The organism is Mycolicibacterium parafortuitum, assembly GCF_010725485.1.
In the GTDB taxonomy this organism is placed as follows: Bacteria; Actinomycetota; Actinomycetes; order Mycobacteriales; family Mycobacteriaceae; genus Mycobacterium.
In genome coordinates, this window is the sequence record NZ_AP022598.1 from 2852839 (window position 1) to 2909755 (window position 56917).

At 68.5% G+C, this 56917-nt stretch carries 59 protein-coding genes and 1 pseudogene (2 of these 60 running past the window's edge); 35 read left to right on the forward strand and 25 right to left on the reverse strand.

Going from position 1 to position 56917, the window contains the following annotated elements; genetic code table 11:
- From NTM_RS13785 to NTM_RS13840, 12 genes are all read left to right on the forward strand, one after another.
- Positions 1-1450, forward strand: the 3' portion of a protein-coding gene (locus NTM_RS13785) for an MCE family protein (RefSeq protein ID WP_163766619.1). It extends 17 nt beyond the left edge of the window; only the last 1450 of its 1467 coding nucleotides appear in the window; its start codon lies beyond the left edge, outside the window; the stop codon is at positions 1448-1450.
- 42 nt (positions 1451-1492) lie between these two features.
- Positions 1493-2524 (forward strand): virulence factor Mce family protein, encoded by a 1032-nt coding sequence (locus NTM_RS13790; protein ID WP_163766620.1) that lies wholly within the window; start codon positions 1493-1495, stop codon positions 2522-2524.
- On the forward strand, positions 2521-3882 hold the full coding sequence (locus tag NTM_RS13795; protein ID WP_104864221.1) for an MCE family protein: 1362 nt from the start codon (positions 2521-2523) through the stop codon (positions 3880-3882). Before NTM_RS13790 ends, NTM_RS13795 begins: the two co-directional genes overlap by 4 nt.
- Positions 3879-5213, forward strand: coding sequence for an MCE family protein (locus NTM_RS13800; RefSeq protein WP_163766621.1), 1335 nt, complete (start codon positions 3879-3881; stop codon positions 5211-5213). The genes NTM_RS13795 and NTM_RS13800 overlap by 4 nt, the downstream gene beginning before the upstream one ends.
- Complete coding sequence (locus NTM_RS13805) at positions 5210-6364, forward strand: MCE family protein (protein WP_104863977.1); 1155 nt, start codon at positions 5210-5212, stop codon at positions 6362-6364. The genes NTM_RS13800 and NTM_RS13805 overlap by 4 nt, the downstream gene beginning before the upstream one ends.
- A 1-nt stretch (position 6365) precedes the next feature.
- Complete coding sequence (locus tag NTM_RS13810; RefSeq protein WP_163766622.1) at positions 6366-7823, forward strand: MCE family protein; 1458 nt, start codon at positions 6366-6368, stop codon at positions 7821-7823.
- Complete coding sequence (locus NTM_RS13815; protein WP_163766623.1) at positions 7787-8389, forward strand: Rv1363c family protein; 603 nt, start codon at positions 7787-7789, stop codon at positions 8387-8389. Before NTM_RS13810 ends, NTM_RS13815 begins: the two co-directional genes overlap by 37 nt.
- A complete protein-coding gene (locus NTM_RS13820; RefSeq protein ID WP_163766624.1) occupies positions 8386-9048 on the forward strand; it encodes an Rv1363c family protein in 663 nt (220 codons plus the stop codon). The genes NTM_RS13815 and NTM_RS13820 overlap by 4 nt, the downstream gene beginning before the upstream one ends.
- Before the next feature lie 71 nt (positions 9049-9119).
- Positions 9120-10301, forward strand: coding sequence for a WS/DGAT domain-containing protein (locus NTM_RS13825; RefSeq protein ID WP_232079706.1), 1182 nt, complete (start codon positions 9120-9122; stop codon positions 10299-10301).
- A gap of 54 nt (positions 10302-10355) precedes the next feature.
- On the forward strand, positions 10356-11801 hold the full coding sequence (locus tag NTM_RS13830; RefSeq protein ID WP_163766625.1) for a carotenoid oxygenase family protein: 1446 nt from the start codon (positions 10356-10358) through the stop codon (positions 11799-11801).
- Positions 11802-11843: 42 nt separating this feature from the next.
- Positions 11844-12365 (forward strand): DoxX family protein, encoded by a 522-nt coding sequence (locus NTM_RS13835; RefSeq protein ID WP_104863972.1) that lies wholly within the window; start codon positions 11844-11846, stop codon positions 12363-12365.
- 102 nt (positions 12366-12467) lie between these two features.
- A complete protein-coding gene (locus NTM_RS13840; protein WP_163766626.1) occupies positions 12468-14198 on the forward strand; it encodes a DUF3556 domain-containing protein in 1731 nt (576 codons plus the stop codon).
- On the opposite strand, the gene NTM_RS13845 is transcribed toward NTM_RS13840, so the two are convergent.
- On the reverse strand, positions 14195-14986 hold the full coding sequence (locus NTM_RS13845) for a FadR/GntR family transcriptional regulator (protein WP_163766627.1): 792 nt from the start codon (positions 14984-14986) through the stop codon (positions 14195-14197). The two genes, NTM_RS13840 and NTM_RS13845, sit on opposite strands and share 4 nt — an antisense overlap.
- 230 nt (positions 14987-15216) lie before the next feature.
- Between NTM_RS13845 and NTM_RS13850 the strand changes: the two genes are divergently transcribed.
- The 3 genes from NTM_RS13850 to NTM_RS13860 are packed head-to-tail and all read left to right on the forward strand — an operon-like array spanning position 15217 to position 18342.
- Positions 15217-16374 (forward strand): thiolase family protein, encoded by a 1158-nt coding sequence (locus NTM_RS13850; protein WP_104863969.1) that lies wholly within the window; start codon positions 15217-15219, stop codon positions 16372-16374.
- Positions 16371-17171 carry a crotonase/enoyl-CoA hydratase family protein gene (locus NTM_RS13855; protein ID WP_163766628.1) on the forward strand — a complete coding sequence of 267 codons (801 nt, stop codon included), beginning with the start codon at positions 16371-16373 and terminating at the stop codon, positions 17169-17171. The genes NTM_RS13850 and NTM_RS13855 overlap by 4 nt, the downstream gene beginning before the upstream one ends.
- A 28-nt stretch (positions 17172-17199) precedes the next feature.
- Positions 17200-18342, forward strand: a complete 1143-nt coding sequence (locus NTM_RS13860) for an acyl-CoA dehydrogenase family protein (protein ID WP_104863967.1) — start codon at positions 17200-17202, stop codon at positions 18340-18342.
- 75 nt (positions 18343-18417) lie between these two features.
- On the opposite strand, the gene NTM_RS13865 is transcribed toward NTM_RS13860, so the two are convergent.
- Both NTM_RS13865 and NTM_RS13870 read right to left on the reverse strand, forming a co-directional pair.
- The gene (locus NTM_RS13865) at positions 18418-19158 is read right to left on the reverse strand and encodes a fasciclin domain-containing protein (RefSeq protein WP_104863966.1); all 741 of its coding nucleotides are present in this window, start codon (positions 19156-19158) and stop codon (positions 18418-18420) included.
- A 125-nt stretch (positions 19159-19283) separates the two neighbouring features.
- Positions 19284-20222 (reverse strand): SDR family NAD(P)-dependent oxidoreductase, encoded by a 939-nt coding sequence (locus NTM_RS13870; RefSeq protein WP_163766629.1) that lies wholly within the window; start codon positions 20220-20222, stop codon positions 19284-19286.
- Positions 20223-20285: 63 nt separating this feature from the next.
- On the opposite strand from NTM_RS13870, the gene NTM_RS13875 reads away from it, so the two are divergent.
- From NTM_RS13875 to NTM_RS13885, 3 genes are read left to right on the forward strand one after another with little or no spacing between them, the layout of a single operon-like run.
- Positions 20286-20813, forward strand: a complete 528-nt coding sequence (locus NTM_RS13875; protein WP_104863964.1) for a gamma carbonic anhydrase family protein — start codon at positions 20286-20288, stop codon at positions 20811-20813.
- Between the two features lie 39 nt (positions 20814-20852).
- Positions 20853-21998, forward strand: coding sequence for an NAD(P)H-binding protein (locus tag NTM_RS13880; RefSeq protein WP_163766630.1), 1146 nt, complete (start codon positions 20853-20855; stop codon positions 21996-21998).
- On the forward strand, positions 21995-22705 hold the full coding sequence (locus NTM_RS13885; protein ID WP_104863962.1) for a CPBP family intramembrane glutamic endopeptidase: 711 nt from the start codon (positions 21995-21997) through the stop codon (positions 22703-22705). The genes NTM_RS13880 and NTM_RS13885 overlap by 4 nt, the downstream gene beginning before the upstream one ends.
- On the opposite strand, the gene tet(V) is transcribed toward NTM_RS13885, so the two are convergent.
- Together tet(V) and NTM_RS13895 are read right to left on the reverse strand one after the other, a co-directional pair.
- Positions 22702-23961: a tetracycline efflux MFS transporter Tet(V) gene (gene tet(V) / locus NTM_RS13890; protein WP_232079926.1), complete on the reverse strand. Its 1260-nt coding sequence runs from the start codon at positions 23959-23961 to the stop codon at positions 22702-22704. The two genes, NTM_RS13885 and tet(V), sit on opposite strands and share 4 nt — an antisense overlap.
- 146 nt (positions 23962-24107) lie before the next feature.
- Entirely contained in the window at positions 24108-24917 is an 810-nt protein-coding gene (locus NTM_RS13895; protein WP_163766632.1) for an enoyl-CoA hydratase, read from the reverse strand.
- A 118-nt stretch (positions 24918-25035) separates the two neighbouring features.
- On the opposite strand from NTM_RS13895, the gene NTM_RS13900 reads away from it, so the two are divergent.
- The 3 genes from NTM_RS13900 to NTM_RS13910 are packed head-to-tail and all read left to right on the forward strand — an operon-like array spanning position 25036 to position 27917.
- Positions 25036-26130, forward strand: coding sequence for a CaiB/BaiF CoA transferase family protein (locus NTM_RS13900; RefSeq protein ID WP_163766633.1), 1095 nt, complete (start codon positions 25036-25038; stop codon positions 26128-26130).
- A gap of 37 nt (positions 26131-26167) precedes the next feature.
- Positions 26168-26920: a 3-hydroxyacyl-CoA dehydrogenase gene (locus NTM_RS13905; RefSeq protein WP_163766634.1), complete on the forward strand. Its 753-nt coding sequence runs from the start codon at positions 26168-26170 to the stop codon at positions 26918-26920.
- A gap of 4 nt (positions 26921-26924) precedes the next feature.
- The gene (locus NTM_RS13910; protein ID WP_163766635.1) at positions 26925-27917 is read left to right on the forward strand and encodes an NAD(P)H-dependent flavin oxidoreductase; all 993 of its coding nucleotides are present in this window, start codon (positions 26925-26927) and stop codon (positions 27915-27917) included.
- Positions 27918-27969: 52 nt separating this feature from the next.
- Here NTM_RS13910 and NTM_RS29005 read toward each other — a convergent pair whose 3' ends face one another.
- Entirely contained in the window at positions 27970-28101 is a 132-nt protein-coding gene (locus NTM_RS29005; protein WP_104863957.1) for a hypothetical protein, read from the reverse strand.
- A gap of 90 nt (positions 28102-28191) precedes the next feature.
- On the reverse strand, positions 28192-28734 hold the full coding sequence (locus NTM_RS13915) for a DoxX family protein (RefSeq protein WP_163766636.1): 543 nt from the start codon (positions 28732-28734) through the stop codon (positions 28192-28194).
- Between the two features lie 141 nt (positions 28735-28875).
- Here NTM_RS13915 and NTM_RS13920 point away from each other — a divergent pair, with 141 nt between their 5' ends.
- A complete protein-coding gene (locus NTM_RS13920) occupies positions 28876-29508 on the forward strand; it encodes a class I SAM-dependent methyltransferase (RefSeq protein ID WP_163766637.1) in 633 nt (210 codons plus the stop codon).
- Positions 29509-29521: 13 nt separating this feature from the next.
- Here NTM_RS13920 and NTM_RS13925 read toward each other — a convergent pair whose 3' ends face one another.
- On the reverse strand, positions 29522-30238 hold the full coding sequence (locus NTM_RS13925; RefSeq protein WP_170311979.1) for an NAD-dependent deacylase: 717 nt from the start codon (positions 30236-30238) through the stop codon (positions 29522-29524).
- Between the two features lie 36 nt (positions 30239-30274).
- On the opposite strand from NTM_RS13925, the gene NTM_RS13930 reads away from it, so the two are divergent.
- Positions 30275-30640 carry an Rv1152 family transcriptional regulator gene (locus NTM_RS13930; RefSeq protein ID WP_104863954.1) on the forward strand — a complete coding sequence of 122 codons (366 nt, stop codon included), beginning with the start codon at positions 30275-30277 and terminating at the stop codon, positions 30638-30640.
- Here the strand turns inward: NTM_RS13930 and NTM_RS13935 are convergent, their stop codons facing one another.
- Positions 30641-31489: a class I SAM-dependent methyltransferase gene (locus NTM_RS13935; protein WP_104863953.1), complete on the reverse strand. Its 849-nt coding sequence runs from the start codon at positions 31487-31489 to the stop codon at positions 30641-30643.
- An 81-nt stretch (positions 31490-31570) separates the two neighbouring features.
- Between NTM_RS13935 and NTM_RS13940 the strand changes: the two genes are divergently transcribed.
- Both NTM_RS13940 and NTM_RS13945 read left to right on the forward strand, forming a co-directional pair.
- Positions 31571-32014 carry a PPOX class F420-dependent oxidoreductase gene (locus NTM_RS13940; protein WP_104863952.1) on the forward strand — a complete coding sequence of 148 codons (444 nt, stop codon included), beginning with the start codon at positions 31571-31573 and terminating at the stop codon, positions 32012-32014.
- A gap of 29 nt (positions 32015-32043) precedes the next feature.
- The gene (locus NTM_RS13945) at positions 32044-32229 is read left to right on the forward strand and encodes a DUF5302 domain-containing protein (protein WP_083145470.1); all 186 of its coding nucleotides are present in this window, start codon (positions 32044-32046) and stop codon (positions 32227-32229) included.
- A gap of 72 nt (positions 32230-32301) precedes the next feature.
- Here the strand turns inward: NTM_RS13945 and NTM_RS13950 are convergent, their stop codons facing one another.
- The 7 genes and pseudogenes from NTM_RS13950 to NTM_RS13980 all read right to left on the reverse strand — a co-directional run bounded on the left by NTM_RS13950 (position 32302) and on the right by NTM_RS13980 (position 38928).
- Complete coding sequence (locus NTM_RS13950; protein WP_083145469.1) at positions 32302-33933, reverse strand: monocarboxylic acid transporter; 1632 nt, start codon at positions 33931-33933, stop codon at positions 32302-32304.
- On the reverse strand, positions 33930-34280 hold the full coding sequence (locus NTM_RS13955; RefSeq protein ID WP_104863950.1) for a DUF485 domain-containing protein: 351 nt from the start codon (positions 34278-34280) through the stop codon (positions 33930-33932). Before NTM_RS13955 ends, NTM_RS13950 begins: the two co-directional genes overlap by 4 nt.
- Before the next feature lie 157 nt (positions 34281-34437).
- Complete coding sequence (locus NTM_RS13960) at positions 34438-36180, reverse strand: sodium/solute symporter (protein ID WP_104863949.1); 1743 nt, start codon at positions 36178-36180, stop codon at positions 34438-34440.
- On the reverse strand, positions 36177-36551 hold the full coding sequence (locus NTM_RS13965) for a hypothetical protein (RefSeq protein WP_104863948.1): 375 nt from the start codon (positions 36549-36551) through the stop codon (positions 36177-36179). The genes NTM_RS13960 and NTM_RS13965 overlap by 4 nt, the downstream gene beginning before the upstream one ends.
- Positions 36541-37338: a LytR/AlgR family response regulator transcription factor gene (locus NTM_RS13970; RefSeq protein ID WP_163766638.1), complete on the reverse strand. Its 798-nt coding sequence runs from the start codon at positions 37336-37338 to the stop codon at positions 36541-36543. The genes NTM_RS13965 and NTM_RS13970 overlap by 11 nt, the downstream gene beginning before the upstream one ends.
- Positions 37335-38559: pseudogene (locus tag NTM_RS13975) on the reverse strand (sensor histidine kinase). The gene NTM_RS13970 and the pseudogene NTM_RS13975 overlap by 4 nt, the downstream one beginning before the upstream one ends.
- 72 nt (positions 38560-38631) lie before the next feature.
- Positions 38632-38928, reverse strand: coding sequence for a DUF732 domain-containing protein (locus tag NTM_RS13980; RefSeq protein WP_104863945.1), 297 nt, complete (start codon positions 38926-38928; stop codon positions 38632-38634).
- Between the two features lie 102 nt (positions 38929-39030).
- Between NTM_RS13980 and NTM_RS13985 the strand changes: the two genes are divergently transcribed.
- Positions 39031-39606: an HhH-GPD-type base excision DNA repair protein gene (locus NTM_RS13985; protein WP_163766639.1), complete on the forward strand. Its 576-nt coding sequence runs from the start codon at positions 39031-39033 to the stop codon at positions 39604-39606.
- A gap of 22 nt (positions 39607-39628) precedes the next feature.
- On the opposite strand, the gene NTM_RS13990 is transcribed toward NTM_RS13985, so the two are convergent.
- Together NTM_RS13990 and NTM_RS13995 are read right to left on the reverse strand one after the other, a co-directional pair.
- Positions 39629-40006 (reverse strand): recombinase family protein, encoded by a 378-nt coding sequence (locus tag NTM_RS13990; RefSeq protein WP_104863943.1) that lies wholly within the window; start codon positions 40004-40006, stop codon positions 39629-39631.
- 33 nt (positions 40007-40039) lie between these two features.
- Entirely contained in the window at positions 40040-40699 is a 660-nt protein-coding gene (locus NTM_RS13995; protein WP_163766640.1) for a nitroreductase family protein, read from the reverse strand.
- Between the two features lie 51 nt (positions 40700-40750).
- Here NTM_RS13995 and NTM_RS14000 point away from each other — a divergent pair, with 51 nt between their 5' ends.
- The gene (locus tag NTM_RS14000) at positions 40751-40900 is read left to right on the forward strand and encodes a DUF1059 domain-containing protein (RefSeq protein ID WP_083145459.1); all 150 of its coding nucleotides are present in this window, start codon (positions 40751-40753) and stop codon (positions 40898-40900) included.
- Positions 40901-40993: 93 nt separating this feature from the next.
- Here the strand turns inward: NTM_RS14000 and NTM_RS14005 are convergent, their stop codons facing one another.
- Both NTM_RS14005 and NTM_RS14010 read right to left on the reverse strand, forming a co-directional pair.
- Positions 40994-42031 carry an Rv1157c family protein gene (locus tag NTM_RS14005; RefSeq protein WP_104863941.1) on the reverse strand — a complete coding sequence of 346 codons (1038 nt, stop codon included), beginning with the start codon at positions 42029-42031 and terminating at the stop codon, positions 40994-40996.
- A 58-nt stretch (positions 42032-42089) separates the two neighbouring features.
- Positions 42090-42698, reverse strand: a complete 609-nt coding sequence (locus NTM_RS14010; RefSeq protein WP_104863940.1) for a hypothetical protein — start codon at positions 42696-42698, stop codon at positions 42090-42092.
- A 178-nt stretch (positions 42699-42876) separates the two neighbouring features.
- Here NTM_RS14010 and NTM_RS14015 point away from each other — a divergent pair, with 178 nt between their 5' ends.
- Positions 42877-44085 carry a mannosyltransferase gene (locus NTM_RS14015; protein ID WP_232079707.1) on the forward strand — a complete coding sequence of 403 codons (1209 nt, stop codon included), beginning with the start codon at positions 42877-42879 and terminating at the stop codon, positions 44083-44085.
- Here NTM_RS14015 and NTM_RS14020 read toward each other — a convergent pair.
- Entirely contained in the window at positions 44033-44314 is a 282-nt protein-coding gene (locus tag NTM_RS14020) for a 4a-hydroxytetrahydrobiopterin dehydratase (RefSeq protein WP_104863938.1), read from the reverse strand. The two genes, NTM_RS14015 and NTM_RS14020, sit on opposite strands and share 53 nt — an antisense overlap.
- A 27-nt stretch (positions 44315-44341) precedes the next feature.
- Between NTM_RS14020 and NTM_RS14025 the strand changes: the two genes are divergently transcribed.
- Positions 44342-44758, forward strand: a complete 417-nt coding sequence (locus NTM_RS14025) for a (deoxy)nucleoside triphosphate pyrophosphohydrolase (RefSeq protein ID WP_163766641.1) — start codon at positions 44342-44344, stop codon at positions 44756-44758.
- 198 nt (positions 44759-44956) lie between these two features.
- Here NTM_RS14025 and NTM_RS14030 read toward each other — a convergent pair whose 3' ends face one another.
- The 3 genes from NTM_RS14030 to NTM_RS28555 form a co-directional block, all read right to left on the reverse strand.
- Positions 44957-46471, reverse strand: a complete 1515-nt coding sequence (locus tag NTM_RS14030; RefSeq protein ID WP_163766642.1) for a PE-PPE domain-containing protein — start codon at positions 46469-46471, stop codon at positions 44957-44959.
- A gap of 94 nt (positions 46472-46565) precedes the next feature.
- On the reverse strand, positions 46566-46838 hold the full coding sequence (locus NTM_RS14035; protein ID WP_104863935.1) for a hypothetical protein: 273 nt from the start codon (positions 46836-46838) through the stop codon (positions 46566-46568).
- Between the two features lie 75 nt (positions 46839-46913).
- A complete protein-coding gene (locus tag NTM_RS28555) occupies positions 46914-47081 on the reverse strand; it encodes a hypothetical protein (RefSeq protein ID WP_104863934.1) in 168 nt (55 codons plus the stop codon).
- A 55-nt stretch (positions 47082-47136) separates the two neighbouring features.
- Here NTM_RS28555 and typA point away from each other — a divergent pair, with 55 nt between their 5' ends.
- Complete coding sequence (typA, locus tag NTM_RS14040) at positions 47137-49044, forward strand: translational GTPase TypA (protein ID WP_104864217.1); 1908 nt, start codon at positions 47137-47139, stop codon at positions 49042-49044.
- 38 nt (positions 49045-49082) lie between these two features.
- A complete protein-coding gene (locus tag NTM_RS14045) occupies positions 49083-50930 on the forward strand; it encodes an ABC transporter family substrate-binding protein (protein ID WP_163766643.1) in 1848 nt (615 codons plus the stop codon).
- A 60-nt stretch (positions 50931-50990) separates the two neighbouring features.
- Here NTM_RS14045 and NTM_RS14050 read toward each other — a convergent pair whose 3' ends face one another.
- A complete protein-coding gene (locus NTM_RS14050; protein WP_232079708.1) occupies positions 50991-52145 on the reverse strand; it encodes a hypothetical protein in 1155 nt (384 codons plus the stop codon).
- A gap of 371 nt (positions 52146-52516) precedes the next feature.
- On the opposite strand from NTM_RS14050, the gene mshB reads away from it, so the two are divergent.
- From mshB to NTM_RS14070, 4 genes are all read left to right on the forward strand, one after another.
- A complete protein-coding gene (mshB, locus tag NTM_RS14055) occupies positions 52517-53386 on the forward strand; it encodes an N-acetyl-1-D-myo-inositol-2-amino-2-deoxy-alpha-D-glucopyranoside deacetylase (protein WP_104863932.1) in 870 nt (289 codons plus the stop codon).
- Positions 53387-53480: 94 nt separating this feature from the next.
- Positions 53481-53993 (forward strand): hypothetical protein, encoded by a 513-nt coding sequence (locus NTM_RS14060; protein WP_232079709.1) that lies wholly within the window; start codon positions 53481-53483, stop codon positions 53991-53993.
- Between the two features lie 28 nt (positions 53994-54021).
- Positions 54022-56601 carry a bifunctional FO biosynthesis protein CofGH gene (locus tag NTM_RS14065; RefSeq protein ID WP_163766645.1) on the forward strand — a complete coding sequence of 860 codons (2580 nt, stop codon included), beginning with the start codon at positions 54022-54024 and terminating at the stop codon, positions 56599-56601.
- A gap of 123 nt (positions 56602-56724) precedes the next feature.
- Positions 56725-56917: the start of a fumarylacetoacetate hydrolase family protein gene (locus NTM_RS14070; protein ID WP_163766646.1), read on the forward strand. The gene runs 716 nt beyond the window's last position; the window shows 193 of its 909 coding nt (coding positions 1-193); the start codon lies at positions 56725-56727; the stop codon falls past the right edge of the window.

The window sequence follows — 56917 nt, forward strand, 5'->3', positions numbered from 1 at the left end:
CAAACCCGGTTGGTGGACCCTGATCTTGGTCGTGTTGTTCGCGATCGCGATCTTCGTGACGTACGCGCTGTTCACCGGCTCGCTGAAATCGACTGTGCCGGTGACGTTGACGTCCGACCGTGCCGGGCTGGTGATGGAGACCAACGCGAAGGTCAAGCTGCGCGGGGTGCAGGTGGGCCGGGTCTCCGACATCGCGGTGACCGGTCAGCAGGACCCGACCGTCGCGCTGCAACTGGAGATCGACCCCGACCAGGTGCAGTACATCCCCGCCAACGTCGAAGCGCAGATCAGGGCCACCACGATCTTCGGCGCCAAGTTCGTCGACCTGGTCTTCCCGGAGGATCCCAGCAACCGGCCCCTCGAAGCCGGGCAGGTGCTGCGCTCACGCAACGTCACCACCGAGGTGAACACCGTCTTCCAGAACCTGGTCGCGGTGCTCGACCAGGTCGACGCCGCGAAGCTGAACAGCACACTGTCGGCGCTGGCCGACGGTGTCCGCGGTCAGGGCGAGCGCATCGGCCGCGCCACCACCGACGCCAACGAGGTTCTGCTCGCGCTGAATCCGCGCAACGAGACCATCCGCGACGACCTGCGGGCGCTGACCGACTTCAACGAGACCTACAGTGCCGCGGCGCAGGACATCCTGACCACCCTCGACGCGGCGAGCACCACCAGCGCCACCGTCGTCAACCAGGCCAAGGAGCTCGACGCGCTGCTGCTGGCGACGATCGGGCTGTCCAACAGCGGAATCAACCTGTTGGCCCCCAACCAGGCCACCCTGATCAAGGCGATCAACACGCTGGCGCCGACGACGAACCTGCTCTACAAGTACAACCCGTCCTACACGTGCCTGCTCCTGGGCGCCAAGCACCTGCTCGACGAGGGCGGCTACGAGGCACCCGGAGGCAACGGCCGCACCCTGGTCCTCGACACCGGTCTGTCGTTCGGCGATGACCCGTACCACTATCCGCAGCACCTGCCGATCATCGGCGCCAAGGGCGGTCCCGGCGGCAAGCCCGGGTGTGGTTCGCTGCCCGAGGTCGCGAAGAACTGGCCGGTGCGGAACCTGGTGACCAACACCGGGTTCGGAAGTGGTCTGGACTGGCGGCCGAATCCGGGCATCGCGTTCCCGACCTACGCCAACTACCTGCCGGTGACGCGCGCGGTGCCGGAGCCGCCGAGCGTGCGCAACCTGTTCGGCGGACCGGCGATCGGACCGGTGCCGTACCCGGGCGCACCGGCCTACGGAGCCCAGCTGTACGCGCCCGACGGCACGCCGCTGTGGCCGGGTCTGCCGCCCGCGCCGCCGCCCGGCGCACCGCGTGATCCCGGTCCGCGCCCGGGTTCGGAACCGTTCGTGGTCCCGCACCCGTCGCAGATGCAGCCGACGGCCGTGCCGTACCCGAACGTGGTACCCCCCGTCCCCGCCCAGCCCGGCCCGCCCCGCTAGTTCCCGCCCCGGCCAGACCCGAGAAGCGCAGAGAGGTAACCGATGTCAGTCAGTATCCGGCGAGACGCGACGCGTCTCGGGGTGTTCCTGGCTGTCTGCCTGCTCGGGGTGTTCGGCCTGTTCGCGGTGTTCGGCCAGATGCGCTTCGGTGAGAAGACCCAGCAGTACCGCGCCGAGTTCGTCAACGTGACCGGGCTGGAGACCAACGACTTCGTCCGCATCGCCGGGGTCGAGGTCGGCAAGGTCGAGAACGTCGAGATCCAGCCCGACACCACGGCTCTGGTCGAGTTCACCGCCGACGCCTCGGTGGTCCTCACCGAGGGCAGCCGCGCGGTGATCCGTTACGACGACCTGATCGGTGGGCGCTACCTCGCGCTCGAAGAGGGGGCCGGCGGTACCCAGCGGCTGCAGCCCGGTGACACGATCCCGCAGGCCAGGACGTCACCCGCGCTCGACCTCGACGCGCTGATCGGCGGGTTCCGGCCGCTGTTCCGCGCGCTGGACCCGGATCAGATCAATGCGCTGTCAGGGCAGCTGATCACCGCACTGCAGGGCCAGGGCGGCACCATCAACTCGTTCCTGGCCCAGACCGCGGCGCTGACCAGCACCCTGGCCGACCGTGACCAGCTGATCGGAGAGGTGATCGTCAACCTCAACACGGTACTGGGCTCACTCGGCGACCAGAGTGACCAGTTCGGCAAAGCCGTCGACTCGCTGTCGCAGCTGGTCGAGGGGTTGTCCGAACGCAGGCAGGAGATCAGCGACGGGCTGGCCTACACGAACGCCGCCGCAGGCAGCATCGCCGACTTCCTCACCGAGGCCCGCCCGCCGCTGAAGAAGACGATCGACGAAACCGACCGTGCCGCAGGCATCGTCGTCGCCGACCACGAGTACTTCGACAACCTGATCAACACGCTGCCGGACGCCTACCAGGTGCTGGCGCGCCAGGGTATCTACGGTGACTTCTTCAGCTTCTATCTGTGCGACATCGTGCTCAAGCTCAACGGCAAGGGGGGCCAGCCGGTCTACGTGAAGGTCGCCGGCCAGTCCAGCGGGAGGTGCGCGCCGCGATGAGGCCCTTCAGTGAACGCAACCAGTTCGTCATCGGTGCTGTCGGCGTCGGGATCACCGCCGCCATCGTGCTGGGCGCGGTGAACTACGACAAGATCCCGCTGTTCGATCCGGGCCGCGAGTACACCGCGCACTTCGCCGAGGCCGGCGGACTGACCACCGATGCGGCGGTTCAGGTTTCGGGATTCAAGGTGGGCCAGGTCAAGTCGATCGAGTTGGACGGCCCGCAGGTACTGGTCACGTTCACCGTCGACAAGGACATCCGCCTCGGCGACCGCACCGAGGCGGCGATCAAGACCAAGGGCCTGCTCGGCACCAAGATCCTCGAGGTCGTCGCGCGCGGCGAGGGCCGTCAGGACGGCACCATCCCGCTCGCGCGCACCACGTCGCCGTACCAGCTCCCCGATGCGCTCGGTGAGCTGTCGGCGACCATCAGCGGCCTTGACACCGACCAGCTTTCGGAGTCGCTGCGAGTGCTCTCGGCGACGTTCGCCGACACCCCGCCGCAGCTCAAGATCGCGGTCGAGGGTGTCGCGCGGTTCTCCGACACCCTCAATCAGCGTGACGCACAGCTTCGTGGCCTGCTGGCCAACGCGAACAAGGCCACCACCGTGCTCGCCGAACGCAGCGATCAGGTGGTCAGCCTCGTCTCGAACACCAATGCGCTGCTGGCCGAACTGCAGAACCAGAGCGCGGCGGTGGACCAGATCTCCGGCAACATCTCCGCGCTGAGCCAACAACTGCAGGGTTTCATCGGCGAGAACCGCACCACCATGAAACCCGCGCTGGACAAGCTCAACGGGGTGCTGACCATCCTCGACAACCGCAAGGAGCGGTTGCAGAAGTCGCTGAGCCTGCTCAACGACTACTCGATGTCGCTGGGTGAATCGGTGTCGGCGGGGCCGTTCTTCAAGACCTATGTGGCCAACCTGCTGCCCGGTCAGTTCCTGCAACCGTTCATCGACGTCGCGTTCTCCGATCTCGGTCTGGACCCGAATGTCCTTCTGCCGTCGGAGCGCAGCGATCCGCAGGTCGGCCAGGCAGGTACCCCGGCGATGCCGGTGCCGTTCCCGCGCACCGGTCAGGGCGGCGAGCCGCGGATGACCATCCCGGATGCGATCACCGGTAACCCCGGCGACGCGGGTTGTGGCCCGCCCGGCATCCCGCTGCCCGGCCCGACGGGCTGCTACCCGTACCGCGAGCCGCTGCCGGCACCGCCGCCCGGCGGACCGCCACCCGGCCCGCCCGCTGTCGCGCCGCCGGGGCTGGCGTCGGTGCCCACCCCGGACACCGGACTGTTGGTGCCCGCGCCCGGCGAAGCGCCGCCACTGGTGCCCGTCCCCGGGGAGGGCCCGCGATGAGGAATCCCCGTACCTGGGTCGGCCTCGTGCTGGTCGCGCTGCTCGTGGCCGGCGTCGCGATGGTGGTGAGAACGACTGACAAGGTCAATCGGGTCAACGTCGTCGCGTACTTCGAGAACAGCAACGGCATCTACGTCGGCGACGACGTCCGCATCCTCGGGGTGCCGGTCGGCCGGATCACCTCGATCGAACCCGAACCCGAACAGGTCAAGATCTCGTTCTGGTACGACGCCCGCTACGACGTGCCCGCCGACGCGGCCGCCGCGATCCTGTCGCCCGCGCTGGTCACGGCCCGCGCGATCCAGCTCACGCCGGTCTACACCGGCGGGCCGGTGATGGCTGACAACACGGTGATCCCGTTGCAGCGCACCGTCGTTCCGGTCGAATGGGATCAGGTGCGCGCACAGCTGGAGCGGCTCAGCGAGACACTGCAGCCGACCGAACCCGGTGACGTCAGCCCGCTGGGCTCGGTGATCAACACCACCGCCGAGAACCTGCGCGGTCAGGGCGCCAGCATCCGCGAGACCGTCGTCAAACTGTCGCAGGCGTTCTCGGCGCTCGGCGACCACAGCACCGACGTGTTCTCGACGATCAAGAACCTGGCGATCCTGGTGTCGGCGCTTCAGGACAGCACCGATCTGATGCGCCGCCTGAACCAGAACCTCGCCTCGGTGACCGGGCTGCTCACCGACGGGCCCGACGAGGTCGCCAACGCGATCCGCGACCTCAACGACGCTGTCGTGCAGGTGCAGGGCTTCGTCTCGGAGAACCGCGAAGCGCTCGGCACCACCTCGGAGAAGCTGGCCGGCGTAACCACGGCGCTCAACGAGAGCCTGGAAGACATCAAGCAGTTCCTGCATGTCGCCCCCACCACGTTCCAGAACTACGTGAACATCTGGCAGCCCGCCCAGGGCGCGATCAGCAGCGTGCCGCAGATCAACAACTTCGCCAACCCGATCCAATTCCTTTGCGGCGCGGTGCAAGCCGCGTCCCGGCTGGGCGCAGAGGAGTCGGCGAAGCTGTGCGTGCAGTACCTGGCGCCGATCATCAAGAACAGGCAGTACAACTTCCCGCCCCTGGGGCTGAACCAGCTCGTCGGCGCCACCACTCGGCCCAATGAGCTGACCTACAGCGAGGATTGGCTGCGCCCCGATTACATCCCGCCGGCCGAGGCCGCCCCCGCGCCCGCCCCGGTGGCGGATCCGGCGACGCTTCCGCCCGGTCAGGGACCGTTGATGCTCGACGCCCCGGCAGGCGCCGCGGAGATGCCGGTCACGACCGATCCGAGCCACGGTCTCGCGGGCATCATGGTGCCGGGAGGCGGGTCATGACCGTCCCAAGAGCAGGCGCGGGGGCTCTGGCCCTGTCGCTGGTGGTCGCCGTCGCAGCGTCCGGATGTGGTTGGCGCGGGCTGAATTCCGTGCCACTGCCGGGCACCCAGGGCCACGGCCCCGGCTCGTTCACCATTCAGGCGCAGATGCCCGACGTCGACAACGTCGAGCAGAACTCGCGAGTGCGCGTCGGTGACGTCAACGTGGGCACCGTCAGCAGGATCGAACGCCAGGGCTGGAACGCGCTGGTGACGATCACGCTCGACGGTGACGTGAACCTGCCCGCCAACGCGACCGCGAAGGTCGGTCAGACCAGCCTGCTGGGTTCGCAGCACATCGAGTTGGCCGCACCCGCCGGCGAGGCGCCACGGGGCCGCCTCGCCGAGGGCGACGTGATCCCGCTGGCGTCCTCGGGTGCGTATCCGAGTACCGAGCAGGCGCTGGCCGCGGTGGCGCTGCTGCTCAACGGCGGCGGGCTCGGCAACATCCAGGACATCACCGATGCGCTGTCGACCGCGTTCGCCGGCCGTGAGAACGACCTGCGCAGCCTGATCGAACAGCTCGACATCGCCGTCGGCCACCTCGAGGATCAGACCGACGACATCATCGCCACCTCGGAGAGCCTCAACAATCTGGTCGGGCAGATCGCCGAGCAGAAACCCGTGGTGGACAAGGCGCTCAAGACGATCCCGGATGCGCTGGCGGTGCTGCGCGATCAGCGCGACACCCTGTCGGAGGCGCTGGTGCAGCTGGGCCGGTTCAGTGCCCTGGCCGCCGATTCGGTGAACCAGACCCGTGACGCGCTGGTCCAGGAGCTCAAGGACCTCGGACCGGTGCTGCAGTCGCTGGCCGACGCCGGACCCGCGCTGACCCGCGCGCTGAGTTTCCTTCCGACGTTCCCGTTCCCGAAGGAGACGCTGACCAACTGGATGCGCGGCGACTACGCCAACCTGACATTGGTCGTCGACCTGACGCTGAGCCGCATCGATCAGGGTTTCTTCACCGGAACCCGGTTCGAGTGCAACCTGACATGGCTGGAGCTGCAGTGGGGCCGCACCATCGGGCAGACGCCGAGCCCGTGCAACCACAACGTCCCGCCGCCGGGCGGAAACCCGTTGGTGGCGCCGTACCGCTGGGATCAGGGGCGCTGACATGAGGTTGACCAGACAGATGCTGATCCAGCTCGCGATCTTCACGGTGCTGGCCGTATCCGCCGTCGCCATCATGGTTTTCGGCTACATGCGGGTACCGGAGATGGTCGGGATCGGCCAGTACAAGGTGACCCTGGAGCTGCCCGAGACCGGTGGGCTCTACGAGCGCAGCAACGTGACCTACCGCGGGTCCCAGGTCGGGATCGTCGAACGGGTGGGTCTGACCGAGCGTGGCGTGGCCGCCGAGCTGTCACTGAACTCCGACGTGGCGATCCCGGCCGATCTGATCGCGTCGGTGCGCAGCCAGTCCGCGGTGGGGGAGCAGTTCGTCGAACTGGTACCGCAGAGCGGCGCCGGGCCCGAGTTGCGCAACGGTGACGTGATCCCGCGGGACCGGGCGCGGGTGCCCGCCGACGTCAACACCGTGCTGGAGCTGACCAACGAAGGCCTGCAGGCGATTCCGCAGGACAACCTCAGGACCGTCGTCGACGAGGCCTACGAGGCCGTCGGGGGTCTCGGTCCGGAACTGCGCCGCCTGGTCAACGGGTCCACTCAGCTGGCGATCGACGCCAGGGAGAACCTCGACTCGCTGACCACGGTGATCGACCAGTCCCGCCCGGTGCTCGATTCGCAGACCGAGACCTCGGGGTCGATCCAGGCGTGGGCGTCGAACCTCGCCGACATCACCACCCAGCTGGAGAACCAGGACAGCGCGGTGTCGGGCATCCTGCGCAACGGCCCCGGCGCGGCCGAGGAGACCAGGGCGCTGTTCGACGATCTGGCGCCGACACTGCCGATCGTGCTGGCCAACCTGGTCAGCGTCGGTGAGGTCGCCGTCGCCTACCAGCCCAACCTGGAGCAGCTGCTCGTGCTGCTGCCGCAGGGCACCGCGGTGACCCAGGCGGTCGGCGTCGCCAAGAGCGGCACCAAGCAGGACTACATGGGCGACTATCTCGTCTTCAACCTGAACCTGAACGTGCCGCCGCCGTGCACCACGGGCTTCCTGCCCGCCCAGCAGCAGCGCGCGCCCACGTTCGAAGACGCACCCGACCGGCCCAAGGGTGACCTGTACTGCCGGGTGCCTCAGGACAGCGCGTTCAACGTCCGTGGCGCGCGCAACATCCCGTGCGCGACGGTGCCCGGCAAACGCGCGCCGAGTGCGGCGATGTGCGAGAGCAACGAGGTCTACGTCCCGCTGAACGAGGGCTACAACTGGAAGGGCGACCCGAACGCTACGCTGTCCGGGCAAGCCGTCCCGCAGTTGCGACCAGGGCAACAACCAGAGGCGGCTCCACCGCCGGGACCGGCCCAGCCGCCTATCGCGGCCGCCGAATATGATCCCGCAGACGGCACGTACGTCGGTCCGGACGGGCGGGTGTACACCCAGTCCAACCTGGCCGGAAGTGCCAAAGAGGAGCAGACATGGCAGACGATGTTGCTGCCCCCGAAGGGGAACTGACCGAGGTCACCGAGACCGCCGACGACGACGAGACCCCCGAGGTCGCCGAGGCCGACGAGACTGCCGAGCCGGCTGCCCCGCGGTGGCCGCACGTCAAGCTCGCGCTGGTCGCGGGCCTCGTCGGGGTGCTCGCGCTGACCGCTCTGACCGGATGGCTCGGCTACCGGACCTACGAGTCGAGCCGCGCCGAACAGCAGCGCAACCTGTTCCTGCAGGTGGGCCGCCAGGGCGCGCTGAACCTGACGACGATCAGCTTCGAGAGCGCCGAGGCCGATGTGCAGCGCATTCTGGATTCGGCGACCGGCACGTTCTACGACGACTTCCAGCAACGCGCCGAGCCGTTCGTCGAGGTGGTCAAGCAGGCGCAGTCCAAATCCGAGGGCACCATCGCCGAGGCCGGCCTGGAGTCCGCGAACGACGACGAGGGGCGGGTTCTGGTCGCGGTCACGGTGCGCACGACCAACGCCGGTGCCCCCGAGCAGGCACCCAGGGCCTGGCGTATGCGGCTGACGGTGCAGGAGATCGACGGTGAAGCCAAGGTGTCGAAAGTGGAGTTCGTCCCGTGACCGATGACGTGAAGAACGACGAGACCCCGGCGCAGGAGACCAAGGCCGTCGAGCTTGAGGTGTCGGCCGCGGTCGAGGAGACCCAAGCCCCCGAGGAGACCGAAGCCGCCGAGGACACCGAAGCCCCGGCGCTCAAGTCCAAGCGTGGCATCGAGTGGTCGCGAGTAATCGCGTTCGTCGTGCTGCCCGCGCTGGCACTGGTGCTGGCCGCCGGCGCGGGATATCTGAAGTATCTCGACGACTCCAACCGGGCCGGGGTCGTCACGGTCCCGGTCGAGGGCAGCCCGTCGCCCGCGGAATCCGCGGTGCAGGCCGCACGCGACGGCACGATCGCGCTGCTGTCCTACGCCCCGGCCACCGTCGAGGAACAGCTCAACGCCGCCCGCGAGCTGCTGACCGGCGAGTTCCGCGACTCGTACACGTCACTGACCAACGACGTGGTGATCCCCGGTGCCAAGGAGAAGCAGATCGCGGCGGTCGCCTCGGTGCCCGCCGCGGCCTCGGTCTCGGTGTCGCCGGAGGAAGCCGTGGTGCTGCTGTTCGTGAACCAGACGGTGACGGTCGGGGCCGGAGCACCGACCGATACCGCCTCGAGCGTGCGGGTCACGCTGGAAAAGGACGGCGACCGCTGGCTGATCTCCAAGTTCGACCCGGTGTAATCCGCCGGCTCGCCCCGGTCGACGCCCAGACGTTCTGGCTGTCCGCCGCGATCCCGGACGACCAGTTCCTGGTGTACGCGTTCGACGGTCGCGCGGATGACCTGGACGCGGCGTTGGCCGAGGTCATGGACCGGGCCAGGGCATGCCCCGAGCTCGGCCTGCGGATCGTCGACACCGGCTTCTGGAGCTATCCGGAGTGGGCGCGCCGCGACGTCGGCGCCGAGCAGACCGTCGTACACGACATCCCCGACGCGAACTGGGACGGTTGCCTGGCCGCCGTCGCGGCGATGGTCGACGAGCAACTCGACGCCCGGGAGATGACCTGGCGGTTGCACGTGTTTCCCGGGGTCGCCGCAATCCCCGGTGCCACCGGGGACGGGGCCGTGGTGGTCGTGCAGATGTGCCACTCCTTCGGCGACGGCATCCGGGCCTCGGCGCTGGCGGCCTACCTGCTCGGCCGAGACGGCGACCTGCCGGTCCCGCAACGGCGGCGGATCAGGTCGTGGGCGTTGCCCTGGCACGCGGTACGCGCGGCCCGCGCCCATCACCGGCTCGTCCGTGACACCGCGGCGGGACTGGTGCCCGCACAGGCGGATTCCCGGCCCGTGCTGCAGAGCAACGCCGGGCCCGGCGGGGATCGTCACCTGCGGACGGTGATCTGTACCAGGGAGCGGCTGAGCCGTCCGACCGTCACCGTCGGGGCGCTGACCGCGATCTCGGCGGCGCTGGCCGGGCATCTGCGAGCCCTCGGAGACGATCCGACACAGCTGGGCGCCGAGGTGCCGATGGCGAAAACCGGTCCACGGCAGGCGAACAACCATTTCGGCAACGTGGCCATCGGTCTCTATCCGGACGACGAGCCCGTCCGCCGCGCCGAGCGGATCGCCGCGGATCTGCGTCAGCGCCGCCGCAGAGCCGCGCACCCCGCGATGCGCGCGGAGGAGGTGGCCGCGGCCGCGGTGCCCGCACCGCTTCTGCGCTGGGGTGTGGCGCAATTCGATCCTCAGGTGCGCTCGCACGAGGTCACCGGCAACACGGTGGTGTCCAGCGTGAACCGCGGCGCGAAGGACCTCCGGTTCGGGGGCGCAGGCGTGCTGGCGACCGCAGGCTTCCCGGCGCTGTCCCCGATGATGGGGGTCACCCACGGCGTGCACGGCATCGGCGACACCGTCGCGGTCAGCGTGCACGCGGCGGACTCGGCGATCGCCGACATCGACGCCTACGTCGAGCGCCTGGAGCGGCAACTGCGCTGACCCGGTCCGGCGACGGCCGCGACGGTGTTATACAGAGCCGTGTCGTATAGAGCAGTGGCCAATCCGTACCTGGAAGGTGCCAACGCCCCGCTGCCGGCGGAGTACACGCTGACCGAGCTGGAGGTCAGCGGGACGATCCCGGACCACCTCGACGGGCGCTATCTGCGCAACGGGCCGAATCCGATCGGCGAGATCGACCCCGAGCTCTATCACTGGTTCGTCGGTGACGGCATGGTGCACGGCATCCGGCTGCGCGACGGACGGGCCGAGTGGTACCGCAACCGCTGGGTGCGCGGACCGCAGGCCGCCCGATTACTCGGTGAGCCCCCGCCGCGCGGGCATCGGGGCGTCGCGTCCGTCGGCGCGAACACAAACGTGATCGGCCATGCCGGAAAAACATTGGCGCTCATCGAAGCCGGGGTGACGAACTACGAGCTGACCGACGAGCTCGACACCGTCGGCGCCTGCGATTTCGACGGCACGCTCACCGGCGGGTACACCGCCCATCCCAAACGCGATCCCGAGACGGGCGAGCTGCACGCGATCTCGTATCAGGTGATGGGCCGAAACACCGTGCAGTACTCGGTGATCGGGGTCGACGGGCGGGCACGGCGCACGGTCGACATCGAGGTCACGGGTGCTCCGATGATGCACGACTTCTCGCTGACCGAGCGCTATGTGGTGATCTACGACCTGCCGGTGACCTTCGACGTGCGTCGTGCGGTCGAGACGAGCGTTCCGCGCGGACTGCGGCTGCCCGCGCGACTTGTGTTGTCCGCGTTGCTCGGCCGCATCCGGATTCCCGACCCGATCGCCGCCCGCAAGTCCGACACCAGTGTGTCCGACCACAGCTTCCCGTACTCGTGGAACCCGCGGTACCCGGCCCGGGTCGGGGTGATGCCGCGCGAGGGCGGCAACGCCGACGTCCGCTGGTTCGACGTCGAACCGTGCTACGTCTTCCACCCGATGAACGCCTACGACTCGCCGATCGACGACACCGTCGTGCTCGACGTGGTCCGGCATCCGAAGATGTTCGCCACCGAGTTCCACGGGCCGAACGAGGGCCCGCCGACCCTGGACCGCTGGACGATCGACCTGGCCGACAGCAAGGTGCGCGAGACCCGCATCGACGACCGGGGCCAGGAGTTCCCCCGGGTCGACGAGCGGCTCGTCGGGAAACGGCACCGGTACGGGTATGCGCCTCAGGTCACCGGCGGCGCCGAGGCCAGCGATGTGCTGCTCAAGCACGATTTCCTGGGCCAGGGATCGGCGAGCCGGGCGTTCGGTGCCGGAAAGGTCGTGGGGGAGTTCGTGTTCGCACCGTCGTCAGCCGACGCCGCCGAGGACGACGGGGTCTTGATGGGTTACGTGTACGACCGCGCTATCGACCGCAGCGAGTTGGCGATCCTCGATGCCGCCACTCTGGAGGACGTGGCACGGGTCAAACTGCCCCACCGCGTGCCCGCCGGCTTCCACGGAAACTGGGTTCCCGCGGGGTGAAGGGGTGGGCAGTAGCGTGACAGATGTTCTAAGTTTTGTTACATGACTGCCTACGATGTCGGACTCCTGATCCTGCGTGTGGTCCTCGGGCTCACCATGGCCGCGCACGGCTACAACAAGTTCTTCGGCAAGGGCGGACTCAAGGGCACCGCCGGCTGGTTCGACAGCATGGGCATGAAGCCCGGCATGTTCCACGCCCGGGTGGCGGCCACCACCGAGATGGCGGCAGGCATCGGCCTGGCGGTCGGGCTGCTGACCCCGATCCCGGCGGCGGGCTTCGTGGCGCTGATGCTGGTCGCGGCGTGGACGGTGCACAAGCCGAACGGCTTCTTCATCGTCAAGGAGGGCTGGGAGTACAACCTGGTGCTCGCCGCCTCGGCCGTCGCCATCGCGGCGACGGGTGCGGGCCAACTCAGCCTCGACCACCTGCTGTTCAGTGGCTCGGCGTTGTACGACTACCTGCACGGCTGGTGGGGTCTGCTGATCGCCGCGGTGCTCGGGCTGGCCGGCGGCATCGGCCAGTTGGCGATCTTCTACCGCCCGCCCGCCAAGACCGGGGCCTAGTCGACCCGCGAGCGGACGCGAACTCGCACGAATCGCGGCGCAATCACGCGATTTTGTGTCTGTTCGGCGAAGGAGAATTGGAACACGTTCTAGTCTGAACGCATGGGGTTTCTCAAGCAGGACGCACCCGTCGTCGACTACGCGGAATGGAGCAAGGGGACCAGGGCCGAGCGCATCGTCCCGATGGCCAGGCACTGGGCCGAGGTGGGTTTCGGCACCCCGGTGGTCCTGCACCTGTTCTACGTGCTGAAGATCCTGCTCTACGTGCTCTTCGCGTGGCTGATCGTGCTGAGCACCGCCGGGATCGACGGGTTCACCGACGTGGCCGCCTGGTACCACGAGCCGATCGTGTACCAGAAGGTGGTCTTCTACACGATGCTCTTCGAGGTCGTCGGCCTCGGCTGCGGGTTCGGCCCGCTCAACAACCGGTTCTTCCCGCCGATGGGATCGGTGCTGTACTGGTTGCGGCCCAAGACGATCCGACTGCCCCCATGGCCGAACCGGGTGCCGCTGACCGCGGGGGACACCCGCACCCCGGTCGACATCGTGCTCTACGCGGCGCTGCTCGTGGTGCTCGTGATCGCGCTGTTTTCGGATGGCACCGGCCCGATCCCCGAGATCGGCTCCGAGGTCGGGGTGCTGCCGGTCTGGCAGACCGCGACGATCATCGGCCTGCTCGTGGTCGCCGGGCTGCGCGACAAGGTCATCTTCCTGGCCGCCCGTGGCGAGGTCTACGGCTCGCTGGCGGTGTGCTTCCTGTTCACCGGCGCCGACATCATCATCGCCGCCAAGCTTGTGTGCCTGGTGATCTGGCTCGGGGCGGCGACCTCGAAGCTCAACAAGCACTTCCCGTTCGTCATCTCCACGATGATGAGCAACAACCCCGTCATCCGGCCCCGGTCGATCAAGCGGAAGTTCTTCGAACGCTTCCCCGACGACCTGCGGCCCGGGCGCGCGTCGCGGTTCCTGGCCCACTTCAGCACGGCCGTCGAAGGTCTGGTGCCGCTGGTGCTGTTCTTCTCGCACGGCGGCTGGGCCACCGCGATCGCGGCCGTCGTGATGCTGATCTTCCACTTCGGCATCCTGTCGGCGATCCCGATGGGTGTGCCGCTGGAGTGGAACGTCTTCATGATGTTCAGCGTCGTCGCGCTGTTCGTCGGCAATGCGGGCATCGGCCTGGGCGACCTGCAGAGCCCGTGGCCGATCGTGTTGTTCCTCGCGGTCGCGGGCACCGTGGTGCTCGGAAACCTGTTCCCGCGCAAGGTCTCGTTTCTGCCTGGTATGCGCTACTACGCCGGCAACTGGGACACCACGTTGTGGTGTGTCAAACCGTCGGCGTCGGAGAAGATCACCGACGGCATCGTCGCGATCGCCAGCATGCCCGCCGCGCAGATGGAGAAGTACTACGGCAGCAAGGAAACCGCGGAGATGTACCAGTACATGGGGTACGCCTTCCGGTCTTTCAACACCCACGGCCGCGCGATGTTCACCCTCGCGCACCGCTTGATGGCCGACGGCAACGAGGACGACTACGTGCTCACCGACGGCGAACGGATCTGCTCCACGGCGATCGGCTGGAACTTCGGCGACGGCCACATGCACAACGAACAGTTGATCGCCGCACTGCAGAAGCGGTGCCGATTCGAACCCGGCGAGGTGCGGGTGCTGATTCTCGACGCGCAGCCGATCCACAAGCAGCGCCAGGAGTATCGCCTGGTCGATGCCGCGACCGGCGAGTTCGAGCGCGGCTACGTGATGGTCGCCGACATGGTGACCCGGCAGCCCTGGGACGACACCGTGCCGGTGCACGCCACCTGGCGGAAGGGCGGCTAGCCCATCACATCCCGGACGGGCACGCTCTCCAGGCCGGTGAGCAGCAGTTCGCGTGTCTTGTCGAGGTGCTTGCGCCAGTGGGTCTCGGCGCCGTCGGCGTCTCCGGCCCGCAGGTACTGCATGAGCCTGCGGTAGGACCGCAGCAGCGTCTCGTAGTCCGCCTTGGACACCGGCCTGCGTTCGTTGAACACGAAAGCCGTGTGCCTGACCGTGATCTCGTGCAGCATGCCCGCGATGATGCTCAGCGTCGCATTGCCCGACAGCTGCACCACCCGCAGGTGGAACGCGCCGGTGGTCTCGGCCAGCCGCGGCGACTGGAAGTCGTCGGTGACGAGCTGCTCGAGCATCGTCTCGAGCTCGTCGAAGGCTGCGGCCGAACCGGTTTCGGCCAGCAACCGGGCCGCCATCGGTTCGATCGCGGACTTCGCGGTCAACAGGTCGGCGATCGTGGCGCCGGAGAGTTCCAGCAGCAGCCCGGCCGGGCGGGCGACCACCTCGGGACCCGGGACGCGCACCCGCGCACCCGTACGCGATCCGCGGCGCACCTCGACCAGCCGCTCCGATTCGAGCACCCGGACCGCTTCGCGCAACGTCGGTCGGCTGACCCCGAAGTGGGCCATCAGCTCGGCCTCGTTCGGCAGGAAGTCGCCGTCTTTGAGCTGACCCTCGACCACCATCCGGCGCAGCGTCCCGGCGACGAGCTCGGCGGTCTTCGGCGAGCGCACGGCCGTGCGGGATGCGATGGCGTCGGGGCCGATCATCGGCGCAAGGGGCGTCTCGCGAGCCATGGCACCTCCTTCGACGGTCGACCTAAGCTGTGCAACTCAGTAAACCATGTGAGTCGGCAAGTGCCCGATTTGCCAGGCGACGAGTTCTCGCCGCGGCCGAGCGCGCCGCCGGAGGCCGCTCACCGGTGGTGTGACGGTGCGTGAGTACACCCACCAACCAGTAGGTTGACCTAGTAAACCTTGTTCGTTTACTTTCGTGGCAAGACCCCGTGAGAAGAAGGAGTATCACCATGGCTGAAGCCGTCATCGTCGAGGCTGTCCGGTCACCAGTCGGTAAGCGCAACGGCGCACTGTCGGGCATCCACCCGGCAGAGCTGTCGGCTCAGGTGCTCAACGGCCTGGTGGAGCGCGCCGGGGTCGACCCCGCACTCGTCGACGATGTGATCTGGGGCTGTGTGATGCAGGCCGGCGAGCAGGCCCTCGACATCGCCCGCACCGCCGTGCTGTCGGCCGGCTGGCCCGAGACCGTCCCCGGTGTGACCGTGGACCGCCAGTGCGGTTCCAGCCAGCAGTCGCTGCACTTCGCCGTCGCCGGTGTGGTGGCCGGACACTACGACGTCGTCGTCGCCGGTGGCGTCGAGTCGATGTCGCGGACCCCGATGGGCTCGTCGCTGGCCAACGGCGGCAACCCGTACGGAGAGTCGTTCAAGGCGCGCTATGACAAGACTCCGAACCAGGGCATCGGCGCCGAGATGATCGCCGAGCAGTGGGGCTTCAGCCGTACCCAGCTCGACGAGTTCTCGCTGCGCTCGCATGAGAAGGCCGCTGCCGCACAGGATTCCGGCGCGTTCAAGGATCAGATCGTCGGCATCAAGACCAAGGACGCCGACGGCAACGACACCGTTGTGCTCGAAGACGGCGGCATCCGCCGCGGCGGATCCGTGGAGTCGATGGCCAAGATCAAGCCCGCGTTCCGGGAGGACGGCGTGATCCACGCCGGTAACTCCAGCCAGATCTCCGACGGCTCGGCCGCGCTGCTGATCATGTCGGCGGAGAAGGCCAAGGATCTCGGCCTCAAGCCGCTGGCCAAGGTGCACACCGCGGTGCTCGCGGGCGCCGACCCGGTCATCATGCTCACCGCGCCGATCCCGGCCACCCAGAAGGCGCTGGCCAAGTCCGGCCTGTCCGTCGACCAGATCGGCGTGTTCGAGGTCAACGAGGCGTTCGCGCCGGTTCCGATGGCCTGGCTCAAGGACATCGGCGCCGACGAGGCCAAGCTGAACCCCAACGGCGGTGCGATCGCACTCGGCCACCCGCTCGGTGGTTCGGGCGCACGCATCCTGACCACGCTGCTGTATCACATGCGCGACAACAACATTCAGTATGGCCTGCAGACCATGTGCGAGGGTGGCGGCCAGGCCAACGCGACCATCCTGGAGCTCCTGTGACCGAAACCGCAGTGCAGCCCGGCGCTCTCACCGAGCGTCGCGGCAACGTCCTCATCATCACGATCAACCGGCCCGAGGCCCGCAACGCCGTCAACCAGGCGGTGTCCATCGGCGTGGGTGACGCGTTGCAGGCCGCGCAGGACGATCCGGAGATCCGCGCGGTCATCCTGACCGGCGCCGGCGACAAATCCTTCTGTGCCGGTGCGGATCTCAAGGCGATCTCACGCGGCGAGAATCTGTTCCACCCGGAGCATTCGGAATGGGGCTTCGCCGGTTACGTGCGGCACTTCATCGACAAGCCGACCATCGCCGCGGTCAACGGCACCGCCCTGGGCGGCGGCACCGAGCTGGCGCTGGCCAGCGATCTGGTGGTGGCCGAGGAGCGTGCGAAGTTCGGCCTGCCGGAGGTCAAGCGCGGTCTGATCGCCGGTGCCGGTGGCGTGTTCCGCATTGTGCAGCAGCTGCCGCAGAAGGTCGCTCTCGAGCTCATCTACACCGGTGAACCGCTGTCCTCGGCGGATGCGCTCAAGTGGGGCCTGATCAACAAGGTGGTGCCGGACGGCACCGTCCTGGACGCGGCACTGGAGCTCGCCGAGCGTATTGCGGTCAACGCGCCGTTGGCCGTTCGTTCCAGCAAGCGGGTGTCCTACGGCGCGATCGACGGCATGGTCGCCGCCGACGAACCGTTCTGGAAGCAGACCTTCAGCGAGTTCTCGACGCTGCTGAAGACCGAGGACGCCATGGAAGGGCCACTGGCCTTCGCGCAGAAGCGCGAGCCGGTCTGGAAAGCCAAGTAGGCACGGTAAGCCAAGTGAGGAATCAAGCATGAAGCGCACCATCTATGACGCCGAGCACGAGGCGTTCCGCGAGACCGTCAAGGAGTACATCGAGCGTGAGCTCGTGCCGAACTCCGAGAAGTGGGAAACCGAGCGCATCGTCGACCGGTCGGCCTACACGGCGGCGGGCAAGTACGGGCTCATCGGCTTCAACATGCCCGAGGAGTTCGGCGGCGGCGGAACCGAGGACTTCCGGTTCAACGCGATCATCGACGAGGAGATCGCCAAGTCCGGCGTGCACGGCCCGGCCCTGAGCCTGCACAACGACGTCGTCGGCCCGTACTTCAAGGACCTGGCCAACGACGAGCAGAAGAAGCGCTGGATGCCGGGCATCACCAGCGGCGAGCTGATCATCGCGATCGCGATGACCGAGCCCGGCGCGGGCAGCGACCTGGCGGGCATCCGCACCTCGGCGGTCCGCGACGGTGACGACTGGATCATCAACGGCTCCAAGACGTTCATCTCGTCGGGCATCAACTGCGACCTGTGCGTCGTGGTCGCCCGCACCGACCCCGAAGCCGGCCACAAGGGCTTCACGCTGTTCGTGGTCGAGCGCGGCATGGAGGGCTTCACCCGCGGTCGCAAGCTCGACAAGATGGGCCTGCACAGCCAGGACACCTCGGAGCTGCACTTCGAGAATGTCCGCGTGCCCAATGCGAACCTGCTCGGCAAGGAGGGTCGCGGGTTCTACCACCTGATGACCAACCTGCCCTCGGAGCGGCTGTCGATCGCGATCTCGGCGATCGCCGGTGCGCGTGCGGTGTTCGACGAGACGCTGCAGTACTGCAAGGACCGCAAGGCGTTCGGCCAGCCCATCGGCAGCTTCCAGCACAACCGCTTCCTGCTCGCCGAGATGGAGACCGAGCTCGAGGTCACCGAGAACTACATCGACCGCTGCCTGCAGGGTGTGGTCGACGGTGAGCTGACCGCGGTCGAGGCCGCCAAGGCCAAGTGGTGGGCGACCGAGACCGCCAAGAAGGTCGTCGACCAGTGCGTGCAGCTGCACGGCGGCTACGGCTACATGCTCGAATACCGCGTCGCGCGGGCCTATGTGGACGGTCGCATCCAGACGATCTTCGGTGGCACCACCGAGATCATGAAGGAGATCATCGGCCGCGAGCTCGGCGTGTAACCACGCCGACCAGACACAAAATCGCCCCCTTTCACTCGAAAGGGGGCGATTTTGTGTCTGCTCGCGAGCGGGAGGTCAGCCGACCGGTGCCTCGGCGGCCGGGGACAGCGGCGTCGTCTGCGCCGGCGCCTCGGTCGTCTCGGTCGCCTCGGCCGGTCCGGGAGCCGGCTCGGTGGTCTCCGTGCTGCTGGTGCTCGTCGGCGTGATCGGGGCCGGCGCCTGCGCCGGGTTGAGCACCTTGTCGACGATGTAGATCCGTGCGTTCTGCGCCTGGATGCCGCCGCAGACGACCTCGGCGGTCTCGTTGACCTGGATGTCGCCGCCGGAACCGGTCACCTCGATCTCGGTGCCCTCCTGCGTCGGGCGCTGGCCCTTGACGTCGTCGGGGCCGAGCAGGCCGAGGAACGCGTGGTAGTACAGCAGCGACGTCAGCGCGGCCGGATCGGTGCGCAGCATTTCGAGCTGATCGGCGGGCAGCTCCGCGAACGCCTCATCGGTCGGCGCGAAGATCACGTACGGCCCGTTGTCGAGAACGCTCGCGATGTTGACGGCCGGGTTGAACTGGCCGGAGACCGCCGAATTGAAGGTCGAGATGGTCGGGATCTGCGCCAGCGCGCCGCTGATCGGCAGGTTGGCCAGCCCCTTCCAGGTGGGCAGTGCTTCCTTGAACGCGCCGCATTCCGGCCCCTGTGGATCCGGGACCTCGGCGACCGTCGTGGTCGGCTCGGCGTAGGCGTTGACGGCGAGCGGCACGGACAGTGCGATGGCGGCGGCGCTGAGTGCGACGCCGACGGCCTTGCTTCGGCGGGTCTTCACGGTGAGCTCCTTACATCTGTCAAGTCGCCTGGAATGGTATGTGCCCGAAATGGTCACGGCCAAGTCCACCGACGCGGCCGCGGGCCCGCTTGCGGCCGCAAACACCGCGCTGAACAGCGACTTCGCTACTGGGCGCGGATGGTGCAGAGATGTTCCGAAAGTCCCCACAGCGCCAGCGCGCGGGACTCGTTTACGGCGTACGGCGCCGCCTGGGCGACCTTGCAGTCGGACAGGTACAGCGCGCCCCGCCCGTCGAGCTCGTCGCTGACCGCGGCCCACACCTGGGTGGCCGCGCCGTACTCGGGAGTCGTGAACTGCTTGCGGAAGTCGGTGGCCGGCCGCTCCGGGTTCCGGCTCGCGGTCGAGGCGTTCAGCGCGGCGAAGTCGTCGTTGGTCATGTGCCGGGCCAGGGACGTCGCGACGATCCCGGGGTGCACCGCGAACGCGCGCACGCTGCTGTCGCGCAGGCGCCGGTCGAGTTCGACCGCGTGCAGCACGTTGGCGGTCTTCGACGCACCGTAGGCGGCGAACTTGTCGTACTCGCGGCTCTCCCAGTTGGGGTCCTCGAAGTCGATGTCACTGATGCGGTGCCCCTCCGACGACAGGTTCACCACCCGGGCGCCGTCGGCGGCGACCAACGCCGGGAACAGCAGACGGGTCAGCTCGAAATGCCCCAGATGGTTTGTGCCGAACTGGATCTCGAAGCCTTCGACGGTTCTGCCGAACGGCGTGAACATGACACCCGCGTTGTTCATCAGCACGTGCACCGCCGGGGTCAGCTCACTGATCTGCTCGGCCGCCGACGCGACGCTCGACAGCGACGTCAGATCGAGGTGCACCTGCGAGAGCCGGGCGTCGCCGACTTCGGCGCGCACCCACGCCTCGGTGTCCGCGAGCGCCTCGGCGTTGCGGGCCGCCAGGATCACGTGCGCGCCCGTGCGGGCGAGTGCTCGAGCCGATTCGCGGCCGAGACCTGACGAGGCACCGGTGATGACGCAGGTCTTGCCGCTGAGGTCGACTCCGTCGACGATGTCGAGCGCGGTGGGGTCAGACGTCGTTGTCACGTCCGAAGGATTGCACGTCGCGCGCCGCCGTGGGGAAACCGCCCCCGTCCTACGATGGCGCCTATGGCCGAGCCCCTGATCCTGTCCCTGGCGGGACACACCCCCGACCTGCACCCCGACAGCTGGGTCGCCCCCAACGCGACCGTGATCGGTCAGGTGATCCTCGGCGCGGGCGCGAGCGCGTGGTACGGCGCGATCCTGCGCGCCGAGGTCGAGCCGATCGACATCGGCGCCGGCACCAACATCCAGGACAACGTCACCATCCACGTCGACCCGGGCTTTCCGGCCCGGATCGGCGCCGGCGTGTCGGTCGGGCACAACGCGGTGCTGCACGGATGCACCGTCGAGGACGACTCGCTGATCGGGATGGGCGCCGTGGTGCTCAACGGAGCGGTGATCGGGGCGGGCTCGCTGATCGCCGCCGGGGCGGTGGTGCCCCAGGGCGCGGTGATACCGCCCGGCTCGATGGTCGCCGGCGTGCCCGGCAAGGTCCGCAGGCAGCTCGGCGACGACGAGATCGCCGGCATCCGCACCAACGCGACGCTCTATCAGGAGCTCGTCAAGGTGCATCGTGACGCAGCCAACTCCTGACCCGGGTTCTGATCCGGTGACCGCGGGTACAGCCCTACGGTGAACACCGTCCGCACCCTGGTCACCGGCGCGACCGGCTACATCGGTTCGCGCCTCGTCACCGAGCTCCTGCAGGACGGCCACCAGGTGGTCGCCGCGAGCCGCGATCCGGCTCGGCTGGCCGAGTTCGGCTGGTACGACGAGGTTTCGGCGGTCGCGCTCGACGCCCATGACGAGATGTCGGTCCAGCAGGCGTTCACCGAGGCGGGTCCTGTCGACGTGGTGTACTACCTCGTCCACGGCATCGGACAGCCCGGGTTCCGGGAGGCGGACAACCGCGCCGCGGCCAACGTCGCCGCGGCCGCGAAGGCTGCCGGTGTGCGGCGCATCGTCTATCTGGGCGGCTTCGTCCCCGACGACGACTCGCTGTCGGAGCACCTGACCAGCCGCGCGGAGGTCGCCGCGGCGCTGACCGTCGACGGCGGTCCCGACGTCGTGTGGCTCGGCGCGGCCATCGTGATCGGCGCCGGCTCCACGTCGTTCGAGATGCTGCGCTATGTCGCCGACCGATTCCTGTTGCTGCCCATGCCCGAATGGTCGGTCAACCCGATCGACCCGATCGCGGTCAGCGACGTGCTGCACTATCTGGTCGCCGCGGCCGACCCCAAGGTGCCGGCCGGGGCCTACGACATCCGGGGCCCCGAGACCACCACCTACGGCGACCTGTTGCGGACCTACGCACGCATCGCGGGGATCTGGCGGGCACCGGTCGCGGTCTACGGCATCGACACGTCGATGGTGTCGAAGGTGACCGGGCTGGTTCTGCCGGTTCCCGGTGGGCTGGCCGCCGACCTGGTGGAGTCACTCGACTTCCCGATGATCGCGTCGGCGAGCGGATTGTCGGCATTCGTGCCCGATCCGCCGGACGGGCTGGTCGGAGTCGAGGACGCGATCCGCCGCGCGGTCGGCAGCGCACCTCGCCGGCCGGTCAACGAACTGCTCGACCCGCACCACCTGGCCGACACCGATCCGGGCTGGGCCGGTGGCGACGTGTCGCGGCTGCGGCAACTCGCGAGCGCGGTGACTCCGCCGCTCGTGCACCCGATGCTGGGACTGCTGGCCTTCGTGCCCCGGCCGTTCGCCGCGGCGGTACGCACCGGGTTGGACACGGTGCTGGGGATGGTGCCCAAGGTGATCCCGGCGTGAGCGCGCCGACGAGCTGGGCCGGCGAGCTGCGCAAGATCGCCGCCACGAAAGCGCCTCCGTACAACGAGCCGCCGTCGGTGATCGGCAGGCGCAAGGTGATCGTGTCGGTGGTGGTGCTCGTCGGCGCCGCACTGCTCGGTTACTCGCTGAGCAGGCCGCCGGGGGACGAGACCTTCATCTGGCTGACTCTCGCGCTGGCCGGCGTGTGGGCCGCCGGCGCCTTCCTGTCGGGCCCGCTGCACATGGGCTACGTCTGCTTCCGCGGGCGCAACCAGCGTCCCGTCATCACCGGCACCCTGATCGGCATCGCGCTCGGCGCGGTTTTCGTCCTCGGCGCCCTGGTGGTTCGGGAAATTCCCGCCGTGAACGACTACGTCCGTGAGGTGCTGCAGTATTCGAACGCAGGCCCGCTCTACCTGATCGTGTTCATCACCGTGATCAACGGGGTGGCCGAGGAGATGTTCTTCCGTGGCGCGGTCTACACCGCGCTGCTCAAACACCATCCGATCATCTTGTCCACCGCGCTGTACGTCGTCGCCACCGCGGCGACCACCGGCAACCCGATGCTGGGCTTCGCCGCGATCATCCTCGGCACCGTCTGCGCGCTGCTGCGGCGCGCCACCGGGGGAGTGCTCGCGCCGATGCTGACCCACTTCTTCTGGGGTCTGGTCATGGTGCTCGCACTTCCCCCGATGTTCGGGGTCTAACGCAGCGGGTGCGCGACCTCGTCGCGGTGCATCCGCGCCGCCCAGATCGCGACCAGGGCCAGCACCACCGGCACCACGCCCGCGGCCAGGAAGATCGCCTGCATCGACACCACTTTCGACAGCGGGCCGACGATCGCGAACGACACCGGCATGAAGGCCAGCGAGACGAAGAAGTCCAGGCTCGACACCCGGCCCAGCATCTGCGGCGGCACCCGCCGCTGGAGCAGTGTGGACCAGATGACCATCCCGGCGCCGTCGGTCAGCCCGACGATGAACGACGCGAGCGCCATCACCGCGAACGACGACGTCATGCCCAGCGCGATCAGCGGAATCGAGCCGGCGCCCCAGCACACCAGCATCGTGGTCAGGTAGCGCCGCGGCATCCGTCGCGACGACACCCCGAGGGCGCCGAGCGCGCTGCCCAATCCGAAGAAGGCCAGCACGAATCCGTAGGTCTGCTCGCCGTGCTCGAACCGGTCCTGCACGACGAACGGCAACAGCACCTCGATCGGCCCGAGCACGACGAGCACGAACACACTGGCGAACAGCAGCGTCCACAACAACCACGGCGTCTTCACCATGAATGCGAAGCCGTCTTTGAGATCCCGTACCAGTTGCGGCCGATCACCGGCGATCGCAACGGGTTTCGTCGGTAACCGGGTTGCGAGCAGCAAGAGTAGGCCGACCCCGAACAGTGCCGCGACCATCGACGCACCCAGCGCCGGGAACGTCGCACCGATCACCAGGCCGGCGACTGCGGGTCCGACCGCGCGCTGGAACACCGGGCGCACCACGCCCTCGACCCCGTTGGCCGCCAGCAGTTGCTCGGCGGGCAGGATCCTCGGCAGGATCGCGCTGTAGGCCGGGAAGAAGAACGCCGCCGCGACGCCGAGCGCGCCTGCGGCCAGCGCCATGTGCCAGATCTGCAGCGCGCCAAGGAATCCGAGGACGGCGACAGCGGTCGCGACGGCGGTGTTGACCGCCTCGACGACGATGATGATCGCGCGCAGGCTCAGCCGGTCAGCTGCCAGACCGCCGACGAGCACGAACGCGACCAGACCCGCCGCCAGGCAGGTGGCCACCAGCGACAGTGCGGTGGGATCGTTGGTGAGCTCGATGACCTGCAATGCCATCACCACGGCCCACATGCCCTCGGCGAAGATCGACAGCGATACCGCGGCGATCAACAGGCGGTACTCGCGAAACCGGAACGGTGCGAGCACGCGCCACCGGCCGGAGATCACCGGCTGCTGGATGTCGAACTGCGTGCTCACCTATCGATGGTGGCCGATTCACCTCACGCGGGTCGAATGATTTTCTGCCGACCCACGGGCGAATGTGGGGGTTGTGCACGCCGAACCGCGGATTCGCGTACACAGGGCCCACAGTCGTGAGCCGTCCCTCAGATGTCGGTGAACTTTGGTGCGCGCCGCTGCTGGAACGCCTGGGTGCCCTCGTGGAAGTCATTGGAGTGCAACAGCGAAAGCTGGCCGGTGGTCTCGCGTTCCAGCGCGGGCTCCAGCTCGGTGAGCGTCGCGGCGTTGATGGCGTTCTTGGTCAGGCGCAGCGAGGCCGCGGGGCCGGCGACGAGGGTCTCGACGACCTTGTCGACCTCGGCCTCGAAATCGTCGGCCGGGTAGACCGCGCTGACCAGGCCCCAGTTGTAGGCCTCCGCGGCGGGGATGCGCTCGGCCAGCAGTGCCATCCGCAGCGCGCGGATGCGGCCGACCGCGGCCGCGATGAGCGCCGACGCACCGCCGTCGGGCATCAGGCCGATCTTGGTGAACGCCAACATGAAGAAGGCCTTCTCCGAGGCGAGTACGACGTCGCAGGCCAGCGCGAGCGAGACCCCGACGCCGGCGGCGGCGCCGTGCACGACGGCGACGGCGGGCTGGGGCAGGTTCGCGATCGCGCGGATGCAGCGGTTGGCCGCGTCCAGCACGTCGTCGGGCGTGCCGGACGCGCCCGGATTGGCGTGGTCCTCTTCGCTGATGCCCGCTCCCGAGCAGAAGCCGCGGCCGGCGCCGCCGATGCGGACCACCCGCACCCGCGAGTCGTCCGCGGCGCGCTCCAGGGTTGCGGCGAACGTCTCCAGCATCGGCGCGCTGAGCGAGTTCAGGCTGTCGGGACGGTTCAGCGTCACGGTGAGCACGCCGCCGTCGAGGCTGACGGTGAGGTGGTCGATGCCCTCATAGGCGTCGGTGATGGTCATGAATGTCCCCTTCGTCGGGGGCCTTCCAGACTGCTGAAGCCCCGTGGCCCGGTCGACTTGGTTATACAAGTAAGCTATGTCGCGGTCAACCGATCGATACTCATGAAGGGCGGTCAGCGTGGCTGGACCACTGCAGGGACTTCGAGTTGTGGAGCTGGCCGGCATCGGCCCCGGGCCCCACGCCGCAATGATTCTCGGCGACCTCGGCGCCGACGTGGTGCGCATCGAACGCCCAGGTAAGGGCCCCGGACCGGCGACCAATCCGAGTCGTGACTATCTGCTGCGCAACCGCCGCTCGGTCGCGGCGAACCTGAAGAGCGACGAGGACCGCGACATGGTTCTGCGGCTGATCGCCAAGGCCGACGTGCTGATCGAGGGTTTCCGGCCCGGCGTCACCGAGCGGCTCGGCCTCGGCCCGCAGGATTGCGCCAAGGTCAACGAGAAGCTGATCTACGCCCGCATGACCGGGTGGGGGCAGGACGGTCCCCGCGCCCAGCAGGCCGGGCACGACATCAACTACATCTCACTCAACGGCGCGCTGCACGCGATCGGGCGCAAGGGGGAGCGGCCGGTGCCGCCGCTGAACCTCGTCGGTGACTTCGGCGGCGGCTCGATGTTCCTTCTGGTGGGTGTGCTCTCGGCGCTCTACGAGCGGGAGCGTTCGGGTAAGGGCCAGGTCGTCGACGCGGCGATGGTCGACGGCTCCAGCGTGCTGTCGATGATGATGTGGGCGTTCCGCGGCATGGGCATGTGGAGTGACGAGCGCGGCGTGAACATGCTCGACACCGGTGCGCCGTACTACGACACCTACACCTGCGCCGACGGCCGCCACATCGCGGTGGGCTGCATCGAGCCGCAGTTCTACGCGGAGTTCCTCAAGGGGATCGGCCTCGACGGCGCGGATCTGCCCGACCAGAACGACATGAGCCGCTGGCCGGAACTCAAAGAAGCCTTCACCAAGGCAATCGCGGCCCACGACCGCGATCACTGGGCGCGGGTCTTCGCCGGCACCGACGCGTGCGTGACGCCGGTGCTGTCCTTCGCCGAGGTGGAGTCCGAACCGCACAACACCGAGCGCGACACCTTCTACCGCGAGAACGGGTTCCTCTACCCGGCGCCCGCGCCGCGGTTCTCGCGCTCGGCCCCGGCCGCACCGAAGGCACCCGGGGTGCCCGGCGCGGACACCGAAGCCGTTCTGCAGGAATGGCTCTGACCTCTTCTTCTCTACAACCATCGAAAGGACAAATCAGGTGGAGATCAAAGACGCCGCCGCCGTCGTCACCGGAGGTGCCTCCGGCCTCGGACTGGCGACGACCAAGCGACTGCTCGACCGGGGCGCCTCGGTCGTCGTCATCGACCTCAAGGGTGAGGAAGTCGTCTCCGAGCTCGGCCCGCGCGCGAAGTTCGTCGAGGCCAACGTGACCGACCCCGAGCAGGTGGCCGTCGCACTGGACGCCGCCGAGGAGTTCGGCCCGCTGCGTATCAACGTCAACTGCGCCGGTATCGGCAACGCGATCAAGACGCTGAGCAAGGACGGCCCGTTCCCGCTCGACGGCTTCAGGAAGGTCGTCGAGGTCAACCTGATCGGCACCTTCAACGTGCTGCGCCTGGCCGCCGAGCGCATCGCCAAGACCGAGCCGATAAACGGCGAGCGCGGCGTCATCATCAACACCGCGTCGGTGGCCGCGTTCGAGGGCCAGATCGGCCAGGCCGCGTACTCCGCCTCCAAGGGCGGTGTCGTCGGTATGACCCTGCCGATCGCGCGTGACCTGTCCCGCGAGTTCATCCGCGTGTGCACCATCGCGCCGGGTCTGTTCAAGACCCCGCTGCTGGGCTCGCTGCCGGAGGAGGCGCAGGCCTCGCTGGGCAAGCAGGTTCCGCACCCGGCCCGCCTCGGCGACCCCGACGAGTACGGCGCGCTGGCCGTGCACATCGTCGAGAACCCGATGCTCAACGGTGAGACCATCCGCCTTGACGGCGCCATCCGCATGGCCCCGAGGTGATCGGGTGACGCTCAGGACGAAGTTCACCGAGGCGTTCGGGGTCGAGCACCCCATCGCCCAGGGTGGTATGCAGTGGGTGGGTCGCGCGGAACTCGTTGCGGCCGTGGCGAATGCGGGTGCGCTGGGTTTCATCACCGCGCTGACGCAGCCGACGCCGGCAGATCTGGCCAACGAGATTGCCAAGACGCGGGACCTGACGGACAAGCCGTTCGGTGTGAACCTGACGATCCTGCCCGCGATCAACCCGCCGCCGTATGACGAGTACCGCCAGGTGATCGTCGACTCGGGGATCAAGATCGTCGAGACGGCCGGCTCCAACCCGGCGCCGCACCTGCCGATGTTCCACGACAACGGCATCAAGGTGCTGCACAAGTGCACCTCGGTGCGGCACGCCGTCAAGGCGCAGAGCCTCGGCGTCGACGGCATCAGTATCGACGGGTTCGAGTGCGCGGGTCATCCGGGCGAGGACGATGTGCCCGGCCTGGTGCTGATCCCGGCCGCGGCCGACAAGATCGAGATCCCGATGATCGCCTCGGGCGGCTTCGCCGACGGCCGCGGGCTCGCTGCCGCGCTGGCGCTGGGCGCCGACGGCGTCAACATGGGTTCGCGGTTCATGTGCACTGTGGAGTCGTGCATCCACCAGAACGTCAAGGAGGCCATCGTGGCCGGTGACGAGCGGGGTACGGAATTGATCTTCCGCAGCCTGCACAACACCGCCCGGGTGGCGTCCAACGTGGTGTCGCGTGAGGTGGTGCAGATCCTCGCCGACGGTGGTCAGTTCGAGGACGTCAAGGATCTGGTGGCCGGTGTGCGCGGCCGCAAGGTGTTCGACGACGGCGATATCGACGCCGGGATCTGGACTGTCGGGACGGCGATGGGCCTGATCAACGACATCCCCGCGGTCGGCGATCTGGTCGCACGGATCGTCGGCGAGGCGGAGGAGATCGTCACCGGCCGGCTGGCGGGGATGGTCACGCCCGCGGCGGAGCGCGTCTAGCGTCAGGCAAACCGAAAATGGAGGAGCGCGCGTCCGGTGGACGCGCGCTCTTTCATACTGCGGTGGGCAGTGCCTGTTCGTCGTCGAGCTGCTCCGAGGTCAGGCCCTCGACGAGGAAATCGCCGTGGTAGAGCGCCTCGAAATCAACCTTGATGACATCAGCGTTGGTGTCGTCGATCCACATGTACTGGAGAGTAACCAGGCGGTCTAAGGAATCTTTGAGCTTGCTATCGGAAAACTGTGGCAATCCTTACCGCTCGGTAGGGTCTGCGCTTCACGGGGCGCTGAAGTGGATCGGGTTGACGCCGTAGAGCGCGATCCAGGTCAGGACCGCGGCGGCGAATGCGAGCACCAGCAGCCCCACTCTCACACGTGTTGACCAGGCGATTCGCGTCAACGCCCGGGCGTCGACCGAGTATGCGCCGGCGCCGGTGAACAGCAGCGCCGCGGCGCCGAGGCCGATCAGGAACGGGACGTTGAACGGATCGGACCAGAACGCCGCCGCCGATACGTTCACCGCCCACGCGCAGAGCATCGCGCCGAGTCCGGCGCACGCTGCCAGCGGAGTCAGCACGCCGAGAAGCACGCCGATGCCTGCGAGGGTCTCGGTGGCGGTGACCATGAACGCCGCGAACGCCGGGGCCCGCCACCCCGCGTCGGTCATGAACTGCACGGTCATCGGGAAGTCGGTGGCCTTGATCAGGCCGGCCTGAAGGAGCGCGGCGGCCACCCCGATCCGCAGGATCAGCAGCCCGATGTCGACGGTCCCGGCGGCGGGCGCGGTCGTGGTGGTTGGAGCTGTCGCTGTGTCGGTCATGTTCTCTACGACTCGCCGGCTCCCTGAAACTCATCGCAGGGGCGTCGCCCCCGCACCACCCGGACCCGGAACAGTGCACCGCGACGGTGCTGCACAATTTGGGGACTGGTTGAAGGAGGCCGTTGTTGAAGGAGGCCGTTGATGAGCGACGTCGTCGATAACCCGTTCTTCGCCCGGCTGTGGACGGCGATGTCGTCCCGCGAGCCGGAGTCGCTGCGGCGGCTGCGCCGGGAGAACCTCGCCGGGCTGACCGGCCGGGTGCTGGAGGTCGGCGCGGGCACCGGCACCAACTTCGAGTTCTACCCCGCGACGGTCAGCGAGGTGGTGGCCGTCGAACCGGAGCGCCGCCTCGCCGAACACGCCAGGGAGGCCGCCTCGGGGGCGGCCGTCCCGGTCGTCGTCAGCACCGACACCGTCGAACAGTTCGCCGACACCGAACCGTTCGACGCGGTGGTGTGCTCGCTGGTGCTGTGTTCGGTCGACAACCCGGACGACGTTGTCCGGCAGCTGTATTCGACTCTGAGGCCAGGCGGTGAGCTGCGGTACCTGGAGCATGTGGCCAGTGCGGGCGCCCGCGCGCGGCTGCAACGGATCGCCGACGCCACCGTGTGGCCGCGGCTGCTCGGGAACTGCCATACCCACCGGCACACCGAGGACACCATCACCGGCGCGGGATTCCGCGTCACGGCGGCGCGTCGGGAGTGGACGTTCCCGGCGTGGGTTCCGGTGCCGGTCGCCGAGTTCGCGATCGGGGTGGCGGTCCGTCCTACCTGAGGCCCGTAATGAACTATCCGAGCAGGGCGGGCAGTCGCTGCAGCAGTCCGGGCAGCGCGGCGACCGCCGACTCGCGCAAGGTCACCGTCGCACTCGACGACAACGGTGTCTCCTCGGGATTGACCTCGATCACCGGGACGCCGCGGGCGATCGCCAACTCGGGAAGGCCCGCGGCGGGGTAGACCACCGACGACGTCCCGACCGATACCACCACGTCGGCGTTGACGACCGCCTGCACCGACTTGTCCCAGGCTTCGTCGGGCAGCGCCTCGCCGAACCACACCACGTTCGGACGGATCAGCCCGCCGCAGGTGTCGCACTGCGGGGGATCGACCGACTCGACCGGCTCGGGCATGTCCGGGACGGCGCCGTGGTACGCGGATCCGCATACGTCGCAATGGAATTCGAACAAGCTGCCGTGCACGTGGTACACCCGGCTGCTGCCGGCGCGCTCGTGCAGGTTGTCGACGTTCTGGGTGATCACGTGCACGTCGGCGTAGTCCTCCCACGCCGCGACCGCGCGATGGGCGCTGTTCGGCGCCACCGCGCTCATCATGTGGTGGCGCCACAGATACCAGGCCCACACCCGGTCGGGGTGGGCGCGCCAGCCGTCCGCGCTGGAGATTTCGTACGGGTCGACCTTGGCCCACAGCCCGGTCTCGACATCGCGGAATGTCGGGACACCGCTTTCGGCGGAGATCCCGGCACCGCTGAATACCGTCACCTGCACGCCACCAAATTAGTCGCTGTAGGCAATACTGGGCACGTGGGGGACTTGGGGGATTGGGTACGCGTAGATCCGCACGCGTCCAGGCCGTTGTTCGACCAGCTCAGAACGCAGATCATCGCAGGGGTCCGGGACGGGGAACTCGCTCCCGGCACCCGGTTGCCGACGGTCCGCGAGCTGGCCGGTCAGATCAACCTGGCGGTCAACACCGTGGCGCGTGCCTACCGGGAGTTGGAAGCGGCGGGAATCCTGGAGACCAGGGGCAGGTTCGGCACCTTCGTGGCCCGGGCGGATCCCGCCGATGCCGCGATGGCGACGGCCGCGCACACCTACGTGTCCACGGCCCGCGCACTCGGGGTCGGCAAGGACGAGGCGCTGCGCTACATCGAGACGGCGTTCGGGTGATCAGCCGAACTCGAGCAGCGTGAACATCGGCCGCACGGAGTCGAGCAACGGCACGCGTGCGGCGGTCCACATCAACGCGTTGAGCAGTCGTCCGCGCACCCGCTCGACCGGAAGGTCGTGTACGGCGCGCACGCCCGGAACGGTGTTGACCAGGTCGGCGGCTTCGGCGAGGGTCAGCGAGAACGGCATCGAGGGCACCCGGTAGCGCAGGGACGCGCGCACCCCGCGCCGGACCAGGGACGCGAACGCCGACGGCGGCAGGTCGAAGATCATCTGACCGCCGGGGAAGCGGGCCGCGCACTCGGCGATCAGCGCCATCGCCTCCTCGGGCTGCAGGTACATCAGCAGTCCCTCGGCGGTGATGAACACCCCGTCGTCGGTCTTCACCCGGTCCATCCAGCTGAAGTCGAGCGCGGACTGGGCAACCATCTCGACACGGTCGGAGGCGGGCAGCAGCTTGCGCCGTAACTCGACCATCGGCGGCAGGTCGACCGTCAGCCACCGGAAGTCGTGGCCGACGTCCCGGGACGCGTCGCCTGCCGGCGCGTCGAGCCGGTAGAAGGAGGTCTGCAGCCCCTCGGCCAACGCGACCACGGTCGCGCGCGGGTGGTCCCGCAGGTAACGGCGGGTCCACTTGTCGAACACCAGCGCCCGCACCGCCATGTCCTGGCGCCGCGTGAAACCGAACTTCGCGAAGTCGTAGTCGATCGAATCGACCAGATGGATCGCCATCGGATCGTCGATCAGCGAATCGGGGCGCCGCGCCTCGGTGGCACGGACCAGCAAGGTCATCAGCGCGGTCTCGGACACTCCGGTGAGGTCGGCGGTGTGTTTGCCGTTCGGCGTCATCGTCAGCCCCTCCTGAATCGGGTTGGAAATCGAGACACCTGGTCCATCCTCCCAGACCGGCGGAAGTCGTAGGCTCGTGCCATGACCCGCGACGTTTTCGACGACAAGCTGCTGGCGCTGATCGCCGGGAACTCGCTCGGCGTGCTGGCCACGATCAAGCGCGACGGCAGACCGCAGCTGTCGAACGTGTCGTACCACTTCGACGCGCCGGCTCAGACCATCTCGGTGTCGATCACCGAGCCGCGGGCCAAGACCCGCAACCTGCGCCGCGATCCACGCGCCGCGATCCACGTGAGCTCCGACGACGGCTGGGCGTACGCGGTGGCCGAGGGGGATGCGGTGCTGAGCCCGCCCGCGGCGAACCCCGCCGACGAGACCGTCGAAGGATTGGTGGAGCTGTACCGCAAGCTCGCCGGGGAGCACCCCGACTGGGACGACTACCGCAGGGCCATGGTCGACGACCGCCGGGTCCTGATGACGCTGCCGATCTCCCACGTCTACGGCATGCCGCCGGGGAAGCGCTGAAACCGCGCGCGGCGGACTACGCTGCGGCCATGGCATCCAAGGAGTCGGCTCAGTCCGGCGAGGACGACAACAAGCGCAAGTTCCGGGAGGCGCTGGAGCGCAAGAACGCCAACGCGGTCAAGGGTTCGTCCCACAAGGACGGCGGCGCGAACAAGGCCAGGGGCTCCCACGGACCGGTGGAGAACCGGCGCGAGTTCAGGCGCAAGAGCGGCTAACGCCGAAATTGCATTCCAGCAGAAGTCTTCTCGACTTTTGCCTGCTGGAATGCAATTTCGGCGTTTCTCGGCTTAGTGCGCGACCGCCTTCTCGGCGCCGATCCCGGTCAGTGACCGGACCTCCATCTCGGCGGCGATCTTCGGGTCCTCGTCGTCGGGCGCGCTGAGCGTGCCGACGATGCCGAGGATGAAGGCCAGCGGGATCGACACGATGCCCGGGTTGGCCAGCGGGAACCAGGCGAAGTCCGCACCCGGGATCATCGCGGTCTTCGATCCGGACACCGCCGGGGAGAAGACGATCAGCACGATGGTCGAGATGAGACCGCCGTACATGCTCCACAGCGCGCCGCGGGTGTTGAACCGCTTCCAGTACAGCGAGTAGATGATCGTCGGCAGGTTCGCCGCCGCGGCGACCGCGAACGCCAGCGCCACCAGGAACGCGATGTTCTGGCCGTTGGCCAGGATGCCCAGCCCGATCGCGAGGATGCCGAGCACCACCGCGGTGATCCGCGAGACCCTCACCTGCTCGGCCTCGGTCACCTTGTGAGACTTCAACACCGACGCGTAGATGTCGTGGGCGAACGACGCCGACGCGGTGATCGTCAGCCCGGCCACGACCGCCAGGATCGTCGCGAACGCGACCGCGGAAATGATGCCGAGCAGGATCACGCCGCCGAGTTCGAACGCCAGCAGTGGCGCCGCCGAGTTCACCCCGCCTGCCGCGCCGAGGATGCGGTCCGGACCGACCAGCGCCGCCGCGCCGTAACCGAGCACCAGGGTGAACAAGTAGAACGCGCCGATCAGCGCGATGGCCCAGACCACCGATCGCCGCGCTTCTTTCGCGGTCGGCACCGTGTAGAAGCGCATCAGCACGTGTGGCAGACCCGCGGTGCCGAGTACCAGCGCCAGCGCCAGCGAGATGAAGTTGATCTGCGAGGTCAGCGAACCGCCGTACTGCGCGCCCGGCGCCAGCACGTCACGGTCGGCGACGCCCGCGGTGGTCGCACCACTGATGGCCGACTGCGCCGAACCGAGGATCTCGGAGAAGTTCACGCCGAACTTCACCAGCACCATCACCGTCATGAAGCCCGCGCCGGCGATCAGCAGCACGGCCTTGATGATCTGTACCCAGGTGGTGCCCTTCATCCCGCCGACGAGCACGTAGACGATCATCAGCACGCCGACCACCGCGATCACCACGGACTGGCCGGCGCGGCTGTTGATGTCGAGCAGCAGGGCGACCAGGCCACCGGCGCCGGCCATCTGCGCCAGCAGGTAGAACAGCGACACCGCCAGGGTGTTCGTCGCCGCGGCGAGCCGAACCGGACGCTGCTTGAGCCGGAAGCTCAGCACGTCGGCCATCGTGAATTTTCCTGTGTTGCGGAGCAATTCGGCGACCAGGAGCAGGGCCACCAGCCAGGCGACGAGGAAGCCGATCGAGTACAGGAAGCCGTCGTAGCCGTAGACCGCGATCGCGCCGGCGATACCGAGGAAGCTTGCCGCCGACAGATAGTCACCGGCGATCGCGATGCCGTTCTGCGGGCCCGAGAATCCGCGGCCGCCGGTGAAGAACTCGTCGGCGGTGGCGTTGCGCTTGCTCGCCCGGATCACCACGATCATCGTCACGACGACGAAGAGGCTGAAGATCCCGATGTTGGCCGCCGGGTTGCCGACGGTCTCGGATTGGGCCAGAAGGGTGGTCATTTGATCTCACTCTCCAGTCGGGTGCGGATCGCCTCGGCGCGCGGGTCGAGCTCGCGGTTGGCGAACCGTACGTAGAGGCCGGTGATCAGGAAGGTCGACAGGAACTGGCCGAGCCCGATGAGCAGCCCGATGTTGATGTCGCCCCACACCCGGGTGGCCATGAAGTCGTGGGCGAAGGCGCCCAGCAGAACGTAGACGGCGTACCAGACGAGAAAGACCGCCGTCATCGGGAACACGAACCGGCGCAACCGGGTGCGCAGTTCCTGGAATTCGGGGCTGGCCTGGACTTCTAGATAGCGTTCGCCGCTGATGGCTTCCGGGCGAATCGGAAGGTCTGTCTCGGACACCTTGATCTCACGCTCCTGACTACTGTGAACCGGCTCTGGCGCAAACGTAGTTGAGATGCAGGTCACATACCCTGCTCGGTCGCGGTGCACACGGTGAGCACCGATGATGCTGCGGTGAACGGTCGGCTCACGACGATGAACGGTGCGCGGTTTTGCGCTAGCCCCGGGGCGTGCGCTCGATCCCCATCCCCAGATGTTCCGGAACGTGCATCCGCGCGAACGTCTGCGCGACGTCGGCCGGTCTGCTGTCCCGGGTGAGCCGACTGACGACGATCATCGTCGCGAACGCCAGCGGAACGCTGACTGCGGCCGGATAACCGATCAGCACCGCCGGCCAACCGCCGAGTGCGGCCTCGTCGACACCGCCGATGACCGCGACGGTCACCGCGCCACCGGAGAGCACACCGCCGACGGCAAGACCGCTCATCGCCCCGCGGGCGGTCAGGCCGCGCCACCAGATACCGAGCACCAGCAGCGGGCACAGTGTCGACGCGGCGACGGCGAACGCCAGCCCGACGCTGCGGGACAGCTCGAGATCGCCAGAAGCGGCCAGCGCCAACGGGATCGGGATCAACCCGCCGACCACGGCGGCGAGCCGGAAGTCCCGCACCCGGCCGGGCAGCACATCGGTGGCCAGCGCACCGGCGAAACTGACCAGCAGTCCCGACGACGTCGCCAGGAACGCCGCGATCGCGCCGGCGGCCACCAACGCCGCCAGTAGTTGGCCGACCGGTCCCGCGAACGCCGACGCGGGGGCGAGCAGGACCGCCGCGTCGGCGGTGCCGGTGATGAGCAGTTGCGGTACGTACCACCGCGAGAACACCCCGAGCAGCGTCGGGAACAGATAGAACAATGACAGCAGCGCGATGACGGCCAGCGCTGTGCGCCGCGCCGCGCGGCCGTCGGGGTTGGTGTAGAAGCGCACGAGCACGTGCGGCAGCCCCATCGTGCCGAGGAACGTCGCGACGATGATCGACAGCACCTGATAGAGCGGATGGCTGCCGCCGAGCCCGCCGCCGGAGGCGATCCAGTCCCGGCCCGTGCTCGGTGTTCCGGCGACGACCGGGGTGGCCGCCCCCGCTGCCAGCGTCAGCGAACTACCCGCCCCGAGGGTGTGCTCCCCGGCCGGTCCGATCGCGGTGTTCTGCACCGGCCTGCCGTCGAGGGTGCCGGTCACGGTGATACCCGCAGGCGCTGCCACCTGGACGACGACGTCGGTCTCGATCTGGACGGCCGTCTCGTTCTGCACCGTCGGCGGCAGCGGCCCGCCGAGCTCGCCGCCGCGGTCGCTGAAGAACAGCCCGGCCAGCGCCAGCGCCGGGATCGCGACCGCGGTCAGCTTCAACCAGTACTGGAAGGCCTGCACGAACGTGATCGAGCGCATGCCGCCACCCACCACGTTCATGATCACGATCGCGCCGACGACCAGTGGGCCCAGCCAAACCGGGGTGCCGAGAAGGGTTTTCAGCGCCAGCCCGGCTCCCTGGTACTGGGGGACCAGGTAGAAGACGCAGATCACCACGACGACGAGCATCGCGACCTTGCGCAACCTGACCGAGCCGAGCCGGAACTCGGCGAAGTCGGGGACGGTGTAGGCGCCGGAGCGGCGCAGCGGCGCGGCGACGAACAGCAGCAGGCCCAGATAGCCGGCGGTGAATCCGACCGGGTACCACAACGCGTCGGCGCCGTACTTGGCGATCAGCCCGGCGACGCCGAGAAACGATGCGGCCGAGATGTATTCGCCGGATATCGCGGCGGCATTCCACCGGGATCCGACGGTGCGTGACGCGACCAGGAAGTCCGAGGTGGTGCGGGAGAACCGCACCCCGTACGCGCCGATCGCGACGGTCGCGACGGCCGCGGCCAGCAGCGCGAAAGCGGTCAGTGGTGATCCGGTCACGGCTCGGCGTCGATCACCCGGACGAAGTCGCGTTCGGCCTGTTCGGCCAATCGCACGTAGAACCGGCCGATTCCGTAGAGCAGCGGATACACCAGGCCGGCCAGGACCAGCCAGTTCAACCGGATGCCGAACACGCTGACCGCGCCCAGCGCCGGGAAGGCGGCGTTCAGCAGCGGGATCGCGCCGATCAGGCCGACCACCACCGCCGCCAGCCGCAGCGCCAGCCCCAACTGCGCGCGCACCAGGCCGCGCACCAGCGCGTCACCCACCTGCGTCTGCTCCTGAACCTCGACGCGGGTGCGGACCATCCGGGCGCCGCGACGGTGCGCCAGCACCACGCGCTGGCGTTGCGGCCGTTCGCTACTGGTCATCGGGGGTTCCTGCCGGACGCAGGTGCCGCATCGGGTTACGCACCACCCGGTCGCGCAGTTCGCGGGCCTGGCGCCGACTCACCGGGAGCTCGACCGCCGGTGATGCGCCGTTGGCCCGCAACCGCACCAGAACGGCGCCGTCGGCGGTGCGCAGCCCCGACACCAGCCGCAGCGCCACCAGGTAGGACCGGTGCACGCGCTGGAATCCGCGGTCCCGCCAACGTGTTTCGAGGGTGCTCAGCGGTATGCGGACCAGGTGCGAACCGGACGCCGAGTGCAGCCGGGCGTAGTCGCCCTCGGCCTCGACCCAGCCGATGCTGTCGCGTGGGATCAGATGGGTGACTCCGCCGAGTTCGGCAGGGATCACGTCCGATTCGGGCTCGCGGATGGCGTCGTCGTCGCCGGCGGGAGCCGCGGTCTGCGCGCCCGCGACCCGGCGCACCGCGGCGTCGAGGCGTTCCTCGCGGATCGGCTTGAGCAGATAGTCGAGTGCGCCGACGTCGAATGCCGCGACAGCCTTGTCGTCATGGGCGGTCACGAACACGATCGCCGGGCGCTGCGCGTAGTTGGCGAGCACCCCGGCCAGTTCGATGCCGGACAGGCCGGGCATGTTGATGTCCAGGAACACCGCGTCGATGGGGCGCTGATTGAGCTCCCGCAGCGCCGACGTCGCGTCGCCGGCACGGAACACCTCGCCGATGGCCGGATGCCTGCCCAGCAGGTAGGCCAATTCGTCGAGGGCAGGGGCTTCGTCGTCGACGGCCAGCACGGTCAGCGGTCGCGTCACGATCTGACCACTCCGAATCCACCTCCGCTGGCCCGCACACCGGACCGGAACTTCGGCACCCGCATCACGACCTTGGTGCCCGCCCCGATCGCGGTTTCGACCACCAGACCGTAGTCGTTGCCGAAGGCGGCGCGCAGCCGATGGTCGACATTCGTCAACCCCACGTGTGCGCCCGCGCGGTCGCTGTTGGTGGTCTCGGACAGCGCGTCGCCAGGCCCGGCGCGCAGCGCCTCGGGATCCATTCCGACGCCGTCGTCTTCGACGGTGATGACGCAGTCGGAGCCTTCGTCACGGGCGATCAGCTCGATGGAACCGCTTCCGCGTCCGGCGAAGCCGTGCCGCACCGCGTTCTCTACCAGTGGCTGCAGCGCCAGGAACGGGACGACGACGTTGAGCACCTCCGGCGCCACGCGCAGCGTCACTTTCAGGGCGGGCCCGAACCGGGCCCGTTCGAGCGTGAGATAGCGGTCGATGTTGCGCAGTTCGTCCGACAGGGTGGTGAACTGGCCCGCCGCGCGGAACGAGTAGCGGGTGAAGTCGGCGAACTCCAGGATCAGCTCGCGGGCGCGGTCGGGGTCGGTGCGCACGAACGACGCGATGGTGTTCAGCGCGTTGTAGATGAAGTGCGGGCTGATCTGGGCGCGCAGCGCGAGCACCTCGGCGCGGTCCAGCCTCGCGCGCGACGCGTCGAGCTCGGCGAGCTCGATCTGGCTGGCCGCATACCGGGCGACTTCGCCGACCGCGCCCAGCATGCCGGGGCCGGGGGAGCGGGTGGTCACGACCACCAGCACCCCCCAGCAGGTCGCCCGCCTCGGTCAACATCGGCTGGGCGATCACCGCGGAATCCTTGGCGTGCGTCATCACCCGCCGCTGCCCGGAGATCGATTCGCGCGCGGCACCGTCGCACGCGTCGCACACGTCCTGCGGCCACACCAGGTCGAGGTCGGGGTCGCGGATCAGTGGTTCGCCGTCGCCGTCGAACAGTGCGAGGCCGTCGGTGCCGGTGAGTTCACGCAGAAACGGCGCGGACGCCTCGGCGGATTCGGTGTCCAGGCCTTGGCGCAATGCGCGCGCCGCCAGCGAGGCGGTGTGCAGTGCGGCGTGCACGGCACGTTCCGTCGGGGTGGCCACCACACGGCGGGTGCGGACCGCGACGACAACCGCCGCCACGGCGAGCAGGATCAGCGCGGCGGTGAGTGCGATCTCCAGCGCGCCTGACATAGCGCTACGTTACTTCGCCGCACGATGCCGAATCTCGCTTACGGCAGCCGCATTGACGGCGGGTGTCATCCCCTACTGGATGGGGCAGGCGTACTTCTGTGCCACCGCCATCGCGCGCTGCTGCGCGCCGGGGCCGAGCACCCCCTGGGCCGCCAGCTCGAGGCCGATGTATCCCGGGACGCCGCCGATGCACGACTGGTGGGCCAGCCGCCACGCGGTGTCGGGATTGAGGTGGTAGCCGTTGGCCTGCAGGCCCTGCATGTAGGCGTCGAATTCCGGGGTGCCCTGATCGGGTATCGCGTGCGCTGTGCCCGCCAACGCGATCGCGGTGACGATCGCCGCACCAAGACCCGCCAGTACCCGCCCCATGACCGCCTCCTCCGGTTTCCGGGTTCACGATGACACATCGCGGCCGATCTGAGGCTCGAATGCGCAGCTCACCGCGGTTGCCGCGGGTCCTAGACTGGCCGCGTGGCGAAATTGCAGTTGGTTCAGGATCCCGCGGCCGACGAGTTGTTGGAGGCCAATCCGTTCGCACTGCTGGTCGGCATGCTGCTCGACCAGCAGATCCCGATGGAGGTGGCGTTCGGCGGCCCGAAGAAGATCGCCGACCGGATGGGCCGCTTCGACGCCGAGACCATCGCCGACTACGACCCCGAGGCGTTCACCGCGCTGTGCGCGCAAACGCCTGCGGTGCACCGATTCCCGGGGTCGATGTCGAAGCGGGTGCAGGCGCTGGCGCAGGTCATCGTCGACGAGTACGGCGGCGACGCGGCCGCGCTGTGGTCCGACGGCGCCGACGGCAAAGAGGTGCTGCGCAGGCTCAGGGCGCTGCCCGGTTTCGGCGAGCAGAAGGCCAAGATCTTCCTCGCGCTGCTCGGCAAGCAGTACGGCGTCGACCCGAAAGGGTGGCGCGCCGCGGCCGGCGACTACGGCAAGGCGGGCGTGCACATGTCGGTCGCGGACGTGAAGGATCCGGGGTCGCTGCAGAAGGTGCGGGCGTACAAGAAGGAAGCCAAAGCGGCAGCGAAGGCCGCCAAGGCCTGAGCCATAGACACAGCGAAGGCCGCTAAGGCCTGACCTCGGCGTCGAGTGCCGCCAGATCGGTGAGCACCTTGGCGACCACGCGCCCCGTCGCGGTCGCGGTGTCCAGCCCGTCGGCCAGGCAGCGCAACGTGATGCCCCGCGTCGTCAGATCGGCGACCGTATGTGTCACCTCGGTGACGGTCCGGCCCAGCCGTTCCAGCGCGACGACCACGACCACGTCGCCCGCGCGGGCGTAGCTCAGCAGGGCGAGCAGCCCGGCGCGCATCTTGTCCGCCGAGCCCGAGGTCTTGTCGGTGAAGATCCGTCGCGGATCGACTCCCGCGGCCGCGAGTTCGGCGAGTTGCTCGTCCAGGCTCCCGCAGTCACCCGCGGCCGTCGCATAACCCAACGTGACCGCCACGCTTTCCAAGGTCTCACGCCGGAGCGCGCGGCGTCACAGAGACTCGCCGTCGAAGCGCTCCCGCGTCGCGAACTCGGCCACCGGTTTGCGGGTCAGCTTCGTGACCTGGCGTTGCGGGCGGCCCAGTGGCAGCACGGCCGCGACTGCATACTCGTCCGGTATGCCGAGCAGGTTCTTGACGGCGGGTTCCTCGGCGACCACCATCGTCGTCAGCACCCCGCCGAAGCCCTCGTTGCGCGCCGCGAGCAACACGTTCCACACGAACGGGTAGACCGAGGCGCCGGCGACCACCCCGACGCGGTCGAGGTTCTGGTCGAAGGCCGCGACGACAGACAGGTCCACGCAGACCACCAGCACCACGGCTGCGGTCAGCAGAGGGAGTGTCTGTTCGGCGGGCACCTCGGTCGCGGCGACCTCGTCTTGTGTGACGCCCATGGGGTGCACCGGATTCCACGGTGCCTCGCCGTTGCGCTGCTGCGCGATGTAGCGGCGTGCACCGGTCTGGGTCAGCGTCGCGAGAGCATCGCGGGTGGCGCGCTCGCGCACCGCGATGACGTGCACGCCCTGCCGGTTGCCGCCGCTCGGTGCGAACCGCGCGTGGTCGAGGATTCGGGCCAGTACATCGTCGGGCAGTGGGTCGTCGGTGAAACGCCGGACCGCGCCGGTCGTCCGCATCACGTCGTAGAGGTCCATATCGGGTGATCTCGTCCTATCGCAGGGCCGGTGCTGTGCCATTGTTATGTCATGGCGAAGACACACCTGAACTGCCCCTGCGGCGAAGCGATCACCGGCAAGGACGAAGAGGATCTCGTGGAGAAGGCCCAGAAGCATCTGTCCGAGGTGCATCCCGGCCGCGAGTACGACCGCGACGCCATTCTTTTCATGGCCTACTGACCCACCAAAACGCCGAACTGGGATTCCCGGTTGTGAATCTGGCCAGATTCACAACCGGGAATCCCAGTTCGCGTCGAGGGGGAAGGTGCGGCGTCAGGGGACGACGGTCGAGCCGATCGTCGGCATGAACTGACACTGCTTCTCGGTCGTCGAGACCTGGCCGAAGATGGTGGTCATGATGCTGCCCGATCCGGTGTCGGCGATCGCGGTCAGCGTGGTCGGGCCCTCGGGATTGAGGTCCGGGCGCGGTTTGAGGGTGACGCTGCCGGACTTGCCGGTGGTCAGGTTCACCCAGGTCGCGTTCAACGGGAGCTTCTGTTCGGCGGCGGGGCCGGGGGTGCCGATCGCGGTGAACACGTAGGCCGTCTGACCGGGGCCCGGACCGGGCAGCGGAATCGTCGCCGGGCCCGCGACTGAGATCGCGGTCGCCAGCACGTTGCCGCCGTCGGCGCCGCAGCCGTTGCTGATCGACGGATACAGGAAGTCCTGTGTCACCGGAGCGTTCGGACCGAAGCCGCCCGCTTCCCCGGTCGCGTTGGCCACCGGCGTGACCGGAGCGCCGGGTGCTGCCGGCGCCGGGACCGGGACGGGCACCTCGGCACCCGCCGCGGGCCCGGGGGCCGGTCCCGGAGCCGGTACCGCGCCCGGTGCCGCGGCCGTGGCCGCGGGTGCGTGGGCCGCATCGGGCAGCGCCTGCGGCACCGCCTCCTGCACGGGCCCGAGCGCATGCCGCGGGTCGACCCCGGCCGGCAGGTGCGCCTCGAACCCCGGTACCGCCCCGGTCGCGGGGACGTGGGCGACGGGCTGGGCGACGAACGTGTTGACCGCCGATGCCACGTCGCGGGACGGCTTCGGCGCCGCCATGTCCCCGGCGAACACCGCGGCGGCGGCCATCAGCATGGACGCGGCGTTGGTCGGATCCGAGGCCGCCTGCTGGATCACCGGCCCGAGACTCTGCACCGCGGGCAGACCGGGGGCCTGCAGCCCGTCGATCGGCGGCGGGGCAGGCACCGGTGCCGACGGTTCAGCGTGGGCGACGCCCGCGCTGACCGCCAGTAGCGCCGAAGAGCACACCGCCATCGCCGCCGTGAGCATCGTCTTCGTCGTTGCTTTACGCCCGGTCGTGGACATGATCCCCCAATTGGTCGATGTGTCGGTGGAGTTCGGTGGCCTGGTGATGGTCAGCGCGTCACGGCAGGGCCGACAGCGGCGAGAACGCCGGCGGAATTGCCGGGGCGGCAGCAGGTGCCGTCGCCGGGGCGACCGTCGCCGGTGCCGTCGCGGCGCCCGGCAGGAGGCTCGCCAGCGGGTTGCCGGCGGGCAGCAGCGAGGCGAGTCCGCCCGGCAGCTGGTCGGTCAGACCGGCCAGCGGAGAGACCGGCGCGGCCGCGGGCACCGTCGTGTTGGCGACGGGCACCGTGGTGATGTTGCCGTTGCCCAGCGGGGTGGCCCCGGGCAGCGTCGCGTCGGGCAGCGTCGCGGCGGGCAGGATGGCCGCCGGCTGCGGAAGCTCGATGGACGCCGTCGCACCGGGACCCGACACCGGCGTGGCCGGCGTGGCCGTCGCGGTGGCTGCCGGGGCGTTACCCATCAGGTTCGCGAAACCCTGCATGAGCTGGGTGGCGGCCGCCGGATTCGCGGCCAGCTGCTGCAGGAACGGCAGGCCGGGGATCTCGGGGGCGGGCGCCGGGGCGGGCGCGGGCTGCGCGGCGGCGGGGGCGCCGAGCGCCAGCGCAGCCGACACCGCCCCAGCCGCGGCGAACATCGTTGTGGCGAAAAGTTTCCGGGTGCGGTGCATCAGAGATCTCCCAATCCTCAAGTCGGCCGTAAATGACATCGATGGCATGCCTGCACCCGAAGCTAGCCTGTTACTAGAGTTACTCAAGTGACAAGAGTGGCATTTATGGAACCGTTACTGAGGTGAAGGCAGACGGTGACCGCTCGCTAGAGTCGGTCCGATAAACACCACCGAGCCCGTGACCGGGGCGACCGCGCGTCTTCGCGCGGCCGCCCCGCTGCTGTTGGTCCTGAGCATCGCCGCGCGGCTGGCCTGGACGTATCTGGTGCCCAACGGCGCGAACTTCGTGGATCTGCACGTCTATGTCGGCGGCGCCGCGGAGCTCGACGGCCCGGGCACGCTCTACGAGTACGTCTATGGCGAGCAGACGCCGGACTTCCCGCTGCCGTTCACGTATCCGCCGTTCGCCGCGGTGGTGTTCTATCCGCTGCACGTGCTGCCGTTCGGGGTGGTCGCGTTCCTGTGGCAGGTCGGCATCATCGCCGCCCTCTACGGTGTGGTCCGGATGAGCCAGCGATTGCTGCCGGAGGACTCCGGCGCGCGCGGGCCACGCGTCGCGATGCTGTGGACGGCGGTCGGGATCTGGACCGAACCGCTGCGCAGCACCTTCGACTACGGCCAGGTCAACGTGCTGCTCGTGCTCGCGACGCTGTACGCGGTGTACAGCACGCGGTGGTGGCTGTCGGGGTTGCTCATCGGGCTGGCGGCCGGGGTGAAGCTCACCCCGGCGGTGGCCGGTCTGTACTTCGTCGGTGCCCGCCGATGGGCGACGGTGGTGTGGTCGGCGGTGGTCTTCGCACTGACGATCGCCGTGTCGGCGGTGCTGGTCGGTGACCAGACCCGGATCTACTTCACCGAACTGCTCGGCGACGCCGACCGCGTCGGGCCGGTCGGCACGTCGTTCAACCAGTCCTGGCGAGGCGGGATCTCGCGCATCCTCGGCCACGACGCCGGATACGGGCCGCTGGTGCTGCTCGGCATCGCGGTGACGGTCGTCGTCGCGGTGCTGGCGTGGCGTGCGATCGGCGGCGCGCAGGACCGGCTGGGCGGCATCGTCGTGGTGCAGCTGTTCGGGTTGCTGCTGTCGCCGATCTCGTGGACGCACCACTGGGTGTGGCTGATCCCGCTGATCATCTGGCTGCTGCACGGCCCGCTGCGCGCGCAGCTCGGCGCGCGGGTGCTGGGCTGGGGCTGGCTGGTCCTGATCCTGGTCGGGGTGCCGTGGTTGCTCAGCTTCGCGCAGCCGACGATCTGGACCATTCCGCGGCCCTGGTATCTCGCGTGGGCGGGCCTGATCTACATCGTGGCCACGTTGGCGACGCTGGGGTGGATCGCTATCCGAGGATCCCGTCGATATCGCGCGCCATCTGGATGTCCTTCTCCGTGATGCCGCCCTCGGAGTGCGTGACCAACACAAAAGTCACTGTCCGCCAACGGATGTCGATGTCCGGGTGGTGGTCTTTGCTCTCCGCGTGCTCGCCTACGCGCCGGACGGCGTCGATGCCGTCGAGGAATGCCGGGAATCTCACCGACCTGCGTAGCGCCCCGTTGACGCGTTCCCAGTCGTCGAGTTCGGGCAGTGCCGCGTCTACCTGTTCGTCCGTCAAGACAGCCATGCTGCCGACGGTATACCGTCTGCGCCGATGCCGAATCTGATCGTCGTCGCCGGTGCGCTGGTCGAGCACGGCGCTCTGCTGGTGGCCCAGCGCGTCCGCCCGCCCGAGTTGGCCGGGCTCTGGGAACTGCCCGGCGGCAAGGTCGGCCCCGGCGAGAGCGACGAGGCCGCCCTTGCGCGGGAGTTACAGGAGGAACTCGGGGTGGAGGTCGCCGTCGGTGCGCGACTCGGCGCGGACGTGACGCTGACGGAGACGGCGATTTTGCGCGCCTACCTCGTGACCCGGATCCACGGTGTGGTCACCGCACATGATCATCGTGCGCTGCGCTGGGTGGGTGCCGACGAATTGTCGAGTGTGGCCTGGGTGCCGGCCGACCGGGCATGGTTGCCCGATCTGGCCGACCACCTAGCGCGCGGCGGCGGGGAGCAGGGTCGCAACGGCTGACGCGCCCCGCTCTGTGAAACGCAATCTGCGCCAAGGTGATTCGAAGAAGTTGGCCGGCCACGTCGAGCACGTCGCAGCGGCCTGACGTCTTTCACGCGGGCGCCGGTGGCACGCCACGCGAAGCAATGCGCTCAAGGCGTCCTTGTCCAGAGCGCCGTGGCCCACCGTGGTCAGCGACGGTGCCATCAGCGCGACGACCTACGCCGCGGCGTTGTCGTCCGACTTCCTGGTGGCAGGCTTCCTCGGAGCACGATCCGTGCGCTCGGCCGGCTTGCCGGCCTCGGCGGCGGAAGCAGAGTCGGCGGCGGATTCCGACGTGGTGGGTTCCGGCGTGGTGGCTGGGTCGTTCGCGGTGTCCGCCGTCTCGGTGATGTCTTCATCCACGGCCGCGTGCTCCGAACCGTCCGACACGTCTTTCTCGTCGTCCGTCGAATCTTCCGAAACCGCCGAGATATCGCTGGAATCCTCTGCGGACTCGGCGAACTCGTCCTCCATCTTCGCTTTCTCGGGCGTAGTGAACGTGGCCGTGATATCACCGGAGGAAGTGTCCGTCGGTGCCGCAGGGGTGACGGAAGGCATTCCGAGTGCGTCGCGAATTCCTCGATCGAGGGCCTTGCCGAGGTCGGCGGTCAGCGTTACCAGGTTGATTCGCGGAATCAGGCGGGCCGGCGTGTTCTGGCCCATCGGAATGGTCCGGTCATATCCGGTGTCGATCAACACCTTCAGCGTGGGCTCGATCAACTTCATCACCGGTTCGATGAACCCGGACGTGCCGGTGACCGCGGCGAGATCGCGGATCGGTTGCAGCAGCGGGAGGTGCTTCGACGGGATCAGGACATAAGTGTTGTCCCAGTCCTCGGGGTTGCCGTTCGGATCCTGCCCTTTTCCGGGGTACTTCTGCACCGTCGCCGAGGCGAGCAGCTCTGCGAACGACTCCTCGCTGGTCGAACCCCAAGGGAACGAGGCGTTGATGGCGGACGGGTCGGCATAGGTCAGGTGGGCGTAGAAGAAGCCGAGGGTCGCGTTGAGAGTCGCCAACAGATTGATCGGGTACAGCGGCGCGTCGGAGATGATGTCGTACTCGTAGGAGATGTCGGTCATCCGGTAACCGGTGTCGGTCGGGGTCGCGCCGTCGAAGGTGATGCCGATGAACGGGATGGTGAGGCCGTTGAATCGGGCCCCGATCCCGCCGTTGGGGCGGCTCCAGTTGCCCACCAGGACGACCTCGAGCTGATCGGCGTCCGGCACGATCTTGTCGTTGTCCTCCGCATAGGCAGGGTCGGCGAGATTGCGCAGTTGCAGATTGGTGATCCGGCCGCTCTGCGAGTAGCCGAAGATGACGACGTTCTCCCCGGGTTCGGCGTGCAGTTGCTGTTGCAGCGCCGCGTCCAGATAATCCAACCCCACCTCGGTCGATCGGTTGAAGGACAGCGCGGTCAGCCCGCCGTAGACCGGCCAGAACTCCTCCGGTCCATAGACAGGGCGGGCCTGGCAGCTCACCTCGCCGCAGGTGGAGTTGGGTTCGATGTAGCGACGCATGGCATTGGCGACGTAGGGCGCTTCGGGCCAGGGGCGTCCGGAGTTCCCCATGATCAGAGCGACGGGGTCGGCCAGGGCCGCCGCCGCCCCGGTCAATGTCGAACCGACGGCGAGCATCGCGGCGCCGAGCATCGCGACGACGGTGACGAGCAGAGACCGGATGAACGCAGGCATTGAGGACGCTCCAGATCCAACCGGCTGTACCGCCGGGCTAGTGGGCTCCCATACCCGCGCCGATGACGGCTTATGCCAACGTCTTCGGCCGGCCTCAATAACGCAGGCGGTCGCCCACGACACGCACGTCGGCCCGCGCGTCGCGGTGCGCGAGCGCGTGGATCGGATGCGTCAGCACCGGATGCCTGCACTGCGGGCACGACGCCTGGCTCTTGTTCGCCGAACTGAACGTCAGGTGCCGGCACTGGCTACATCGGACGATGTAGAAGGCACCGACCCAGTTGGCCAGGCCCAGGAAGATCGCCAGCGTGGTCAGCGTGGCGAGCACAGTGATGAGGACGATGGTGAGCACCGTGTAAACCGTCATGAAGGCACCTCCAGAACACGCCCGACGGGTCCCTCAAAGGTACGCCCGCAGGGCGTGGACCTGCTGAAAAACGGCTCACGCCTTCCTGGCTCGCTGGTACACCTTCGTCAGATCCTTGCCGCGGATCCCGTTGAGTTCGGCCTTGTGCACCTTGTGGAGCACCAGCGGGCAGCGCTTGCACCGGGGCTTGCTGCGGCAGCACTTTTTCTTCGGCTTGAGGTCGGCAAGCTTCTTGGCTTTCACGTGACGGGAATCTCTCGTTTTCGTGATCGGTGCAGTGCACTGCGACAATCGGCACGTGACTGCACGCCCGGATTTTCGCAACGTCGCCATTGTGGCCCACGTCGACCATGGCAAAACCACTCTGGTCGACGCGATGCTGCGTCAATCCGGTGCCCTGAGCCACCGCGGTGACGACGAGATCGAACGCCTGATGGATTCCGGTGACCTGGAGAAGGAAAAAGGAATCACCATCCTGGCCAAGAACACGGCCGTGCACCGGCACCACCCTGACGGCACCATGACCGTCATCAACGTGATCGACACCCCCGGCCACGCCGACTTCGGTGGCGAGGTCGAACGCGGCCTGTCGATGGTCGACGGTGTGGTGCTGCTCGTCGACGCGTCCGAGGGGCCGCTGCCGCAGACTCGGTTCGTGCTGCGCAAGGCCCTAGCCGCGCACCTGCCGGTGATCCTGGTCGTCAACAAGACCGACCGTCCCGACGCCCGCATCGCCGAGGTCGTCGAGGAGAGCCACGACCTGCTGCTCGACGTCGCCTCCGACCTCGACGAGGAGGCCCAGGCGGCCGCCGAGATGGCGCTGGACCTGCCGACGCTGTACGCCTCCGGGCGTGCCGGGATCGCCAGCACCACCCAGCCCGCCAACGGTGAGAACCCCGACGGCGAGAATCTCGACCCGCTGTTCGATGTGCTGCTCGAGCACATCCCGCCGCCGAAGGGCGACCCCGAAGGGCCGTTCCAGGCGCTCGTGACCAACCTCGACGCATCGGCGTTCCTCGGCCGGCTCGCCCTGATCCGGATCTACAAGGGCCGCCTCAAGAAGGGGCAGCAGGTCGCGTGGATGCGTGAGGTCGACGGCCACCCCGTCATCACCAACGCCAAGATCACCGAGGTGCTGGTCACCGTCGGCGTCGAGAGGACGTCGACCGACGAGGCCGTCGCCGGCGACATCGTCGCGATCGCCGGCGTCCCGGAGATCATGATCGGCGACACGCTGGCCGACCCCGACCATGCGCACGCGCTGCCGCGCATCGCCGTCGACGAGCCCGCGATCTCGGTGACCATCGGCACCAACACCTCGCCGCTGGCCGGCAAGGTGTCCGGGCACAAGCTCACCGCGCGGATGGTTAAGAATCGCCTGGATTCCGAGCTGGTCGGCAACGTGTCGATCAAGGTCGTCGACATCGGCCGCCCGGACGCCTGGGAGGTGCAGGGCCGAGGCGAGCTGGCGCTGGCCGTCCTCGTCGAGCAGATGCGCCGCGAGGGCTTCGAGCTCACGGTCGGCAAACCGCAGGTGGTCACCCAGACCATCGACGGCAAGCTGCACGAACCGTTCGAAGCGCTGACCATCGACTGCCCCGAAGAACACCTCGGCGCGATCACCCAGCTGCTGGCCGCCCGCAAGGGCCGGATGGAGCAGATGACCAATCACGCCGCGGGATGGGTGCGGATGGACTTCATCGTCCCCAGCCGCGGCCTGATCGGGTTCCGCACCGACTTCCTGACACTGACCCGCGGCACCGGCATCGCCAACGCGGTCTTCGACGGCTACCGTCCATGGGCCGGCGAGATCCGCGCCCGCCACACCGGGTCGCTGGTGTCCGACCGCAGCGGCCAGATCACGCCGTTCGCGATGATCCAGCTCGCCGACCGCGGGCAGTTCTTCGTCGAACCCGGGCAGGAGACCTACGAGGGCCAGGTCGTCGGCATCAACCCGCGCGCCGAGGATCTCGACATCAACATCACCCGGGAGAAGAAGCTGACCAACATGCGGTCCTCCACGGCCGACGTGATGGAGACGCTGGCCCGGCCGCTGGAACTCGACCTGGAGAAGGCGATGGAGTTCTGCGCGGAGGACGAATGCGTCGAGGTGACCCCCGAGATCGTGCGGGTGCGCAAGGTCGAACTGACCGCATCGCTGCGCGCGCGAGCCAAGGCGCGGGCCAAAGCGCAGGCCAACAACTGACCCCGGTGGGCGTGCACGCCCTGGTTACCCTGTAGAGCATGCCGACGACCCTGCGCCGCGTCAGCGCCGGCATCAGCGCGATCGGCATGACGTTTGCCCTGGTCACGGGGTGTACGGTGAGCCCGCCGCCGGCCCCGCAGAGCACCGACACGACCGAGTCCACGCCCCCGCCGCCGATGAAGGCGACGCAGATCATCGTCGCGATCGACTCGATCGGCCCCGGCTTCAACTCGCATCTGCTCTCTGACCAGTCGCCGGTGAACGCCGCGATCAGCGCGCTGGTGCTGCCGAGTTCGTTCCGGCCGGTCCCGGATTCGCAGACCCCGACCGGCTCGCGGTGGGAAATGGACACCTCGCTGCTGGAGTCGGCGGAGGTGACCAGCCAGGAGCCCTTCACGGTGACCTACAAGATCCGGCCCGAGGCGCAGTGGACCGACAACGCGCCGATCGGCGCCGACGACTATTGGTATCTGTGGCGCCAGATGGTGAGTCAGCCCGGTGCCGTCGACCCGGCCGGCTACGACCTGATCACCGGGGTCCAGTCGGTCGAGGGCGGCAAGACCGCCGTGGTCACCTTCGCCCAGCCGTACCCGGCCTGGCGTGAACTGTTCAACGACATCCTGCCCGCCCACATCGTCAAAGACGTCCCCGGTGGCTTCGCGGCCGGGTTGACGCAGGCGTTGCCGGTGACCGGCGGCCAGTTCCGGGTCGACACCATCGATCCGCAGCGCGACGAGATCCTGCTGGCCCGCAACGACCGCTACTGGGGCGTGCCCGCCTCGCCCGACCTGATCCTGTTCCGCCGCGGCGGGGCGCCGGCCGCGCTCGCCGACTCGATCCGCAACGGCGACACCCAGGTGGCGCAGGTGCACGGCGGATCGGCGGTGTTCGCGCAGCTGTCGGCGATCCCCGACGTGCGCACCGCGCGGATCGTCACACCGCGCGTCATGCACCTGACGTTGCGGGCCCAGCAGCCCGCCCTGGCCGACTGGCAGGTACGTAAAGCGATCCTCGGCCTGCTCGACGTCGACCTGCTCGCCGCTGTCGGCGCCGGAGACGACAACACCGTGACGCTGGCGCAGGCGCAGGTGCGGTCCCCATCGGATCCCGGATACGTACCGACCGCGCCGCCGGCGATGTCCCGTGAGGACGCGATCGCCCTCCTCGCCGAAGCCGGGTACGAGATCGAACCGGGGGAGTCGCCCGCGCCGCCGGAGATCAGCCGCGGGCGCGTCGTCAAGGACGGTGAACCGCTGCGTCTGGTGCTCGGCGTCGCGGCCAACGACCCGACATCGGTGGCCGTCGCGAACACCGCGGCCGACCAGCTGCGCAACGTTGGGATCGACGCATCGGTGTCCGCGCTCGACCCGGTGACGCTCTACGGCGAGGCGCTGGTCAACAACACCGTCGACGCGGTGGTGGGATGGCATCCGGCCGGCGGCGATCTGGCGACGTCGTTGGCGTCGCGCTACGGCTGCCCCGCGCTGGAGGCGACCGCCGTCCCGACCACCGGCGCGCCGACGCCACCCCCGGAGCCGTCCGATCCGCCGGAGGCCACCCCGCCGCCGACCACCGCCACCGCGACCACCGCACCGGGCCCGCCTCCGGAGACGGGTCAGCTCGTGCAGGCGCCGAGCAACATCACCGGTATCTGTGACCGGACGATCCAGCCGAGAATTGATGCCGCGCTGCGGGGGACGGCCGACATCTCCGAGGTCATCGACGAGGTCGAGCCGAGGCTGTGGGAGATGTCGACGGTGCTGCCGATCCTGCAGGACACCACCATCGTCGCGGCGGGCCCGAGCGTGCAGAACGTCAGCCTCACCGGGGCCGTGCCGGTCGGGATCGTCGGCGACGCCGGCGCGTGGGTCAAACTGCCGAAATAGCCCCGAAAACGAGGTAGGCCCCCGCGGGGGGACGCGGGGGCCTACCGGTATGCGGGAGGGTTACTCGTCGCCGCCGGACGATCCGCTGTCGGAATCGCTGCCGGAGTCCGCCGAGCTCCCCGAATCGGACGCGTCGCCGGAATCGGCGTCGTCGTCAGAAGCGGCGTCGTCAGCAGAGTCGCTGCCGTCGGTGTCGTCCTCGACCGAATCGATGTCGTCCTCGACCGAGTCGAGCTCGTCCTCGACCGAGTCGAGCTCGTCCTCGTCGAGCGCCACGTCGTCCTCGACGTCTTCGACGTCCTCGACCACGTCCGTGGTCTCGTCGACCGTGTCTTCGACGGTGTCCTCGGTCGCGTCCTCGACCGTGTCTTCCGTCGCGTCCTCGGTGGTCTCCTCGGTCGTTTCCGTAACGACCGCGGCGGATCCGTCCGGCTCACCGTTGGACACCTCGGTCACCGGGATCAGATCGCCCGAGCCGAGGTTGATGTCCGATGGGCCCGCAACGGAGGAGTACGCCCGTGCGGACTCCTCCGCGCCCTCCGGGGCGATGGCCGCGGCGAGCGCGCTCGGCAGTGTCACCAGCAGTGCCTGCAGCAGCCCGCCCTGGTTCGGATCCTCGTTGAACGAGAACAACCCGGCCAGCCACGTGTCGTCTGAGTTGGTGTATCCGTTGAGGACCGCACCGACGACCGCGGCGGGGAGGTTGACCAATGAAATGACCGCGTCGACCAGCCTGCCCTCGACCAGAGCATCGAACGATGCCTGCAGGGAGTCGCCGGTGGCGGACAACGCGCCGGCCATCGGCGTCAGGACGCCGAAGGCAAGCGGAATCAAGACCTCAAGGCTGAAGAACGTCTGGACCACGTTGCTGACGTTCTGTGCGATCTTGGTGGGGATCTCCAACAGTCCCGAGGCGAAGATCGGCAATCCGATGTTGATCAGCGGGCCGACGAGGAATGCGTTCATCAGCGTGTTGAAGCCGGTCGAGATCTCGCCTTGCAGGATCTGCTCGGCGGCGAGTCCCAACTGGCCCCACAACCCGTCCTCGTTGCTGAAGCTGAGGTAGTTGAGCGTGCCCTCGACCACGCCCACGCCGGCGCCGATCGCCGTTTCGCCGTATCCGAGCGCATTGGCGAGCGACTGCCGCAGGAACGGCGCCGGGTTGGCCAGCCAAGCATCGCCGATCCCGTTCAGGTTCTCGGCTGCTGCTGCCACAACCTGTGCCCAGGCCGTGATCGGATTCACCGCCGCGGACAGATCGACCGCCTGCGAAGAAACGGTAGGCGCGGCGGCCGTCCATGGGGCTGGTGTCGGGGTGATAGCTGGAGCGATCGCGATCGCACTGGCTCCGACGAGGGCTACCCCCGCGGTGAGATACGGCCTAACCGTGATGTCCATGTAGTGATCCCTTTCAGATATGGGCTGTGAAGTGGGCCACCGCGCAACTTACAACGACGTCAATAGGATTTGTTGCGTTTGGAACAAATGTTTGGCGGGTGAATATTCTTCGGTCGGCTGCGCGGCCGATTTCGTTCCGTGGATATCCGATGGTTTGCCGGGGTCGGACATGCGGCAAGCTGGACGGAATGGAGACCCCGCGACTGCTCTTCGTCCACGCCCACCCCGACGACGAGACCCTGACCACCGGCGGGTCCATCGCGCACTACACCGCCCGCGGCGCCGACGTCCGGGTCATCACCTGCACGCTGGGAGAAGAGGGCGAGGTGATCGGTGAACGCTGGGCGCAGCTGGCCGTCGATCAGGCAGACCAACTCGGCGGATACCGGATCGGGGAGCTGACGGCCGCGCTCACCGCGCTGGGTGTGGACCGCCCCCGCTACCTCGGTGGAGCAGGCCGATGGCGCGATTCCGGGATGGAGGGCACCCCGGCCCGGCACCGTCAGCGGTTCGTCGACGGCGACTTCGCCGAACAGACCGCCGTGCTGGCCGCCGCGATCGACGACCTGCGCCCGCACGTCGTGGTCACCTACGACCCGAACGGCGGATACGGCCACCCCGATCACATCCACACCCACCGGCTGACCACCGCGGCCGTCGACGCCGCCACCTGGACCGTGCCGAAGTTCTACTGGACGGTGACCTCGGCCTCGGCGCTGGCGTCGGGGCTGGCCGGCCTGCGCGACGTACCGGACGGGTGGGTGACGCTGTCGCCGGACGACCTGCCGCTGCTCGGCTTCGGCGACGACGACATCCATGCGGCGCTGGACGTTTCAGCACACACCGCTGCGCGCGTCGCGGCGATGCGGGCGCACGAAACCCAGATCACCGTCGCGCCGGGCGGGCACTGCTTCGCGCTGTCGAACAACATCGCCCTCCCGGTCGACTCGACCGAGTACTACGTCCTCGTGCAAGGCCAGGCCGGCGACCGCGATAAGCGCGGCTGGGAAACCGATCTGCTGGCCGGACTACCCCTCGGCCAGGGGTCCAGCGGGTAAGCTGCCCGCAACCGACCGCGCACGGAAGGCAGCACATGGACCCGGATCTGGATCCCAACCTGCAGCACTGGCAGGACCGGCTCGACAACTATCAATGGGTCGTCGGCTCACTGGTGTCGCTGCTCGACAGCATCCCGACCTGACGACGCCGGTCGCACCGGGCTCAGACCGGTATCGGATCGTGCTGTGGATCCTGCTCGGCCTCGACGGCGTGCTCTCGGCGTTGATGGCCGTCTTCTTCCTTCCCCTGCGCATCGGCGTCGTGCCGTTCCCGATCAGTGCGCTGCTCAGCGGTGTCCTCAACGCCGCGCTGGTCTGGGTCGCGCTGCGGTGGACGACGTCGCCGCGGCTGGCCGCCATACCGCTGTGGGCCTGGTTGGCGACCGTGCTGGTGCTGATGTCCTTCGGGCCCGGCGACGACATCGTGTTCGGCGGCACCGGCGTCATGGAGTTCGGTCCGGTGCTCCTGGTCGCGCTCGGTGGGCTGCCCGGAGCCTGGCTGCTGATGCGCCCTCCCGGGTCGGCGAGTAAGGCCGAGGTGACTACTGTGGCTGCTATGTCAGGCGGGCAGGCACATTCTGTTTCAAATAGTGAGACGCGTGGATGATCCGCGACAACGCCGGGGTTACAGGGAAGTGGCTCTGAACACCCAACGCGGCGCTGACCTGCCCAGCCCGGTCGTTCCCCCGAAGCCTGCCGCGCCCAGCGCGGCCGCGATGCGTCGCGTGCTGCGGCGAGCGCGCGACGGGGTGGCCCTCAACGTCGACGAGGCCGCGATCGCGATGACCGCGCGCGGCGACGACCTCACCGATCTGTGCGCCTCTGCGGCACGCGTTCGCGACGCGGGCCTGGAGGCGGCCGGTCGCCGCGGCCCCTCGGGCCGGCTGCCGGTCAGTTATTCGCGCAAGGTCTTCATCCCGGTCACCCATCTGTGCCGTGACACGTGCCACTACTGCACGTTCGTCACCGTGCCCGGCCGGTTGCGGGCCGAGGGCAAGGGCATGTTCATGGAGCCCGACGAGATCCTCGACGTGGCCCGCCGTGGCGCCGAATTGGGCTGTAAGGAAGCGTTGTTCACCCTCGGTGACCGGCCCGAGGCCCGGTGGGATGAAGCCAGGCAGTGGCTCGACGAACGCGGCTACGACTCGACGCTGGACTACGTGCGGGCGATGGCGATCCGCGTGCTCGAAGAGACCGGGCTGCTGCCGCACCTGAACCCGGGCGTCATGTCGTGGTCGGAGCTGTCCCGGCTCAAGCCGGTCGCTCCGTCGATGGGCATGATGCTGGAGACCACGTCGCGCCGGTTGTTCGAGACCAAGGGGGAGGCGCACTACGGCAGCCCCGACAAGGACCCCGAGGTGCGGCTGCGCACACTGGACGACGCCGGCCGGCTGTCGATTCCGTTCACCACCGGGCTGCTCGTCGGCATCGGTGAGACGCTGGCCGAGCGGGCCGAGACCGTGCACGCGATCCGCCGCTCGCACAAGGAGTTCGGCCACGTCCAGGAAGTCATCGTGCAGAACTTCCGGGCCAAGGACCATACGGCGATGGCATCGACGCCCGATGCCGGGCTGGAGGACTTCCTCGCCACGATCGCGGTGACGCGGTTGGTGATGGGGCCCAAGGTGCGCATCCAGGCGCCGCCGAACCTCGTCTCGCGGGAGGAGTGCCTGGCGCTGATCGGTGCCGGCGTGGACGACTGGGGTGGGGTCTCCCCGCTGACCCCCGACCACGTCAACCCGGAACGGCCGTGGCCCGCCCTCGACGAATTGGCCGCGGTGACCGCCGAGGCCGGCTACGACCTGGTGCAGCGGCTGACCGCGCAACCGCAGTACGTGACCGCCGGTGCGGCGTGGATCGACCCGCGGGTGATGGGACATGTGGCGGCGCTGGCCGATCCGGACACCGGGCTCGCGCGGGACGTGAACCCGGTCGGGCGCCCGTGGCAGGAACCCGACGAGGCCACCGAGTCGCTGGGCCGCACCGATCTGCATGCGGCGATCGACACTGAGGGCAGGCGCACCGAGACCCGGTCGGACCTGGGGTCGGCGTTCGGGGACTGGGAGTCGATCCGGGCCAAGGTCGAAGAACTCGCCGCGCGGGCACCCGAACGCATCGACACCGATGTGCTGGCCGCGTTGCGCTCCGCCGAGCGTGACCCGGCCGGATGCTCGGACGACGAGTACCTGGCGTTGGCCACCGCCGACGGTCCGGCGCTGGAAGCCGTTACCGCGCTGGCGGATTCGCTGCGCCGTGACGTCGTCGGCGAGGACGTCACGTTCGTCGTCAACCGCAACATCAACTTCACCAACATCTGCTACACCGGCTGCCGGTTCTGCGCGTTCGCGCAGCGCAAGGGAGACGCCGACGCCTACTCGCTGTCGACCGACGAGGTGGCCGACCGGGCCTGGGAGGCACACGTCGCCGGGGCCACCGAGGTGTGCATGCAAGGCGGCATCGACCCCGAGTTGCCGGTCACCGGTTACGCCGATCTGGTGCGGGCGGTCAAGAAGCGGGTGCCGTCGATGCACGTGCACGCCTTCTCGCCGATGGAGATCGCCAACGGCGTCACCCGCAGCGGCACCTCGATCCGCGAATGGCTGACCGCGCTGCGCGAGGCCGGCCTGGACACCATCCCCGGCACGGCCGCCGAGATCCTCGACGACGAGGTGCGCTGGGTGCTGACCAAGGGCAAGCTGCCGACATCGATGTGGATCGAGGTCGTCACCACCGCACACGAGGTGGGGCTGCGGTCGAGCTCGACCATGATGTACGGCCACGTCGACACGCCACGGCACTGGGTGGGGCACCTGAACGTGCTGCGCGGCATCCAGGACCGTACCGGCGGATTCACCGAGTTCGTGCCGCTGCCGTTCGTGCATCAGTCCAGCCCGCTGTATCTGGCCGGCGGCGCGCGTCCGGGACCGACGCACCGCGACAACCGCGCGGTGCACGCACTGGCCCGGATCATGTTGCACGGCAGGATCTCCAACATTCAGACCAGTTGGGTCAAGCTCGGCACCGAGCGCACCCAGGTGATGCTCAACGGCGGTGCCAACGACCTCGGCGGCACGCTGATGGAGGAAACCATCTCCCGGATGGCCGGTTCGGAGAACGGCTCGGCCAAGACCGTCGCGGAGTTGGTCGCGATCGCCGAGGGCATCGGCCGCCCGGCCCGGCAGCGCTCGACGGACTACACCCCCCTGGCTGCGTAGTTCCGGTTCCCTGGCCGAGCGTGCGTGTCTGCGGCCGACACGCCGTTGCAGCGGCAAACTTTGCGCACGCTCGCGGGTCCTAAGCATGCCCCTCAGTCCCCGCCGGGCTGGTAGGACAGAGGTATGAAACTGCGACGGGTCCTCACCGACGACGGGCTGCAGGTCGAGGTGCTGCAGCAGGATGGGTCCTGGGCTGGGGCGCCCGAGGCCACCTCGCTGGTCGGCGCGACCTTCAACAGTGACTGGGAAGTCGCTGTCGCGCAACATCACTGGGACGTCTCCGGTCAGTGCCTGCCGTTCCAGCCGGTGTCGTTCC

Bases quoted from the DNA above. Each gene is read 5' to 3' on its own strand.
- NTM_RS13850 (WP_104863969.1), top strand. From the start codon at position 15,217: ATGGCTGAAGCCGTCATCGTCGAGGCTGTCCGGTCACCAGTCGGTAAG.
- NTM_RS13805 (WP_104863977.1), top strand. From the start codon at position 5,210: ATGACCGTCCCAAGAGCAGGCGCGGGGGCTCTGGCCCTGTCGCTGGTG.
- NTM_RS14025 (WP_163766641.1), top strand. From the start codon at position 44,342: ATGCCGAATCTGATCGTCGTCGCCGGTGCGCTGGTCGAGCACGGCGCT.
- NTM_RS13840 (WP_163766626.1), top strand. From the start codon at position 12,468: ATGGGGTTTCTCAAGCAGGACGCACCCGTCGTCGACTACGCGGAATGG.
- mshB (WP_104863932.1), top strand. From the start codon at position 52,517: ATGGAGACCCCGCGACTGCTCTTCGTCCACGCCCACCCCGACGACGAG.
- NTM_RS13860 (WP_104863967.1), top strand. From the start codon at position 17,200: ATGAAGCGCACCATCTATGACGCCGAGCACGAGGCGTTCCGCGAGACC.
- NTM_RS13950 (WP_083145469.1), bottom strand. From the start codon at position 33,933: ATGACCACCCTTCTGGCCCAATCCGAGACCGTCGGCAACCCGGCGGCC.
- NTM_RS13915 (WP_163766636.1), bottom strand. From the start codon at position 28,734: ATGACCGACACAGCGACAGCTCCAACCACCACGACCGCGCCCGCCGCC.
- NTM_RS13995 (WP_163766640.1), bottom strand. From the start codon at position 40,699: ATGGACCTCTACGACGTGATGCGGACGACCGGCGCGGTCCGGCGTTTC.
- NTM_RS13980 (WP_104863945.1), bottom strand. From the start codon at position 38,928: ATGGGGCGGGTACTGGCGGGTCTTGGTGCGGCGATCGTCACCGCGATC.
- NTM_RS13940 (WP_104863952.1), top strand. From the start codon at position 31,571: ATGACCCGCGACGTTTTCGACGACAAGCTGCTGGCGCTGATCGCCGGG.
- NTM_RS14035 (WP_104863935.1), bottom strand. From the start codon at position 46,838: ATGACGGTTTACACGGTGCTCACCATCGTCCTCATCACTGTGCTCGCC.
- NTM_RS13935 (WP_104863953.1), bottom strand. From the start codon at position 31,489: ATGACGCCGAACGGCAAACACACCGCCGACCTCACCGGAGTGTCCGAG.
- NTM_RS13795 (WP_104864221.1), top strand. From the start codon at position 2,521: ATGAGGCCCTTCAGTGAACGCAACCAGTTCGTCATCGGTGCTGTCGGC.
- NTM_RS14060 (WP_232079709.1), top strand. From the start codon at position 53,481: ATGGGTCGTCGGCTCACTGGTGTCGCTGCTCGACAGCATCCCGACCTG.
- NTM_RS29005 (WP_104863957.1), bottom strand. From the start codon at position 28,101: ATGTGGATCGACGACACCAACGCTGATGTCATCAAGGTTGATTTCGAG.
- NTM_RS13810 (WP_163766622.1), top strand. From the start codon at position 6,366: ATGAGGTTGACCAGACAGATGCTGATCCAGCTCGCGATCTTCACGGTG.
- NTM_RS13895 (WP_163766632.1), bottom strand. From the start codon at position 24,917: ATGACCATCACCGACGCCTATGAGGGCATCGACCACCTCACCGTCAGC.
- NTM_RS13920 (WP_163766637.1), top strand. From the start codon at position 28,876: ATGAGCGACGTCGTCGATAACCCGTTCTTCGCCCGGCTGTGGACGGCG.
- NTM_RS14010 (WP_104863940.1), bottom strand. From the start codon at position 42,698: ATGCACCGCACCCGGAAACTTTTCGCCACAACGATGTTCGCCGCGGCT.
- NTM_RS14030 (WP_163766642.1), bottom strand. From the start codon at position 46,471: ATGCCTGCGTTCATCCGGTCTCTGCTCGTCACCGTCGTCGCGATGCTC.
- NTM_RS13945 (WP_083145470.1), top strand. From the start codon at position 32,044: ATGGCATCCAAGGAGTCGGCTCAGTCCGGCGAGGACGACAACAAGCGC.
- NTM_RS13800 (WP_163766621.1), top strand. From the start codon at position 3,879: ATGAGGAATCCCCGTACCTGGGTCGGCCTCGTGCTGGTCGCGCTGCTC.
- NTM_RS14020 (WP_104863938.1), bottom strand. From the start codon at position 44,314: ATGGCTGTCTTGACGGACGAACAGGTAGACGCGGCACTGCCCGAACTC.
- NTM_RS13815 (WP_163766623.1), top strand. From the start codon at position 7,787: ATGGCAGACGATGTTGCTGCCCCCGAAGGGGAACTGACCGAGGTCACC.
- NTM_RS13835 (WP_104863972.1), top strand. From the start codon at position 11,844: ATGACTGCCTACGATGTCGGACTCCTGATCCTGCGTGTGGTCCTCGGG.
- NTM_RS13875 (WP_104863964.1), top strand. From the start codon at position 20,286: ATGGCCGAGCCCCTGATCCTGTCCCTGGCGGGACACACCCCCGACCTG.
- NTM_RS14000 (WP_083145459.1), top strand. From the start codon at position 40,751: ATGGCGAAGACACACCTGAACTGCCCCTGCGGCGAAGCGATCACCGGC.
- NTM_RS14005 (WP_104863941.1), bottom strand. From the start codon at position 42,031: ATGTCCACGACCGGGCGTAAAGCAACGACGAAGACGATGCTCACGGCG.
- NTM_RS13790 (WP_163766620.1), top strand. From the start codon at position 1,493: ATGTCAGTCAGTATCCGGCGAGACGCGACGCGTCTCGGGGTGTTCCTG.
- NTM_RS14045 (WP_163766643.1), top strand. From the start codon at position 49,083: ATGCCGACGACCCTGCGCCGCGTCAGCGCCGGCATCAGCGCGATCGGC.
- NTM_RS13845 (WP_163766627.1), bottom strand. From the start codon at position 14,986: ATGGCTCGCGAGACGCCCCTTGCGCCGATGATCGGCCCCGACGCCATC.
- NTM_RS13965 (WP_104863948.1), bottom strand. From the start codon at position 36,551: ATGACCAGTAGCGAACGGCCGCAACGCCAGCGCGTGGTGCTGGCGCAC.